Origin of the sequence: Photobacterium chitinilyticum (assembly GCF_004104355.1) — a bacterium.
GTDB classification, from domain to species: Bacteria; Pseudomonadota; Gammaproteobacteria; order Enterobacterales; family Vibrionaceae; genus Photobacterium; species Photobacterium chitinilyticum.
The window spans coordinates 173015-230685 of record NZ_RJLM01000008.1; the positions used below are offsets into that span (position 1 = coordinate 173015).

The following is a 57671-nucleotide window of genomic DNA, read 5'->3' on the forward strand; positions in this document are numbered from 1 at the left end:
TTCGGGGTAACCCCCCACTACCTTGCCAATGCCGACGTCATTCAAATCAAAGTTGCCCAAGGTGCAAAACCGGGAGAAGGCGGCCAATTACCGGGCCATAAAGTGACGACCGAAATTGCCAAGCTGCGTTTTGCCGTACCGGGCGTAACGCTGATATCACCGCCGCCACATCATGATATCTATTCAATTGAAGATTTGGCGCAGCTGATCTTTGATTTAAAGGAAGTTAATCCCAAAGCAATGGTATCGGTCAAGTTGGTATCGGAACCCGGCGTCGGCACCATCGCAACCGGTGTAGCCAAAGCCTATGCCGATCTGATCACGATTTCCGGCTACGACGGCGGTACCGGTGCCAGCCCGTTAACCTCGGTAAAATACGCCGGCAGCCCCTGGGAACTTGGCCTGGCCGAAACCCAGCAGGCACTGGTAGCGAATGGCCTGCGCCATAAGATTCGCCTGCAGGTCGACGGCGGTCTAAAAACCGGCCTTGATGTCGTGAAGGCAGCAATACTGGGCGCTGAAAGTTTCGGCTTCGGGACGGCACCGATGGTGGCCATGGGGTGCAAGTACCTCCGTATCTGTCACCTCAACAACTGTGCGACAGGTGTAGCAACCCAAGACGAGAAACTGCGCCGAGACTTCTTCAAGGGCCTGCCCGAGCAAGTCATGAATTACTTCGTCGGTTTGGGCCAGGAAGTCCGCGAGCTACTGGCACAGCTTGGGATCGAAAAGCTGACCGATCTCATCGGCCGTACTGACTTGCTCGTGGTGCTGGAAGGCTATACCTCCAAGCAAAGCAAGCTAGAACTCGACGGCCTGCTGCATGCGCCAACACCGGTGGCAGGGAAGACGCTCTATTGCAGCGAGCCCAATACCCCGTTTGATACCGCGGAGCTGAGCAACACCTTGCTCCAGGAGGCATTGCCGGCGATAGAAAGTCGCAGCGGTGCAGATCTATACCATGACATCCGAAACACCGACCGCTCTATTGGTGCCCGTCTCTCCGGAGAGATTGCCCTCCGCTACGGCAATCAGGGCATGGCAGCCCAACCGATTAACCTGCACCTGTCCGGCACGGCCGGACAGTCATTCGGGGTGTGGAACGCAGGAGGCCTGAACCTGAACCTCACCGGTGATGCCAACGACTACGTCGGCAAAGGGATGACCGGCGGCAAGATAGCCATTCGCCCCCCAATGGGGTCGGCTTTCAAGTCAAACGAGGCCACCATTGTCGGCAACACCTGCTTGTACGGCGCAACGGGCGGCAAACTCTTTGCGGCCGGAACCGCCGGCGAACGTTTCGCGGTGCGCAACTCGGGCACCATTGCCGTGGTTGAAGGCGCTGGTGATAACGCCTGCGAATACATGACGGGAGGGATTGTCGCTATTCTCGGCAAGACCGGGGTTAACTTTGGTGCCGGCATGACAGGGGGTTTTGCCTACATCCTTGATGAAGACGGAGACTTTGCAGGTCGCGTCAACCCCGAGCTTATCGAAGCGCTGCCGCTGGGCGGCCTGAAGATCCACCAGGAGCACCTGCGCGGCCTGATTGACCGCCATCTCGAGGAGACCGGCTCAAGTCGAGCTCAGGAGATCCTCGCTGATTTTGATCGATGGATCCCGATGTTCTACCTTGCGAAGCCAAAGTCTGCCGACGTGAATACCCTCTTGGGTCACCAAAGCCGTTCAGCCGCTGAACTGCGCGTTCATGCACAATAAGGGAGGGAAACCGTATGAGCCAGAACATATACCAATTCATCGATGTAGCACGAGTCGATCCGGCGAAGAAGCCACTCAATATTCGTAAAATCGAATTCGTGGAAATTTACAAGCCCTTTACCCAGCAACAGGCCGGTGCCCAGGCCGATCGCTGCCTTGGTTGTGGTAACCCTTATTGCGAATGGAAATGCCCGGTCCACAACTATATTCCGCAGTGGCTCAAGCTGGCGAACGAAGGCCGGATCATCGAGGCTGTCGAGCTGTCGCACCAAACCAATACCCTGCCGGAGGTTTGCGGCCGAGTGTGCCCTCAGGATCGCTTGTGCGAGGGGGCCTGTACCCTCAATGATGACTTCGGGGCCGTCACGATTGGCAATGTAGAGAAATACATTACCGACAAAGCCTTTAAAATGGGCTGGAAGCCAGACATGTCCGATGTCGAGTGGACAGATAAAAAAGTCGCCATCATTGGCGCCGGGCCTGCCGGCCTGTCATGTGCCGACATCCTAGTCCGGAATGGGGTCAAGCCCGTGGTGTTTGACCGCTATCCGGAAATAGGCGGCCTGTTAACCTTCGGCATCCCGTCTTTCAAACTGGAAAAAAAAGTGATGGTCAACCGCCGAAAGATTTTTACCGGTATGGGCGTAGAATTCCGTCTCAATACCGAAATCGGCAAAGATATCCAAATGGAACAGCTGCTGAGTGAATATGATGCCGTCTTCCTTGGTGTCGGCACCTATAAAAATATGCGGGCAGGGCTGGAAAACGAAGAGGCTCAGGGCGTTTATGATGCACTGCCATTTTTGGTCTCCAATGCCTACCGGGTCATGGGGCTGGAGAGCCACACAGATCCCCTCGACATGAAAGGAAAACGCGTGGTCGTCCTCGGTGGCGGTGATACCGCGATGGACTGTGTTCGTACGTCGATACGCCAAAGTGCCAAAGAAGTGATCTGCGCCTACCGTCGCGATGCCGCCAATATGCCAGGATCCAAGCGTGAGTTTAAAAATGCCCGCGAGGAAGGCGTTAACTTTATGTTTAACCTGCAACCTCTGAGCATCAACATCAACGATCAGGGTCAGGTCACTGGCGTCAACGTCGTCAAAACCGAATTGGGGGCCCCCGATAAAGCCGGTCGCCGCCACCCAGAGCTGGTTGAAGGCAGTGAACATGTGCTGGATGCCGATGCGGTTATCATGGCCTTCGGCTTCCAACCACACGCCATGCCGTGGCTGGAGGACTATAATGTCGAGCTGGATCAGCGCGGCCGAATTAAAGCACCATCAGCAGGGGCTTTTCAGTTCCAAACCAGCAATGCCAAAATCTTTGCCGGCGGTGATGCAGTGCGAGGCTCTGATCTGGTCGTAACGGCCATTGACGAAGGGCGAAAGGCAGCAGAAGGGATCCTTGACTATCTCGAGGTGTAGAGACGTAGAGGTGTAGCCTCTTCATCAAACACCACTAAAACGGGAATGGCTTTCAACGCCATTCCCGCTTTATATTCGTTCATGTTACAATTCTTGCCATACACACTCCCGGTAGGGAGTCTCCGTTTACCTACAAGAGAACACATTGATGAAAATCGGCATTATTGGTGCGATGGAACAAGAAGTTGCCATCCTAAAAGCGCAACTGACTAACAGCGAAACTCACAACAAAGCAGGCTGTACGTTCTATACCGGTACTCTTAATGGTGCAGATGTTGTCTTGTTGCAATCAGGTATCGGTAAAGTCGCTGCCGCCGTCGGTACAGCTGTCCTGCTTGAAGTCTTCCAGCCGGATGTTGTACTTAACACCGGCTCTGCAGGTGGTTTCGATTCAACCCTGAACCTGGGTGATGTGGTTATCTCGACTGAAGTTAGGTACCACGACGCCGACGTTACTGCATTCGGTTACGAAATCGGTCAGATGGCCCAGCAGCCAGCGGCTTTCGTTGCTGATGCAAAACTCATGGATACGGCTGAACAGGCACTGGCGACAATGGGTGACATGCACGCTGTTCGCGGTCTGATCTGTACCGGCGATGCTTTCGTATGCTCTGCTGAAAAACAAACATTCATTCGTGACAACTTCCCTTCCGTCGTTGCTGTTGAAATGGAAGCTGCCGCGATTGCTCAGGCATGTCACCAGTTCGAGATCCCGTTCGTCGTGGTTCGTGCTATTTCTGATGTCGCCGACAAAGAGTCACCAATGAGCTTCGAAGAGTTCCTGCCTCTGGCTGCGAAGAGCTCATCTGTCATGGTGGCGAAAATGGTTGAACTTCTTAACCAATAATGACAGAGATCCTGGCGGTTCTGCTGGATAACAGCTCCCTGCTCGTCTTGTGGGGAGCATTAGCTATGCATTGGCTACTCCCTATTCCAACCCTGCTCCATCCGCTGCGCATCTGGCAGCAACTGGCAGTGCTGATTGCCGACAAAGTCAATAAACCCGACGAGTCCCGTAAACAGCAGCTGCTATCGGGCAGCCTGGCCTGGTCATTGATGTGGCTGACCGTGCTGATCCTGCTCGTTGCTCTCTACCAGCTAGTATGGATTGAGAGTATGTTCCATCTCATCCTCTTGTGGCTGGCACTGGACTGGAGAAATACAGCCAAGTTCAGCAAGCGTTTTATTCACGCTTATAGCCAAGAAGACAAGGCTGGTTGTCGCCAGTTACTGGAAGCCCCGCTGAACAGGGAAACCCGCAACCTGTCACTGCTTGGCCTTGGCAAAGCGGGAGCCGAAACCCAGCTGCTTGCCTATGGACGACTGGTAGCCGGAGTCTTGTTTTGGTATGCCCTTGCGGGTGGAATAGGCGCTCTGATGTACCGCCTCGCGGTCAGTCTGGCCCGAGTCTGGTCCCCCAGCCGCCAGCATTATCATAACTTTGGCATCCCGGCTGTCCGTATCCTCGCTACACTCGATATTATCCCATTACGCATTTTTGCCCTGCTGTTCTGTATCGGCCATAACGGCAAAGCGGCCCTTCAAGGAATTATCCACCAAGGCGAGAACTGGCTGCTGCCCGGCCCCGGCTGGTTACTGGCAGCAACCGGTCATAAACTATCCCTGTCTCTAGGTGGTCCGGCAATCTACGGCAACCGTAAAATGGAACGCCCCCGATTAGGCGGAAAAATTGCACCGGCAGCCTTTCATCTCGCGCAAATAAATAAAATCGCCAACAACCGCCTAATGGCCTGGGTGGCCATACAAAGCGTGCTTATCTTTATTTTTCAAGGAGTGCTCTAAGTGCGTCTGGCTTGCCTTTGCTTATTGCTTATCTCGTCAATTTCCTTTGCCGCTCCCGCTCAACGAGTGATCAGCCTGTCTCCACATACCACTGAACTGGCCTATGCCGCCGGATTGGGCAAGCAGCTCATCGCTGCCAGTGACTACAGCGACTACCCGGAGGCCGCCAAATCACTCGAACGAGTGGCCAATTACCGCGGAATAAAGCTAGAGCGTATTGTCGCCCTGAAACCCGATCTTATTCTGGCCTGGAAAGGCGGCAATCCGCCACGCGGAATGGAAAAACTGACACAGCTTGGCTTTACGATTTATTACTCGAATCCGCTTGAACTGGAAGATATCCCGCAATCGATCGAAGCGCTGGGGCAATACTCCGCCAATCCACAACAGGCTAAGCGGATCGCCGATGGATTTCGTCACACATTGGACAAGCTAAAAACTCAATATAACAACCAGCGCCCAGTTCGCTATTTCTATCAACTCAGCAATACACCAATCATTACCGTCGCCGATAAAAGCTGGCCCAGTCAGGTTTTTGCCCTTTGCGGCGGGTTGAACATCTTTGCGGACAGCCCGGCCGCCTATCCGCAAGTCTCAGAAGAGCAGGTGGTGGTTCGCCAACCAGAAGTCATTTTTACTACACCCCATGCAGGTACGAAAACTAGCATCTGGAAAAAATGGCAAGGCAAGCTGCCAGCAATCGATAATCAGCACTTTTTTACCCTACAGGCAGATTGGCTGAACCGGCCAACGCCTCGCACAATAAAAGCCGTAGAGCAGGTGTGTGACCGCCTCAACCAGGTAAGAACAGACAGCCTGTAACAGGCTTTCAACAATCATTGTGAATAAGCTCACAAAGCCACTGCAGCAAGTTGTACCGCTTACATATCGTCGTACAATCTCAGCCGAGTTCACTTCACTTCAGAGCTAACAGGTACAGATATGCTTATCTATGTTCTCGATATGTTCGGCACCGCCGTGTTTGCCGCATCGGGTGTATTACTGGCGGGGCGTCTTCGTATGGACCCATTTGGCATCGTCGTTCTTGCCAGTGTCACAGCAATAGGCGGCGGTACAATTCGCGATATGGCTCTCGGAGCAACGCCTGTTTTCTGGATCACCGATACCGCCTATCTGTGGGTGATTTTTATCACCTGTCTAATTGCCATGCTGGCTATTCGCAAACCCAAGCAGATGCCATGGTACTTTTTGCCTGTTGCCGATGCCATCGGTCTGGCTGTCTTTGTCGCTATCGGTGTCGAGAAAGCACTGCGTTTTGGCGCCTCTCCGATGGTGGCTGTCATTATGGGTGTAATGACAGGCTGTGGCGGCGGGGTGATCCGCGATATATTAGCGCGTGAAATCCCGATGGTGTTAAGAACAGAAGTCTATGCAACCGCCTGTATTTTAGGGGGTATTGTCCATACTACATCACTGATGCTTCATGTGGACGCCTCCATAGCAACGATAGCCGGTGTCGCCACCACCCTGACTATCCGCCTGGCTGCTATTCGATGGCACCTTTCATTACCGATCTTTGCCCCTCGGCAATGACCTAAAACTAACCGAACCAGTTGGTTCCGTTTTACCCGATAGCTATTTACACCGGCAATAAAAAAGGCGCTCAAGGCGCCTTTTTTTACTGTGCTGTTTAACAAGGTTACTTCAGGGTAACACGGGCAAACTTACGCTTGCCAACCTGATATACCGCAGTACCCGCAGCAGGTACAAGCTTGGTATCTTCAATCTTGTCGCCATCAATCTTCGCAGCGCCCTGACGGATCATACGCATCGCATCAGATGTCGAGTTAACCAGACCAGCATCTTTCAGCAAGTTGCCAATGGCAATACCGGCTTCAAATTCAAACTCCGGCATTTCTTCCGGCATCGCGCCTTTCTGGAATCGGTTAATGAACTCTTGCTCGGCCGCCTCGGCATCCGCGTCAGAATGGAAACGAGCAATGATTTCTTTTGCCAGCAGGATTTTGATATCACGCGGGTTCTTGCCGTTCGCAATATCTTGCTTGAACTGATCAATCTCTTCAATCGGACGGAAAGACAGTAGTTCGTAATAGTTCCACATCAGATCATCAGAGATCGACATGATTTTACCGAACATCTCGTTTGGTACATCTGCTATACCGATGTAGTTGTGGGCAGACTTGGACATCTTCTTCACACCGTCCAGGCCAACGAGTAGCGGCAGAGTGAGAACAACCTGAGGCTTCTGGCCATTGGCTTTCTGCAGCTCGCGTCCCATCAACAGGTTGAACTTCTGGTCGGTACCGCCCAGCTCAACATCCGTTTCCATTGCAACCGAATCATAACCTTGTAGCAGCGGGTACATGAATTCATGAATCGCAATCGGACGACCTTCGTTGTAACGTTTCTTGAAATCGTCACGTTCAAGCATACGCGCAACAGTCTGATTTGCTGCCAGACGGATCAGGCCCTCGGCACCCAGCTCAGACAACCACGAAGAGTTGAACTCAATCTTGGTTTTCGCAGGATCAAGGATCTTAAATACCTGCTCTTTGTAGGTTTCAGCGTTAGCCAGTACATCTTCACGAGTCAGCGGCGGACGCGTGGTGTTCTTACCTGTCGGATCACCCACCATACCGGTAAAGTCACCAATCAAAAACGTTACTTCGTGTCCCAATTCCTGGAAAGTACGTAACTTGTTAAGAATGACGGTGTGGCCCAGGTGAATATCCGGCGCTGTTGGATCAGCACCCAGCTTAATTCGCAAAGGACGGTTTTCTTTTAACTTAGCAATCAGCTCTTCTTCCGGTATCAGTTCGTCGACACCACGCTTAATTTCAGCTAAAGCTTGTTCAATGCTGGCCATTCTTGTTCGCTCCCACAGAATTGGCAAAAAAGTTATAGTTGACCATCTTACTTGAATAGCGATGTTTTTTGAAACCAGTTAGACTAAGCGTTGTCTTATTTTTCCCTTATTGCGCAAAAAAAACCTATCAATGCTAGTATCGAAACTTCTCCGGTTGCCGAGGATGCACCAAATACTGATTACACTGCTCAGTGCCATTGTGGTATTGCTGATCCTATTACCGGGCTCAGAAAGCAGTGGCCACCCGGATCGCAAGTTTGAAATAGGTAAAGCCTATCCGCTTGATATCGATTTCGAGGCCAATCAGCTCAGGCCGCTGGCAAAGGACGAAAAACTGATCGTCCCGCAGCTCAAATGGAAAGAACATACGGTAAAGTCAGGCGAAAGTCTGGCAGTGGTGTTCGACAAAGTCGGCCTGTCTCCGGGAGCATTATACCGGCTGGTCAATGCCGACGAAGGCACCAAAAGCCTTACCAACCTACGACCGGGCGATATCCTGAAGTTTGGCTTCGACGAGAACAGCGAGCTGATTCAGTTGATCCAGCCAAAAAATGCCACCGAGACACTGGTGATCACCCGTACCGGCGGCACCTACCACTCCAACCAAGAAACCAAATCTGTTGATACCCAGCTTAATTTTGCCCAGGCGATAATTACCTCCAGCTTCTGGAACGCCGCAGACAAGGCAGGACTAACCGCCAACCAGATTATGGAAATCGCCGGGATCTTCGGCTGGGATATCGATTTTGCCCTTGATATCCGCCAAGGTGATAGCTTCTCTGTGCTGTTTGAAGAGCGCTTTGTCGAAGGAGAGCCTATCGGCCGCGGCAATATTCTGGCCGCGACATTTACCAACCTAGGGGAAACCTTCACTGCCGTACGCAGCAAAAGCGGGCAATATTTTGATCAGGAAGGCCGGGCCATGCGCAAGGCATTCCTCCGCTCACCGATTAACTTCCGTTATGTCAGCTCTAACTTCAATCCTCGTCGCTTGCACCCGGTGACCGGTCGCGTCAAGGCACACCGCGGAACAGACTATGTCGCCCCCGTCGGTACCCCGATTTGGGCGGCTGGCGACGGCGTAGTAATGAAATCAGGCTATAACAAATTTAACGGCAACTACGTTTTCATTCGCCATAGTTCCACCTATGTTACCAAGTACCTGCATATGACCAAGCGTAAGGTAAAAACCGGACAACGGGTGAAACAGGGACAAACCGTCGGCACGCTAGGCGGTACAGGCCGAGTAACAGGGCCTCACCTGCATTATGAATTCCTAGTCAACGGTGTTCATAAAAATCCGCGTACAGTGAAACTGCCTCAGGCTCAGTCACTGAAAGGGGCGGCGAAGGCACAGTTCAAGAAACACGCCAGCGAACGCCTGAGCCAGCTGTCCCAGTTCAGTCACTTCATCGCGGATAATAGCCCGCTAGTCTACAACCGAAGTTAACTGCATCGCCTACAAAAAAGCCGTCACAGATGTGACGGCTTTTTTGTTATCTGTCTCGCCTGGCTGCAAAAGCACAATGGCAAATACCTGAACTCTGCGTTTATACGCTAAATGATGCACCACAACCACAGGTTGTCGTCGCATTTGGATTGTTCACAAAGAAACGCGAACCTTCCAGGCCTTCGGTATAATCAACCGTGCCGCCAATCAGGTATTGCAGGCTCATCGGGTCAACCACCAGCGTCACACCGCTGTTTTCAATGGTAGTGTCGCCATCATTCACTTTCTCGTCAAAGGTAAAACCATACTGGAAACCGCTACATCCACCACCGGTGATATAAACACGCAGCTTCAACTCTGGGTTTTCTTCCTCGGCGATAAGCGCTTTCACTTTATTCGCTGCAACATCAGAAAAATTCAGCGGTAAATTGGCATCGCTCATTAAAAACCTCTCAAACACATACGGTAATTGATCCGATTATCTAATACCTGACTATCTCGTTCAAGTATTGACCACTTCAGACTGCTCTCTTTGGGCAATTTTTTCCTTGTCCATCTTCCGGCGCAAGAGCTGAGAGTAAATTGGCTGTCCTCCCAGGACCTGAGCCAGCATGGTCGCTCCCAGTGTGGTAATAATCAACGGCAAAATCAAATGGTAGTTATTGGTCATCTCAATCACGAGCAGAACCCCGGTAATTGGGGCCCTAACGGTAGCGGCAAACAGCGCCCCCATTCCGGCAATCGCAAACATTCCCGGCTCGATACCAAGATCCGGAAAGATCAATTGAGCAATCGAGCCGAAAAAAGTCCCGAAGAGTGTACCAAGTGCCAGCATCGGGGCAAAAATGCCTCCCGGCGCACCGGAGCCAAAGCACAGCAAGGTCGTTGCAACTCGGGCCAGGAACAAAATCAATAGCAGACTAATGCTGTACTCGCCATGAGTCGCACTAGGGATCAATGTGATCCCGCCTCCGGTCAGCTCAGGCAAATACAGCAACAGCAAACCGAAACAGCCCCCGAGCAACGTGCCAGTCAAGATATACCGCCGGCGTTCATTGCGGTGAATACGATCAAAGACATCTTGCGCCAGGGTCACCAGACGATTGAAGATCACCCCGAAGACCCCGAAAAACATCCCCAGCAACAAAAATAGCCACAAAGACTTCAATACTGGCGCATCGTACTGCGGCATAGTAATCACCGCATGCTGTCCCTGAATACTGCGAAACACAATATTGGCGACAATCGCCGAGATAACGACGCACTTGATGGAAATTAAACTGTAACGAAACTGCGGTCGCATTTCCTCGACCACAAACATGATCCCCGCCAATGGCGCATTGAACGCCGCCGCCAGCCCGCCAGCAGCACCGGAAGCCAACAGGGCATGGCGTCCTTCCTTATCCTTGAGACGGAAAGTATCCGATACCATCCGGCCAATATTACCGCCCATCTGCACCGAGGGACCTTCCCGGCCGAGTACCATTCCGGAGCCTAATGCACCCAGACCGCCAATAAACTTCACCGGCAGCACCCGCCACCAGCGCACAGGGCGAATATCATCCATCGCCCCCTCTATTTCAGGGATCCCGGACCCCGCCGCTTCCGGCGCAAAGCGATGCACCAGGTAATAACCGACAGATGCCAGCAATGCACTGATCAGAAACGCGGCCAGCCATAGCGGCAACACACTGCTGATCACATCTCTCAACCACTCGGTTCGTTGCTCGGACACCCAGTGAACCGCAATTTCAAACAGGGTGGCAATCAGACCGGCAGCAAGGCCAACCAGTGCAGCAAGAAACAATACCGAGACCGGTGTTTTATCACGAGAAAGAAAACGCCGAACCAATCCGCTAGGTTGCAGGCGTTCAGGCGCAGGAGTGCCTTGGGTGTTATCAGTCATTAGTCAGCCGTATCATTGATGATGATTGCCCCGGCAGGGGCAGACAGGAAGGACAAAATTCGTCCGCGGTAAGAGTAGCTGACAACGCGCTATTTTTACACCGCCAATGTTGAAAACTAGCTTTCCATCAGTGTCAAAACAAAATCAGGCTCTGGCCGGACGCACATTCCTTCAATTCTCTCGCCAAGTTCCTGGATTTTTAGGTACAATGCCGACACTTTAAATCAGGTAATATTTGAAAAATAGGACATCACAATGAGCAAGTCAGCTGATTTATTTGCTAAAGCACAAGAGACGATCCCAGGCGGTGTTAACTCACCAGTTCGCGCATTTGCCGGTGTCGGCGGCAGCCCGCTTTTTATCGAGCGAGCAGACGGCGCATACATCTTTGACGCTGATGGCAAAGCCTATATCGACTATGTTGGCTCGTGGGGTCCTATGATTCTGGGTCATAACCACGTCGCGATTCGTGATGCCGTTATCAACGCCGCCCAGCAAGGGCTAAGCTTCGGTGCGCCGACCGAAATGGAAGTGACCATGGCGGAACTGGTATCCAAGCTTGTACCGTCAATGGAAATGGTGCGCATGGTTAGCTCCGGTACCGAAGCAACCATGAGTGCTATCCGCCTTGCCCGTGGCTTTACCAACCGTGACAAAATCATCAAATTCGAAGGCTGCTACCACGGCCATGCCGACTGCCTGTTGGTAAAAGCCGGTTCTGGCGCCCTGACTCTGGGCCAGCCTAGCTCTCCGGGTGTTCCGGCAGATTTTGCCAAGCATACGCTGACATGCACCTATAACGACCTTGACTCTGTCCGCGAGGCATTTGCTGAGCACCCGGAAGAAGTCGCATGTATTATCGTTGAACCAGTTGCCGGCAACATGAACTGTATTCCGCCGGTACCGGGATTCCTGGAAGGCCTGCGTGAGATCTGCGACGAGTTCGGCGCACTGCTGATCCTTGATGAGGTAATGACAGGGTTCCGTGTATCAGAGGGTGGCGCTCAGGGTTATTACAATATCAAACCGGACCTGACCACACTGGGTAAGGTTATCGGCGGCGGTATGCCTGTCGGTGCATTCGGTGGTCGTCGCGATGTAATGCAGTATATTGCGCCAACCGGCCCTGTTTATCAGGCAGGTACGCTATCAGGAAACCCGGTTGCGATGGCTGCCGGCCATGCCTGCCTAAGCGTTCTGACCGAAGAAGGCAACGAGAAGTGCCTGGCAAACACCACCAAACGCCTGGCTGAAGGCTTCAAGGCACTGGCTGAAAAACACGGTATTGCTCTGCAAACCAACCAGGTTGGTGCGATGTTCGGTTTCTTCTTTACCGATCAGCCAAGCGTGACTTGCTTCGACAATGTCACTAAATGCGATGTCGAGCGCTTTAAGCGCTTCTTCAACCTGATGCTGAAAAAAGGTGTTTACCTGGCCCCTTCGGCCTATGAAGCCTGCTTTACATCTCTGGCGCACGGCGACAAAGAAATCGAAGCAACATTGGATGCCGCAGACTTTGCCTTCGCGACTCTGGCTGAAGAAGCCAACGCCTGAGCATCTATCTGCCTAGGTAACCATGAGCCTAAATATCTTTTAGCCTAAGGCCCTGTTGAAACGCCACTTTTCAAGTGGCGTTTTTATACCAAGCGAAAAATTACTGCCAGAAAAAGACCGCCAGCACAGCCAACACCACTAACACCCATACCGCCAGCGGAATTCTACGCTTTTTTTTTGTTTCACAGCCGCAGTCGCAACATCCCATAGCCCTGAGCCTCTCAATAGTTAAAATATTTGATTTATAAACCAAGCAGATGCAATTATAAACAACGCTCGATTCAGTGTTAACAAACAGAAAGGATAATTACAGTGCCCAAACCCTTTAAAGCCGAATCTCGTCACTGGTTGCTGATGGCCGCGCTGGCGCTTTCCGCCTATGCAAGCTATCGGCTGATAGAACCTTATTTGGGATCTATCGTAATGGCCTTTATCATTTCTCTGCTTTATTACCCCCTGCACGCCCGAATTGAAGCAAAGATCCCACGCCAGCCTAATTCGGCAGCAATGGTTTCTTGTACCTTGCTGACCTTTATCATCGTGATCCCGGTACTGATTGTATTCAGCTCCATCATCCACCAGGGGTCGACCTTTTCCAAGGAAAGCTATGGCTGGCTAACTTCCGGCGGTGCCAAGGAAGTCCTGTCACACCCCCTTACCGTAAAAGTACTATCACTCATCGATCAGTACTCTCCTTTCGAGCCACTTGATGCCCAGGCCGTAGTACAAAAGGTGGCGGCGGCGGCTTCTCAGTTCGGCGCCCAACTGCTCAATATCAGTGCCAAGCTCCTCGGTGATGCCACCAACTTTGTGATCAGTTTTATGCTGATGCTGTTTGTCCTGTTTTTTCTGCTTCGGGATCATAAGAAGATGGTGTCGGCCATTCGTCATGTACTGCCATTGTCCCGTAGCCAAGAAGATGCCGTGCTGACAGAAGTAGAGCAGGTTGCCAAGTCGGCAGTACTGGGATCATTTCTCACCGCCCTGGCCCAAGGGTTTGCAGGTGGTTTTGCCATGTGGCTCGCAGGCTTCCCCGGGCTATTCTGGGGCTCGATGATGGCTTTTGCCTCTTTTATTCCGGTATTCGGCACCGCACTTATCTGGCTGCCAGCCGCTATCTATCTGCTGCTGATCAACCAGTGGGAGTGGGCGCTGTTTTTGGCTGGCTGGGGGATCATTGTGGTGGGATCCATCGACAATATCCTCCGCCCGCTGCTGATGCAGGGCAATTCCAGCATGAATACTCTGCTGATCTTCTTCTCCATTCTGGGCGGCTTGCACCTGTTCGGCCTAATAGGCCTGATTTACGGACCAATTATTTTTGCCGTCACCCTGGTGCTGTTCAAGCTCTACGAAGTCGAATTCAAAGACTTTTTGGACAATCAGGATAAAAATTAAGGCCGCTTCACCAGCAAGCGACAACAAAGCCGCCCGCCAAGCGGCTTTGTTGCCTTTTCATGCACAGTAATTTATGGAACAATTCGCGCCCTTAACTTAACTCCATGTAAAGCTAAACTGAGGCCATTATGTCTTACACTGCTGCAAGCCAGGTTGTTGCCCGCCAGCTTGAGTTTTTTGAAAATCGCAAGGTCCTAGTCGTCGGTGAGCTCTCTGACTCATTCCCGCTTGAGCTGACACAGACGGCCAAGTCAGTGGCAGTATTTACCACCAATTATGGCTATCACCGCAGCATGAGCCGTCACAGCCAGATCCAGTCCTATTTTGGGGCCGAGCTGGTCGATGATGCCGATATCGACATGATCCTGCTGTACTGGCCAAAAGCCAAGGCCGAGGCGGAATATCTACTGGCCATGGTACTGGCTAAATTCGGTCTTCAGACTGAAATTTGCATCGTCGGTGAAAACCGCAGCGGTGTGCGCAGTGCCGAAAAGCTCTTCAACCCCTACGGCCCACTGACCAAGTATGATTCGGCCCGCCGCTGTAGCTTCTACTGGGGACGCTGTGATAACGCCGCTCCTGCCTTCGAACTCAGCAGCTGGTTCCGTAGCTACCCCATCAAGGTAGCCGGAACGGAACTGACGATCCGCTCCCTGCCGGGCGTGTTCAGCCATGGCGAATTCGACAAAGGGTCGGAGCTACTGCTTGATACCCTGCCAAAACTGCACGGCAAAGTACTCGATTTTGGTTGCGGGGCCGGTGTCATTGGCGCGGTAATGAAAACCAACAACCCGGATATCGATCTGGAGCTGTCTGATATCAGCGCCCTGGCGATTGAATCAGCCAGAGATACCTTTAAGGTCAACAACTTAGAAGCTAGGTTTACCGCAACAGATGTCTACGTTGCTCTGGAAGGACCTTATGACTACCTTATCAGCAATCCGCCCTTCCATGCCGGCCTAAAAACCTTCTACGCAGCAACAGAAGATTTTATTGCCCAGGCACCACAGTATCTAAAACCGGAAGGTCAGTTGATCATTGTCGCCAACCGCTTTCTCCGCTACCCGCCTTTGATTGAAGCCAGCCTAGGCAGCTGCGAAACGGTTGCCAGTACTAACAAATTCAATATTTACGCCGCGAAAAAATAGTGCTAGCGGGCTGGGAAATTACTCAGCCCTATCACTTCGACCTTCGAAATTAACGTCAATTAGCCTAATTTAGTGCCAATATCACCCCATAACCACGTTAAGATTGTCAATAATGTGTTTCGGCACACGCTTCCCTACTCACTTACTTGATCGCAAAAAAAAACTCAGTATAACTGGGAACATTGGTGTTTTTGCCGACTCGCTAAAAACGTCAAAAGTCACCCTCTTTATTTCAGTCAAACTGAGTTGCAATTAATCATTCGTTGAATTTTATCATCCATTTCCAATAGGTTAAGTTCAGGCACAGGAATGCAGAATACTACCCGTTTCAAGCGCCTCCAGCATACCCTTATGTTGGCTTTTCTGGTGCTCAGTATTACGCCGCTGACACTATCGGCTCTCTTTTTTCTCAATTCTCACACCAACGATCTCACCTCGCAGAGTACTAATCATCTGGCATCGCTACTGGAAAACAAACAAAAGCAGCTCAATAGCTACTTTGCCGCCAGAGAATCTGAAGTACAGAGCTTTGCCCGCTCGGAGCTGGCCAATGCCAGTGGTGGACGTTTTTATGGATTGGTTGGCGCCTTCCACCAATTAGGCGATATTCCGTCGCTCACCAAGGGGATGGCTCCAAGCCGTTACTTCACCGAAACCCTAATCGCCAAGCCTCATAACAGTACCCATAGCGAAAATTATGTCGGTCATGAACGATATCGTCTGATGCATAAGCGCTATAACTGGGCATATGATGAGTATCTGAAACGATCTGATTTTAGTGACATCCTGCTTGTCGATATCAAGGGCAATGTGGTGTATTCCGCCCATAGTCCCGATAAATTCAGCGCTAACCTGCTCGCCGACGACACCCCTTTTATGGCCTTGAAGAAGACGTTTGTCACTATCAAGGAAAACACCCAACAACAGCAGGGCGAGCCGGAGCAAGTTCCTGTCGCCTTTACCGATTTCACGGCCACTTCGTCAGGCAATGAAAATGCTGCCTGGTTTGCCGCCCCGATCATTCAGCAGGGCTACCTACATAGTTATGTTTTCTTCAAGCTGGGCAACCAGTCGATTAGCGACTTTATCGCCGATACCAGCAGCAACTCAAACCATGTACAGACTTTGCTTGTCGGCAGTGACCACCAATCCCGCCTGCCAAACGGCGACACGCTGCCGCAAAATCTCTCGAGCCCGAGTATTGAGGAAGCACTGAACGGCCAAAGCGGTGTCGGCAGCTTCCTTAACTTTAACCAGATCCCGGTACTGAGTGCCTTTGCCCAAATCGATGTACTGGGTAACCTCTGGGCGCTGGTGGTCGAATTACCCGAAGAGGAAGCCTTTGCCCGGATCCGCCAGCTGGAGAAAATATTTGCGGTCGCGATGATCACCGCCATTATCCTGGTGATCATTGCCTCTCACTGGCTCTCTAATTCCATCACGGCACCTTTGCTACGGCTTACCTGGGCGGCCGAACGCGTCTCCGCCGGAGACATGGAGCAAGAGATCACCAGCACCGAGCGCAGCGACGAAATAGGCCGCCTCGCCACCAGCTTTGCCCGGATGCAACGCTCGATCCGCGAGAAAATCAGCCTGATCCGTAAGCAAAATACTGAGCTGGAGCAAAATTTGCTGGTGATCCAGCAACAAAATGATGATTTGCAAACAGCCGATAAGCTGAAGGATGAGTTCCTTGCAACCACATCGCATGAGCTACGTACCCCGCTGCATGGCATGGTTGGTATTGCCGAGTCACTGCTGGCAGGGGCGAGCGGCCCGGTTCAGCATACCCAGCGCCGACAGCTTGAAATGATGATAAACAGTGGCCAGCGCCTGACCAACCTGGTGGACGATCTGCTGGATTATCACAAGATGCGCTATGGCGACATGGATATAAACAAACAGGCTGTGGATGTCGCTTCCGCGGTGCACCTGGTATTAGAACTATCCGGCCACCTGCTCGGCAGCAAGCCAGTCAGGATCATCAACCAGATCCCTGACGGTCTCCCGCCGGTGCTTGGTGACGAACAGCGTCTTGAGCAGGTGCTGTATAATCTCGTCGGCAATGCCATCAAATACACCTCGGAAGGTAAAATCATCCTCTCGGCGACCATTTTGGAGAATCAGCTACGTATACAGGTCGTTGATACCGGACAAGGGATCCCCCCCGAACAGCTTGAGCATATTTTTGAGCCTCTGATCCAGGCCAATACTAATTCGGCCCGCTACCGGCAGGGATCGGGATTGGGGCTGTCAATCAGCCGCCAGCTCATAGAGCTGATGGGAGGCCGACTATATGTCAGCAGCCAACCAATGGTAGGGGCAACATTTAGCTTTACCCTTAACTTGGCATCGAAAGAAGATATTGCCGATAGCCAGCTGGTCAATCGTCGTTCTCATTTCCAGGCACCCTCTCTGGATGCGGCTTTCTGCGAAACAGAAAACATACCGGATAATCCGGATGGCGAGCTGCTCCTGATTGTCGATGACGAACCCGTCAACCTGCAGGTATTGAACAATTTCCTTCGCCTCGAGGGCTACCGGGTCATAACTGCAGACAGTGGGCCTCAGGCATTGAAGCTGCTCGAGACCCAGCAACCGGCACTGATCCTGCTCGACATCATGATGCCTGAAATGTCCGGTTATGAGGTCTGCCAGCACCTTCGGCGAAAACATTCCCGTCTTGAGCTGCCGATCATAATGCTGTCTGCCCTGGGGCAGATTCAGGATCGAATCAAGGGATTCGATAGCGGCGCCAACGACTACCTGACAAAGCCGTTTAACAAAGAAGAGCTGACGGCTCGAATCGGCGCGCATATAAAAGCAGGTCAGACAGAGATTCAACAGCAGAAAAATCAGGCACTACAACAAGAAATTGAACGCAGGGAGCAAGTCGAGGCGGGTCTGCTAGAAGCTCAAACTCGCCTGCTTGGATTGCTGGAGTCGACCAGCGAAGCGATTCTCTGTGTCCAGGGCGGAGGCCGTATCCGCTATGCCAACAGTGCAGCGGGAAAGCTCTTCCACCGCGCACCGGAGCAGCTGGAACGACACAACATTGTCGATATCCTCGCGACTCACCTACCCGAAGATATCAGTAACAGCCATCACTACAACGGCAAACTGCTCTATCGCATCAGCGACGAGCTCATCACCTTGGATACCGATGTCATCAACCTTCCTGAAGAGTCCGGCCTCCAGCGCATGTTTGTGTTTGATAATAACGGCCCGGCCACCCTGCACCGAGTTGAAGTATTGGAGAGTGCCATGGAAGTGCTCTCTGGCTTTGCTTTTGACGGTGACAAGGGATGCTTGCAGCAATTGCGGGAACTGGGGGGAGAGTTTACCCGACTGGCGGACAAGCTGGATGATAATGGCCAAAATAAAGCAGATTCGGTACGCGAGCTGCTGGTTGAGGTAATGAAAGCCACCTTGAAGTTCTGGGAAGAATCATCCAATAAGACCAAGTTTGAATTGGCAGAGGAAAGTGGCTTATGGCGAGTCTACTTGGACCGCAGCACGCTGCAGACCCGTACGCTGGACAAGTATCTGCACCTTGAGACGCTGCCTAAAACTCCGCGCTGGCGTACCGTGCTCAATACCATCGATTTTGTACTTGAGCGCTGCAGCTATCCGAGTCCGGAACGCCATGAGATAGCCACGATGAAGAACAAGCTCCAGCATTTAATTGGCCAGTAGCCTCACTACTTACCCCCACCAATGAGCCCGCCGCACGCGGGCTTTTTTCCGGCCGTGAACTATCCCTTTTTCTGTTCGAAAAAATACTATTCCAGCACAGAAAAACTGCTCAAATTTAGCGCGTCTCGCCTCCAAAAAGCCTTACTGGAACCTCAGAAAAAAATATATTTTGGTTTATGAGAAGCCAATCACAACAAATCAGGCTTTAAAATTTTCCGCAGGGAATTAACCCCAACAGCTACTATGCGTTACATCACAAAGAAAAAACACACTAATCAAGACTGCGTTAATAAAAGAATTAAGAAATAGTAAGTGCACACAAACATCATGAAACAGAGTCTATGAACTGTGAGAATACGCACATGGGACAATATCTACTGAGTGACTCAACAGTGAGGAATTAACGTTTTTTACAGCAACCACTGTCGTTTTGACGTTTTTAACGGGCTTTCAGATTGACGATCATGTCAATCAGGGTTTTCCTTAAGGCACTTAGAGCCTACAAGGCCATTCGATCAGGGCGTATTTGTCACTCTGTCGGAGTGGGCTCAAAAGAAGCCCTTCGGGGCATTCATTTTCCATAAGTGAAACAATAAGCAATAGAGTAAGGAACAGCTATGCTTGCCAATATAAAGAAAACCAAGTTAGCGCTAGCAGTCGTTGCTGCAGCCACTACAATGCTGACAGCACCGGTTGCATCTGCCGCCGACCGCACAGAGCTAACTATGGTACCTAAGTTCTACCCTACTTTTGTACGTAACTTTAACCCGTTCCTACAGACTCAGCTAGATACCGTTCAGGACTTTATCTATGAGCCTCTAGTCGTATTCAACGAACTGCAAGGCAACAAGCCTGTAATGCGCCTGGCGACAGACTACTACATGTCTGACGACCTGCTAAAAGTAACTTTTGAAATCCGTGACGGCGTGAAATGGTCTGACGGTAAAGCGTTCACTGCTGAAGATGTTGCCTTTACATTTAACATGCTGAAGCAATACCCTGAGCTTGACCGTACTGGTATTAACCAGCGTCTGAAGTCAGTAAAAGCCTCTGGCGATAAAGTCACTTTCAATCTGACTGAAGCGAACTCAAACGTACCGTACTTGATTAACGAAGTATCAGTTGTTGCTAAGCATATTTGGAGCAAAATAGAAAATCCAACTCGCTACACCAACGAGAACCCTGTCGGAACAGGTCCGTTCACCGAAATCGAGAAGTTCACACCACAGCTATACACCCAGTGCCGTAACCCAGAATACTGGGACAACAGCAACTTGGATGTAGACTGTTTGCGTCTGCCTCAGGTTGCTGGTAACGACCAGTTCCTGGGTCAGGTATTGAGTGGTCAATTCGACTGGACATACTCGTTCATTCCGGATGTTGACAGCACTTATGCAGCAGCTACTCCTAACAATAAATATTGGTACCCAGCAGGTGGTAGCCAGGCCTTCATGTTCAACTATGAGTCGCCAAAGGCGGGCAACAACGAAGCGATCAACAACATCGACTTCCGCCGTGCTTTCTCTATGGCTATCGACCGTGAAACCATCATCGACATCGCATTCTACGGTGGCGGTGTAGTCAATGACTACGCTTCAGGCCTTGGTCAGGCATTTGCTTCTTGGTCTGACAATACTGTCTACAACAAGTACAAGCCATTTATGACTTACAACGTAGACAACGCCAAAGCCTTGCTGAAAAAAGCCGGCTTCAAAGATTTGAACAACGACGGCTTCGTTGAAACACCTAAAGGTAAAAAGCTTGAGCTGGCCATTCAGTCTCCAAGTGGCTGGACTGACTTCAACAACACAGTACAGCTAGCTGTCGAAATGCTTGAAGAAGTGGGAATCAAAGCGAAAGCAAGCACGCCTGACTTCTCCGTCTACAACCAGGCGATGCTTGATGCCAAGTATGATGTTGCCTACACCAACTACTTCCACGGAGCAGATCCTTACACCTACTGGGATAGCGGTTACCACTCGCGCTTCCAGGCCAACCAGGGGATGCCTCGCTTTGCACTTCACTACTGGAAAAATGCTGAGCTAGACAAACTGCTTGAAGGTTTCTACAAGACGGCAGACCGTGACAAGCAGATGAATATGGCTCACAAGATCCAGAAAATCATTGCCGAAAATCAGGTAACAGTGCCGGTCATGTCTGGTGCCTACACGTCTCAGTACAACACCGCGCGCTTTACTGGCTGGTGGAACGAGAAGAATCCGAAAGGCCGTCCAATGCCTATCACCAATACACAAGAACGTCTGTTACAAGTACTTGATCTAAAGCCTAAAGCTTAATTTAGGTATTAACTTGCGGTGTGCACATTGCACACCGCCTCTTCCCCCCTCTCTATTTGACAGTTATGGCGCTTTGCGTCAGGGGGATTTCTGTCCTGAATCTAGCACAGTACACAAATGCTGGATGATTAAGGTGTGAGTTATGGGATTCTTTATACGACGGCTGTCTTTTTACTTGATAGCGCTTTTATTTGCGGTAACGCTGAACTTTATTTTACCACGCGCGATGCCAGGCGATCCGGTAACGATGATGTTCGCCAATGCCGCGGTACAGGTAACACCTGAGCGCATCGCTGCAATGAAACAGCTACTGGGCTTTGTCGATGGTCCAATCTACGAACAATATTTTGTCTACCTCCAGGGCATTTTGTCTTGGGATCTGGGTATCTCAATTCAGACTTTTCCGCAGACTGTAAATGATGTGATGGCCGGTGCCGTCGGTTGGTCAGTCTTCCTGGCAGGTACCGCTGTTATTCTGGCCTTCTGTATAGGCTCGACCCTCGGTATTTTTGCGGCCTGGAAACGCGGCAGCAAATACGATGCGTTCATTTCACCGGGCATGATGGTGGTACAGGCCGTCCCCCCTGTCGTTGTCGCGATGCTCGTGCTTTACACCTTCGCCATCGGCCTTCGCTGGTTTCCGTCAACCTATGCCTATACCGCAGGAACGATGCCGGACTGGAGCAGCTGGGAGTTCATCAAAGATGTTCTCTACCACGCCGTGCTACCGCTGTTTTGTGCCACCATCATCCAAATTGGCGGCTTCCTGATCAACATGCGTAACAACATGATCAACTTGCTAAACGAAGACTATATCACGATGGCAAAAGGCAAGGGGCTAAGTGAAAACCGGGTGGTTTTCAAATACGCCGCACGTAACGCCATGCTCCCCAGCGTCACCGCCCTGTCGATGGCACTGGGTATGGCAATCGGTGGCCAGCTGATTATCGAGATGATCTTCAACTATCCGGGCCTGGGCACCGTTCTTCTAAACGCAATCAATGCGCGTGATTATCAGGTTCTTCAAGGTCAGCTGCTTATCATGACCCTGTTTATGCTGTTATTTAACTTCATGGCTGACATCCTCATCGTGGCACTTGACCCTCGCCTACGTAAGGGAGGCAAATAATTATGAAAGGTCTAATCAAGTTACTTTCCAGTAACCATAAAGCCCTGGCCGGCTTAATCATTATCACGTTATTTATTTTGGCCGCTATATTTGCCCCGCTAATTACCAAGCATGTCCCTAACAAGAAGACAGGGAACCCACATGAATACCCGGCGTTTATTGTTAAGGCGGCGCAGAATAATCCTGATGGCTGGGTTGCCGAAAACCTAGCCGACAGCCCCCGCACCTTGCGGATGTCAAAGAAAGCCGATCACGTACTGGGCACAACCCGTATGGGGCGCGATGTGTGGTCACAAGTTGTGTATGGCGGACGTACCTCGCTGGCTGTTGGTTTCGGCGCAGGCTTGATGGTTTGTTTTCTGGCTACGTTAGTGGGCGTTTCAGCCGGTTATTTCGGTGGCCGGGTCGATGACATCCTTTCTGCCGCGATGAACATCATGCTGGTGATACCGCAACTGCCGTTGCTGTTTGTTATCGCCGCCTTCATTGGAGAGGCAGGGCCCGTCACGATAACCCTGGTTATCGGGATCACCGCCTGGGCATGGGGCGCAAGGGTTGTTCGGGCACAGACTTTGTCAATCAGAGAGAAAGAGTTCATTAAGGCTGCCGAGGTACTCGGTGAGTCATCAATACGCATTATCTTCGTTGAGATCCTACCCAACCTGATCTCCATTGTGGGTGCAAGCTTCATCGGATCGGTCATGCTGGCCATCATGACCGAAGCAACACTGTCATACCTTGGTCTTGGAGACCCAAGCACCATCAGCTGGGGCAACATGCTTTACAACGTCCAGACATCCTCGTCGATGCTTGTCGGTGCCTGGTGGGAGCTGCTCGTACCGTGTATTGCGCTAACCCTGATTGCTATCGGCCTTGCACTGCTTAACTTTGCAGTCGATGAGATTGCCAACCCGCAGCTACGTTCTCACAAAGGCATGCGCCGTTGGAAAAATATGGCAAACCAAAATAAAGAAAACCAGAAAGAGACTCTAGAAACAGCTCAGCCGGCTCTTCAGGGAGGAGAAAAGTAATGACCAGTCCACAGATCTCCATTCGCAATCTTTGTGTCGACTACATCACCGATGCCGGCGATGTACGTGCGGTAAACAATGTCAGCTTTGATATCGGCAAAGGTGAGGTCTTTGGCCTTGCCGGTGAGTCAGGTTGTGGTAAGTCGACTGTCGCCTTCTCGCTGATGCGTCTCCACAAGCCGCCGGCATTCATTACCGGTGGTGAAGTTATCTTTGACGGCCACGGCGATATTCTCAAGTACAGCGAAGCCGACATCACCGCCTTTCGCTGGAGCCAGATGTCGATGGTGTTCCAGAGCGCAATGAACGCACTCAACCCGGTACTGACGCTGGAAGAGCAATTCTGTGATGTGATCATGCGCCATACCAATATGAGTCGCAAACAGGCAATCCGCCGTGCCGAGGGCCTGCTAGAGATCGTTGATATTCACCCAAGCCGCTTGCAGGACTACCCTCACCAGTTTTCCGGCGGAATGCGCCAGCGCCTGGTTATCGCAATAGCCCTGGCACTGAATCCGAAAATGATCATCATGGACGAGCCGACCACAGCTCTGGATGTCGTGGTCCAGCGTGAAATCCTGCAAAAGATCTATGCACTGAAAGAAGAGTTCGGCTTTTCGATCCTATTCATTACCCATGATATCTCGCTGATGGTCGAGTTCTCCGATCGTATCGGCATCATGTATTCCGGCGAGCTCATCGAGGTCGCCCCGTCAAGACAGATTCTGGAACAACCGTTCCACCCCTATACCGAAGGATTGGGAAATTCATTTCCACCACTGACAGGACCGAAAACACGCCTGACCGGCATCCCGGGGAATCCGTTGAATCTACTAGAAGTACCTCAAGGCTGTCGTTTTCAGGCGCGTTGTAGCAAAGCCCACGATGCCTGCTTCAGCACCGCCACCCAGTTACGTCAACTTGAACCCGGTCGTTTTTCAAACTGCCACCTATTCAATAAATGCAGTTAATAAAAAATAGGAAGCAATGAGGAGGCATTATGAACAAACCTGTCGGACAACCCATTATTGAAGGCAAAAACCTGATTAAGGATTTTGAGGTCAATAGTAATTCGTTAGCAAAATCCAAGATGCGTGCAATCAATGACGTGTCATTCAAGATGTACAAGAGCCGCGGTTTAGCCGTTGTCGGTGAATCAGGATCGGGGAAGTCAACCACGGCAAAAATGATCGCCAAAATGTATCCGCCAACGGGCGGGCACATCGAGCATTACGGCCGGGACATTGCCGATATTACAAAACACAGCGATTTAATGCAGTACCGCCAGGGCGTACAGATGGTATGGCAGGACCCGTTTGGTTCACTGAACCCGACCCATACTATTTTTCACCATATCGCCCGACCGTTGCTGATCCATAAAAAGGTCACTTCGGGCAACAAAAAGGAACTCGAAGAAACAGTTTACAGCCTGCTTGAACAGGTCGGCCTGATCCCGCCGAAAGAAACGGCGGCCAAGTTCCCCCACCAGCTATCCGGAGGCCAGCGCCAGCGTGTCAATCTGGCCCGCAACATTGCCGTCGGTGCCGAGGTCGTTCTGGCTGACGAGCCGACCTCAATGCTCGATGTCTCTATTCGTGCCGGTGTTCTCAACCTGATGGAAGAGATGAAGTTTGAACGAGAGATGGCGCTGCTGTATATCACCCATGATATCGCTACCGCTCGCTATATTGCCGAGGATCTGGCCGTGATGTATGTCGGGCACATGGTGGAATGGGGAGATACCGAGGAGATCATCCATGATCCCCAGCACCCATATACCCAGCTGCTGGTATCGGCGGTTCCTGATACAAAAAAATCCATCCACGAAAAGCTTAAGGGCAACAAGGGCGAGATCCCGCTTTGGACCCCGGAAAGTGTCGGCTGCCCGTTTGCCGGTCGCTGCACCCACGCAGCCAACAGATGCCGAGAACAGCTTCCGGCGGTAACCCAACTATCAGATAACCATTTCGTTCGCTGTTATCTATACGAGAACTAATTGGAGAATTCATGCAGCTGTTAACGAACCACCTTGGCTACGAGCGTTTGGGCGCCAAACAGGCCATTCTGCTGGCAGAACCGGATTTACCGGACACCAGTGTAGAGATCATTCGCGGTCAAGATGATCAGGCTATCATGCAGCTGACTCTCCAGGCCTGTGGCCCCATCGCGCAATGGCACACGGGTTACGCCTATTCGGTTGATTTCACGGCACTCACAGAGTGCGGTGAATTCCGCATTCGGGTTGGCGACATCTTGTCTGAACCATTTTCCGTGGCCGAGGGGCTATTAATGCAGCGCACCTTCAGTGATGTACTGCACTACTTCAAATCCCAGCGCTGCAGCGGGATTTTTGACCATGCCGATCAGCATGCGCCACTGCTAGGCTCCGTTGAAACCGCTGATGTCCGGGGAGGCTGGTACGATGCCTCCGGCGATGTCAGCAAATACCTCAGCCACCTATCTTACAGCAACTACCTAAACCCCCAGCAGACGCCGATGGTGGTGTGGAATATGTTCAAAGCCTTTGAGCTGCTGGAGAACGAAGAAGGTATTGCCGATATTACCCGCACACGCCTGATGGAAGAGGCATTTCACGGTGCGGACTTTTTGCTGCGAATGCAACATTCGCAGGGCTATTTCTATATGACGGTGTTCGACAAGTGGAGTAAGTCCGCAGGACAACGGGAGATTTGTTCATATTCGACCCAGGACGGCATCAAAGCCGATGACTACCAGGCTGCATTTCGTCAGGGCGGCGGCGTATCAATTGCGGCACTGGCGGCGGCCTCCCGCTGGCTAACGGCTGAAATAGCCCTCCAGCTCGGATGGGGGGATGAAACTCAAAGCGAAGCCTACCTGCAAGCCGCCGAAAAAGGCTACTGGCACCTGGTAGAGATGAACACCCAGTACCTCAACAACGGTACTGAAAATATTATTGATGAATACTGTGCGTTACTGGCAGCCGTTGAGTTGTTCAGGACAACAGGCAACAGACGCTATCTTGACGAAGCCAGAAGCTGGGCCAAAAAACTGGCTTCTCGGCAACACTCTGATCATGAGCAAACGCATTACTGGTCGGCAAACAGTGACGGCAGCCGTCCTTACTATCATGCCTCCGAGGCAGGACTGCCCGCTATCAGCCTAATGCAATATCTGGCGATAGAAACAGATGAAAAATGGCAACAGAGCCTAAACGCCATACTCGCCAACACGCTACGCTTCGAGCTCAATATCACCCAAGAAGTCAATAATCCGTTTGGCTATCCGCGCCAATATGTCAAACCCGTTGATGGCGAGAAGTTCAGTACCTTCTTCATCCCTCACCACAACGAAAGCGGTTACTGGTGGCAAGGTGAAAATGCCCGGTTGGCATCGCTTGCAGCCATGGCCTACCTGGCGCAGGCACACCCGCTTGACCGCTCGCTCAAATCAGAGCTAAAGGCCTATGCGCATAAGCTTACAGACTGGCTGCTGGGGCTTAACCCCTTCGACATGTCAATGCTGGACGGACATGGCCGAAACAACCCGGACTACCTCCCCGAGCTTGGCTTTAGCAATGCCAAGGGCGGGGTATGTAACGGGATCACTTCCGGCTTTGACAATGAGCAGGATATCGCCTTCAAGCCGATTCCCTACAAAGATGACATGTTGCAAAACTGGCGCTGGGGAGAGCAGTGGATCCCGCATGGAGGCTGGTATTTGCTCGCAATAACAACACAATATAAGGAAAGACACTTTGGCTAGAATAATCAAATACTTCGTCGGTGTAGACGGGGGCGGAACATCCTGCCGGGCCCGGATCTGCGATCTAGATGGCAATTGCCTTGGCGAGGCCCAAACCGGCAGTGCCAATATCATGCTGGGCGGCAGCGTTGCCATGGCATCTATCCAGGACGCCATTGCCACTGCCGCCTCTTTGGCACAACTGACGAAAGCGGATTACGGCAACATGTCCGTCGGCCTGGCCCTGGCCGGTGCCGAACAAAAAGAATCCTGGTATGAGTTTATGGCACTTCCCCATCCTTATGCCGCCGTCACATTAAATACCGATGCCTACGGAGCATGTCTGGGTGCATGGCGGGGCGAGGAAGGTGCGATCCTTATCGCCGGTACAGGCTCGTGCGGGATCTTGCTGAAAGACAACCAACAGCAGGTTATCGGCGGACGTGAATTCCCGATCTCGGATCAGGGCGGCGGTGCCGTTATGGGGCTACGCCTGATCCAGCAGGTACTGCTCAGCATCGATGACATCGTCCCTCACACACCACTGGCCCAGCATGTCATGAGCCATTTCGATCATGATGTCGATACCATTGTCAGCTGGTCCAAAACAGCCCGGCCTTGTGACTACGGTCAGTTCTCGCCGGCCATTTTTGCCCATGCCGCCGAAGGAGACAGCCTGGCCATCACTTTGCTGAATCAAACCGCAGCCGATGTTGAAATGTTGCTGTCGGCATTGATTAAACGTGGCGCCGAGCAAATCTGCCTCATGGGCAGTATCGGTGAACATATCCAGCCATGGCTGGTACCGCCGCTAAAAGCCCGACTTGCTCTTCCTCAGGGGGATGCCATGGATGGGGCAATTGCGATGGCAAAAGGTTGTCATAACCTTTACCCACTTTAAGGGGCCGCCATGAGTTACCGTCTCGATTTGACCGTGATAAGCAAAAGTGAGCAACAGTCTCACTTTGCCCTGACCCTGCATAACCTCAGCGATCAGGCACAGGAAAACTGGTCGTTGCATTTCACGTTCTGCCGCTGGATCCAGGCAGAGACGCTTTCCAATGGTCAACTCAAGCAACTGGGTAGCTACTGTACTTTGACGCCGGGAAATTCGGCGCCATTGAGCCCAAACTCCCATTTCTACACTGAGTTCACCGTAGGCACCAAGCCCTTCACTCTATACGATGAAGGAATAGTGGAAGCATTCTTAAACACATCGCCAGAAGGCAGCTTTATCAAGCCGATTCCGGTTAAGGTCACCACGATTAACCTCGATCAGCCTGCTACCGAACCGCTTTCTATACCACTGCCCAAGGCAAAATCAATCAACCTGATCCCTGCACCCGAATCACTGATCAGACTACCGGGAGAATTCAGGCTAAACTCGGGCACAGCCATAACGCCTCCGACGGATAAAGCCAGTGGCAGCACTCGCTGGCTCCAGGCCGAGTTGGGTCACTTGCTGCATGAAGATATTCCGATTCACCAGGCAGGCAATATCAGCTATCAGCTTCATGGCGATCTTGCCGATGGTGCTTATTGCCTGTTGGTCGAACCCGATCATATCTGGCTTCAGGCGGGCTCGGAATCGGGTTTTGTTCATGCAACGGCCTCGCTGCTACAGCTGATCCCGGCGAGCCCTGCCCATCAGGTTCAGGCGGCATATATGATCCCGATGGTTGAGATCCAGGATCAACCTAATTATCAATATCGGGGAATGATGCTTGACTGTGCCCGGCACTTTCATCCGATCAGGCGGCTCAAGCATCTGATCGATCATCTGGCACGCTATAAATTCAACACCTTCCATTGGCACCTGACTGACGACGAAGCCTGGCGTATCGAGATTGATGCCTACCCGGATCTCACCCGGATCGGTGCCTGGCGGGGACCGAACGAAGTCATACAACCTCAGTTTACAACCATCAGCCAACGGTATGGAGGCTACTACAGCAAACAAGAAGTACGTGACCTGATCGCCTATGCCAATGATCGCGGCGTTACCATCATTCCGGAGATCGATATTCCCGGCCACTGCCGCGCCGCAATAAAGTCATTGCCCGATCTGCTGGTCGACCCAAACGATGAGTCGGAGTACCGCAGCACGCAGTGGTATTCAGACAATATTCTGTCTCCGGCACTCAAAGGCACCTATACCTTCATCGCCAATGTGCTGGAAGAAATATGCGAGCTCTTTCCCGCTCCCTACATCCATATCGGCTGCGACGAAGTCCCCAAAGGTGCCTGGACCAAAAGTCCGGCCTGCCAGCAGCTGATGGAGCAACACGGCTATCAGGATCCGCGAGAGTTGCAAGGTCATATCCTGCGCTTTGCCGAGGAGATACTGCAAGCCAGGGGCAAGCGGATGATGGGTTGGGAAGAGGCTGCGAATGGAAACAAAATCAGCAAAGATACCCTGATTTATTCATGGCAGAACGAAGAGGCCGGGCTGATATGTGCGCGCGAAGGCTATGACGTCATCATGCAACCGGCTCAATATACCTACCTTGATATGACACAGGGATACTCTGCCGATGAGCCCGGTTCCGACTGGGCCTGCAAGCTTCCTCTCGATGTTGTCTATAGCTACAAGCCCTTGTCATCACTCGATGTTAATGACCCGGTACACAAGAAGATCCTCGGTATTCAGGCAGCGCTGTGGTGTGAATTGGTCAATAGCCAGAGTCGTTTCGAATACATGATTTACCCGCGCCTACTGGCCATTGCCGAACTGTGCTGGACCAAGCCAGAAAAAAGAAACTGGAAAGATTTCAAGGCCCGCCTGAATGGTCAGCTCGCATATCTAGACAAAGCTGGCATTAATTACCGTCGTTGTGAATAGCTACTCACAACCAGTGAAAACATTTAAAAGGATTGAAAAATGAAATACGGTTATTTTGATAACGACAACAGAGAGTATGTCATCACTCGCCCTGATGTCCCGGCTCCTTGGACCAACTACCTCGGAACGGAAAAGTTTTGTACGGTTATTTCGCACAATGCCGGGGGATATTCATTCTACAACTCTCCGGAGTACAATCGCGTAACGAAATTTCGCCCGAACGGAACCTTTGATCGCCCGGGCCACTATGTATACCTTCGCGATGACGATACAGGCGATTACTGGTCGATTTCTTGGCAGCCCGTAGCCAAAAGCCTCGACGAAGCCAGCTATGAGGTCCGTCACGGCCTCTCATATTCAACATTCAAATGTGAATACAACGGCATTAAAGCATCGAAAACCTTGTTCGTACCGAAAGGCGAGGATGCGGAAATCTGGGATGTTGTAATCAAAAATGATAGCGACAAGCCGCGTACGATCAGTGCTTTCTCGTTTGTTGAGTTCTCTTTCAGCCACATTCAGTCTGACAACCAGAACCACCAGATGAGCCTTTACTCTGCCGGCACCTCTTATAACGAAGGGGTAATTGAGTATGACTTGTACTACAACACCAACGATTTTGAAGGATTCTACTATCTAGCCTCGACCTTTGATCCCGATAGCTATGACGGCCAACGCGACTCATTCCTTGGCCTCTATCGTGATGAATCCAACCCGCTTGCGGTTGAGCAGGGCCAGTGCACGAACACCGTGAAAACCTGCTACAACCATTGTGGTTCACTGCATAAGCAATTTGTTATCCAGCCTGGAGAAGAAGTGCGTTTTGTCTATATCCTCGGTTTGGGCAAAGGCAACGGCGAAAGGCTAAGGGCCAAGTACCAGAACCTGGACAATGTCGATACGGCGTTTGCAGCGATAAAATCTCACTGGGATGAGCGCTGTGCCAAGTTCCAGGTGAAATCGCCGAATGAAGGCCTGGATACCATGCTCAATATCTGGACGCTATACCAGGCCGAGACCTGTGTTGTCTGGTCTCGTTTTGCCTCCTTCATCGAGGTCGGTGGCCGTACCGGACTGGGCTACCGTGATACCGCGCAGGATGCCATGGCCGTGCCTCACGCCAACCCGGAAATGACCCGCAAACGCCTTGTTGATCTGCTTCGCGGCCAGGTCAAGGCAGGATACGGTCTCCACCTCTTTGATCCTGATTGGTTCGATCCGGAAAAAGCCGATGTTGAGCCGTCAAAATCACCAACTGTCGTTCCGACACCAAGTGATGAAGACAAGATCCACGGTATCAACGATACCTGTTCTGACGACCACTTATGGCTCATCCCGACCATCTGCCGATACGTCATGGAAACCGGCGAAACCAGTTTCTTTGACGAGGTGATCCCGTATGCCGATGGCGGTGAAGCGACGGTCTACGAGCACATGAAGGCGGCGCTTAATTTCACCGCCGAGCATGTTGGCCGCACTGGCATCGCCAAAGGGCTTCGCGCTGACTGGAACGACTGCCTGAACCTCGGCGGCGGCGAATCATCCATGGTGGCTTTCCTTCACTACTGGGCAATTCAAGAATTTGTTGACCTAGCCAAGTTCCTCGGCAAAGACGAAGACGTCGCCCGTTATGAAGATATGGCCGGAGGGGTGCAAAGCGCTTGTGAAAAGCACCTTTGGGATGAAGACGGCGGCTGGTATATCCGTGGTATTACCAAAAATGGTGAGAAAGTGGGTACCAACGAACAGGTCGAGGGCAAGGTTCACCTAGAGTCCAATACCTGGGCGGTGGTATCTGGTGCCGTTACTCAGGATCGCGGTGAAAAAGCGATGAATGCCGTCGATGAATACCTGTTCTCCGATTACGGGCTTCACCTCAATGCTCCGTCTTTTGCGACCCCGAATGATGACATTGGCTTCGTGACCCGTGTTTATCAAGGGGTTAAAGAAAACGGCGCCATTTTCTCCCACCCGAATCCGTGGGCCTGGGTCGCAGAAGCCAAGCTGGGTCGCGGTGATCAGGCGATGAAGTTCTATGATGCACTAAACCCGTACAACCAGAACGACATGATTGAGCAACGTGTGGCCGAACCGTATTCCTATGTCCAGTTCGTCATGGGCCGTGATCACCAAGATCACGGCCGAGCCAATCATCCGTGGCTAACCGGATCTTCTGGCTGGGCATATATTGCAGCCACGAACTTTATTCTCGGGGTACGTGTCAGCTTCGAAGGGCTGGTGGTTGATCCATGTATTCCGACAGACTGGCCGGGCTTTGAGGTAACACGCCAGTGGCGTGGGGCAACCTACAATATCAAGGTTGAAAACCCGGATCATGTCAGCAAGGGCGTGAAATCAATCATCCTTAATGGCGAGCTTCTCGAGGGAGCAATTCCGGCACAGGCCGAAGGTTCGGTGAATACTGTCACCGTTGTAATGGGTTAAGTACTTTTTTGGGGGTGGTTTTCGCCCCCTACTTTTCGTTTTCCACAGAGAGAAATAGGAGTTCCACATGATTCAATTTGGAACTGGTGGCTGGCGCGCCCTGATCGGTGAGGAATTCACCAAAGCCAACGTACAGCTGGTGGCGCAAGCAGTAGCCAATATCATGATTGCAGAAAAGGTAACCGACAACGGCTTTGTGATCGGTTATGACCGTCGATTCCTGTCCGACAAGGCCGCGGCCTGGTTTTCGGAAGTACTGGCTGGCAATGGTATTCAGGTTAGCTTTATCAACAAATACGTACCGACCCCGATAGTCATGTTTAAGTCCAAGCAGATCGGGGCCACGTACTCGGCATGCATTACCGCATCACACAACCCTGCAGACTACAACGGCATTAAAGTCTTCATCGAAGGAGGACGTGATGCCGATGAAGTGATCACCCAGAAGATCGAAACACAGACTGCCAGCCTGTCTGGATCTGATATCAAATCTGTCGAGTTTGATCATGCACTGAACGACAAGCTGATACAGATTATTAATCCGATGAACGAGTTTGTGGATTCAATCATCGACTTTATTGACGTGGAAGCCATCAAGCAAGCCAATTTGCGTGTACTGATCGATCCCATGTTCGGAGTGGCTAAGAACGCACTGCAAACCGTACTGATCACCGGCCGCTGCGATGTCGACGTTATCAATGATAGCCAGAACCCGGCCTTTGGCGGCCTGATGCCATCTCCCAATGCCGCCACACTCTATCGCTTAAAGCATATGGTGGCTCATGAGGGGTATGATATTGGCATCGGCACTGACGGCGATGCCGACCGCCTGGGGATCATCGACGAGAAAGGCAACTTCATCCATCCCAACGAGGTGTTGCTGCTGCTCTATTACTACCTGCTTGAGTACAAAGGGTGGACGGGTTCGGTGGTCCGCAACATCGCGACGACCCACCTGCTGAACAAAGTCGCCGAGGCACATGGCGAGAAATGCTTTGAGGTGCCTGTTGGTTTCAAGCATGTCAGCTCGCAAATGGAAGCTGACGATTCGCTGATCGGCGGTGAAAGCTCTGGCGGCCTGACAATTCGCGGTCATATCAAAGGCAAGGATAGCGTATTCGCCTCCAGCCTGCTGGTAGAGATGATCAGTACGACCGGCAAAAAACTGTCTGAAATGCTCGATGAAATCTACGGTAAATATGGATATGCCTATACGGCAGAGGGGGACTGCACCTTCAAGCCAGCCGAACGCCAGCGTCTATTCGACAAAATTTATGTCGAGAAGGAGCTGCCTGAATTTGCCTACGACATTGAGAAGGTCAGCTACGCCGATGGGGCCAAGGTCTATTTCAAGAATGGCGGCTGGGCATTGGCTCGTTTCTCGGGCACCGAGCCTTTGCTACGTCTGTTTGCAGAAATGGAGGATAAAGAGCAGGCCGAGGCCATCATCCAGCAACTGAAAGACTTTTTACAGCTTTAGCAACGCAGTTCAGCCTTCCGGATCAGCAATACTCACTGCCGAACTGCTGATGCTATACCAATCGGGATAAGGAAGTGTTGAGTCCATTAGTAACAAGCGGCATAGCTGTTACATTTCGCAGGCCTATGGTTTCGGCTTTCGCGGTAAGGGTAGCCTAGCTACCCTTTTTTCTTGCCGTTACCGCAATCTCTATACCTTACATTCTCGCGCGTATTGTAAAGAGCTCCAACCAAATGCATTCCCATGTAACAGGAACACATCAGGGCCAAAACTATTAACGGATGTTGCCAACAAGGTCATTTAGCACATTTCCGATTTGGGCAAAACTCGCCTGACAGCCGTGAAGATTATTAAGACTGGATGTAATTGTTAATACATCCTCCCCGGAGAAAACAAAGACCAAGTCAAAAAGCGAGTTTCTTTTTACTGCCTTATTGTCATCACCTGAAATATAAACACTACAGCGCCCGTCTTCCTTCTGTGGCAACAAATTGCAAAACTTAATGGTGGTATAGTCAGAAACAGACATAACGACCCGCTCAAAAAAAGCCGGTAGGCTACCCACTCCGGTTAAGTCAATTGCAATATGACGACACTGGGCATCACCATCACCCAAATACAAATCTAGACAGTTTTGCTCCGTAGCGGCAGCCAGAGCATAAACAATCAGACCGGTCAGCAACGTATCTCGAGAGACGTCAAGCTGCAACCTGATCTCCTCTAGCTGCCGATGCTGTTCGGCTCCATAACGGTATTCCCATTCAGGCGCTGGTGTGTTGCTGCCGATTACCGCCGAGGAAAACGGAATGCCCAGACAGGTGACTGTTTCAGCTTGTGTTTGCTGGCGATCGTACCAATCAGCCAATCCAGATATCGTGGCATATTCAAGGATATCAATGGCCATGACTTTAATGCCCTGCTCGGCCAGTGCCTTCTGCACCAGCACCACATGGAACGAATTCCCTCCCACGTCAAAAAAGTTATCATGAATGCCAATATGCTGAGTCGGCAATACTTCAGTCCACGTCTGGTAGATAACCTGCTGGGTACGCGTCTGTACTTCTGCCTTCGGCAGATCGGGCAGGCTTGTTTCTATGGCAGGAAACGCCCTGCGGTTGATCTTTCCGTTTGCGGTTAACGGAAAATCCGCCAACTGGGCCCATGCGTCAGGCACCATGTAGTCCGGAAGGTGTGATTTCAGATGCTGGCGAAGCCGATCTGCTTCAATGTGACTGTCAGCCTGGTAAAATGCACACAGGTAGCTTTCGGAGAAGCCCTGCACCTGACGCTCCCTCACCAGACAGACGGCATCATGGATAGCTGGGTGCCAAGTTAATACTTCTTCAATTTCGTGTAGCTCTATCCGATAGCCTTTGACTTTGACCTGACTGTCTTGTCGACCGCAGACACAGAGCTCTCCCGAAGGAAGCCAGTAGGCCAAATCACCAGTGCGATACATTCGCTGGCCTGGCTGGAAGGGGTTATCGACAAATGCAGCTGCCGTTTTCTCCGGCAGCTGATGGTACCCTCTGGCCAGCCCCTGCCCTGCAATACACAACTCGCCCAAGCTGCCCATAGGGCAAAGCTGCTGTGCCTGATCCAGTACATAGAGCTGGGTATTGTCAATAGGACGACCGACCTTGCTCTGGCTTGCATAAGTCAGCTCGCATACCGCCGACCACACGGTCGTCTCGGTCGGGCCGTACATATTGAAAACCCGAGCTGAACAGCTACGCCTGATACTCTCCACCAGCTCAAAACCGACATACTCCCCGCCCATCAGTACCTCTTCAATCCCCGCAAAGCACTGCAAGGCCGGCTCAAAAGCCAGAAACATCTTCATCCTCGACGGGGTAAACTGCAGCGTGGTGATAGACTCAGTCCGGATCAGCGCACTCAGCGCCGCCATATCCTGCTGCTGCTGACGGTTGGCAATAACCAACTGCGCACCGGTCAATAGCGGGAGGAAGAACTCCAACACGAAAATATCAAAGGAAAAGGTCGTGAGGGCCAGTACGGTTTTGTCAGCAGTGAACTCCAACGAACGTTCCATTCCATTGATAAAATTGACCGCGGAGCCGTTTTCGATCATTACGCCTTTTGGCTGTCCCGTCGAACCCGAGGTATAAATCACATAGGCCAGCTGTTGTGGTTCATAAGTGATCCCTGCCGGTACCGAGCTCGGATACTGTTCTATCTCCTTGTCTCGGCAGCCAAGGATCGTGCCGCTGAACAGCCTGGACGCCTGATCTTGAAGATCGGTGATCAATAGTTCGATCCCGGCATTATCCATCATGTACTGTAACCGCTCGTCCGGAAAACCAGGATCCAGCGGGACATAAGTCATACCGGCCTTCAGTACTGCCAGTATTGCCACGGCCAAATCGACAGACGGTGTCACCATGATCGCAATGCGGGCGGGCCGCTTGCCTAGCCGTTCAAGCAGGGCATATGCCAACTGGTTGGCGCGCTGATCGAGGCCGTGATAAGTCAGGGACTGCTCCTGGCTGCGACAGGCTTGCTGTTCGGGAACCCGCGCAACCTGCTGATGAAAACGCTCAATCAAAGTTTGTACGCCGACAGCCGGGTGTGACGTTTGATTAAACTGTTCCACTAGCTGCTCGCGCTCATCTGACGGCAGCATATCGACCAGCCCAAGAGGCTGCTGCTGCGACAGTTGAGGGATTCGTTGCAGTAGAACCTGCATATGTTGCACCAGCTGGCTGATCCGGCTGCTATCAACCATGTTAACGGCATAGGAGAAAGCCATCGTCAGCGCCTCCCCGTCACGGTAGGCATCAACCACAAGATCCGCCTTGACCTGCCGCTGGGGTATATGGACCTCTCCGGCTGTTACGCCTGTCTTATCAGAACGCCACATCATGGCATCATGCAAAGCAAACATGGTATCGAACAACGGCTGTCGACTGGCACTACGGGGAGCCTGTACGGCCTCGACAAGAAGCTCGAAGGCAAAATCCTGATGGGCCACCGCTCCGGCGAACTGCTGCTGAATCAAAATAAGATAATCCCCGAGGGTCATCTCACTTTGATACGGGGCACGCAGTGGTAGCACCCGCATAAACACCCCGGGCACCTCTGCAACTTCCGGCAAGTCTCGACCTGCGACTGGAACGCCAATCACAACATCATCTTGCCCGCTCATCTTATGGAGAGCTAAGGCATAGGCGGCATACAACAGCACGAATAACGTGCATCCTTGCCTGCTGGCAAACTGCTGTAGTTGCTGCAACAGTTCTTGCTCAACATGCAGGTTCAGCGTTTCCCCTTCGCCGTTAAACTGCAATGGCCGGTCTCGACCCGGCGAGAGCTGCAAAGGTTCGGGCAGGCTTGTCAGTACCTGCTGCCAGTAGGCCAAATTGTCAGGTTCACGTCTGGCCAGTTGCTGCAGGTTATATCCGATATAGTCGTGGTATTGCCAGGGCTGGGGAGCCGGTGACTTGTCTTGATAGCAATCCAGCAGCATCGTAAGCAGCAGTGTTGCACTCATCCCGTCAGCAATACTGTGGTGAATATCCAAGGCCAGATAGGAGCAGTCTTCCGATACTGACCATAGTCCGATCCTTATCAAGGGAGCCTGTTCGAGGAGGAAAGGACGGACAAATACTGCCAGCTCCGAATTTAGCTGCTGTTTGTCAGCCAGCTTAGCAAACTCAACCGGTATCGATACCTCAGGCATCACCCGAGTGATCACTTCACCATTCTCGATGGCAAACACCGAGCGTAATATCATTAATTGCTCGGCACAGCTGTCTATCGCCTGCTGCAGTCGTGACACATCAAGCTGACTGTTAACCTCGACAACTCGAGTTAGGTTATAGCTGGTATCTTGCTGGCGAAACTGGTGAGCCAGAATAATATTGCGCTGCAGGACAGACACCGGCCCTATCTGATCTGAGGACACCCGCTGCAATTTGCAGACAGGGCGCTGACGCCCAGTCGATTGCAGGTACACCAACTGTGCTGCCGGTGTAAGATGCTCGAATAGCGCCGCCACTTCAACGGTAACGAAAAAAGCCTGTTCCAGTTGTACCTTCAGTGCCATCAACAACAGGGAGTGACCACCACGACGAAAGAAGTGATCGTCCATTCCAACCCTTTCTTGCTGTAGCACCTGTTGCCAAATCAACAGGATTTTTTGTTCTTGTGGATTCTCCGGGGCACGGTAGACATCAGCACGCAATTCAGCGCCGGTCAGTTCCGGCAGCGCCTTGCGGTTGATCTTGCCATTAGGCAGCATGGGCAGCGCATCAACCAGTATCCACTCGGCCGGCACCAGCGTCTGATTCAGGCGCTGATCGACATAATCAAAAATTAGCCCGCCATCGACCTTGCCCGAGACTATAAATGCCCGCAACCGTGCCGAGGGCAGGCCGCTGTCAAGCACCTGCACGACACACTGAGATACGGTCGGAGCCTGCTGGACAATACGCTCGATACCCAGCAAATCAGCCCGCACGCCGCGGATCTTGATCTGATTGTCTTTGCGCCCCAGACATACCAGCTGACCGTCAGCCAGCCGCTTACCGATGTCCCCTGTAAAATAGTAAGGGGGAGACTGACGAAAACAACGCCGATTTTCCTCATCCAGGCCAAGATAACCATAAGAGCGCATGGCCGTTTCAATCACCACCTCCCCGGGCTCGTTCTCGGTACAAGGTTTCCCCTGCGGATCCAAGATATGTACCTGCACCTGCTCATCAAGAGGACGGCCGATCGGGATCACATCCAACTCCCTATCATCGGGAGTGATCCGCCGGAAGACTTTCGCCAACGTAGTCTCGGTCGGGCCATAGAGGTTAACCAGCTGACAGCGGTTTTCACCATAACAGGCATAGAACTGGGTCAGATCCTGACCGCGGAGCTGCTCCCCGGCCAAAAACAAGAATTCCAGACTAAGTGGCTGCGGTGTAGCAGCCTGTAACAAACGCTGCCTAAACAGGGTCGGTACCATATGGAGTACGCTGATTTCCTGCAGGTTAAGCCAAGATAAAAGTTGATCCGTCAGAACGAGATCCCGCTCGACAGGCATCACCAGCACGGCCCCTGCGACCAGCGGCAATAGAACTTCGCGTAAGTACGGGTCGAAGGCCGGTATCGTCACCTGCCCGACTCTGTGGTGGGCTGATATGCCAAATTCGCGCTGTTGCCACATGACAAAGTGGCTCAGCCCCCGGTAACTACCAAGGATAGCCTTCGGCTCTCCCGTCGAGCCTGAGGTAAAATAGATGTAGCATGGATCCTGCGAGCGCGGAGGATCCAGCACCGACAGCGAGACAGCTTCCAGATACGGAGATACCTCATCCCAAACAACAATGCTGGGTGATTCAGGCAGCGAGGCTGCAATCTTCTCTAGCTTCTCGGCATGACGCGGTGAGGTCACAATACACGACGGCGCGATGCGTTGTATCATTTTGGCGGCCAGCTGCTCCGGCAAACCAACATTAACGGGTGCAAAGACATGCCCGGTATGCAGGCACGCAAGCAGGGTACTCACAAGGGTCGGGCAGGAATCGAGGTAAAAAGCAATATTTCCCGGATTTTGCTGTTGTAAATGATAAGCAATCGAGGCCGTCTGCTGCCTCAAGGCAAGGTAGCTTATCTGCTCGTATCCCCACTCGATGGCTGTCGCCGTCTTCCGCTGGGCGCATTGCTGTGTGAACATCTCGAGTAAATCGTGTTGCCTCATGCTGCCGTCACCTCTTCCTGATTGGATTGCATCACTAAGTCAAAGTAGGCACCTTGTTTGTGCATCAAGGTATGGTGGTTACCATGCTCTACCAGCTGTCCGTCCACCAGCACAAAAATCTGGTCAACATTGCGGATTGTCTTGAGCCGGTGTGCGATAACAATGGCTGTCTTTTGCTGCAATAAGTCATCCAGCTCAGCCTGTATCTCAGCCTCGGTCCGGGCATCCAGCGAGGCTGTGGGCTCGTCCATAATCAATATTTCTGCCTCTTTCACCAAGGCACGGGCAATCGCCAATCGCTGTTTCTGCCCGCCGGAAACATTGCCTCCTCCTTCGGTTATCTGGCTCTCATAGCCATTAGGCAAATGGGAGATGAAATGCGAGCATCCTGCTCGTTCGGCCGCTTGCTCAATCTCGGCCATGGTGCACTCCGGCCGGCCATAGGCAAGGTTGGCCTGGACCGTATTGGAGTACAGGAAGGAGTCCTGGGGAATAAACGAGAAGTTCTGGCGCCAGCTTTCTACATCCAGCTGCTCGGCTTCTCGTCCATATACGGAAATAGTACCTTCAGACGATGTGTATAGCCCCATCAGCAATTTCATCAGGGTCGATTTGCCCGAACCACTGGGACCGACAATAGCAACCGTCTCACCACGACGAACAGAAAAGCTAACACCGCGGAGCACCGCATCGCCAGAAGGATAGGCAAAAGACAAATCCTGCACATCAATAACGGGGAAGCTTAAGTCTGGTTCTTTCTGCTGATGCCTGTCGGTTCGCTCACGAGGAAGGGCAAAAAGCTCAAAGATCCGTTTTGCGCCAGCCAGTGATTTTTGCAAATACGCTACGAGGCCACCGAGCTCGCGAAACATCATGTTGAGCGCCGTAAGTAACTGGATCATTGCCACAATTTCACCAAGAGGCGTTACTCCCATCGCCATTAGCATGGCCCCGAGTACCAGCATACCGGAGAAATTCAAAATTTTGAGGTTGAAGTTAGCCAGTTCCAGCTTGGCTCTTATTCCACTGTTTTCCTTAATATTGTCCAGCCATTTTCCATTGACCTGTCCATAGTTATCCTGCTGGGAAGACTGCATTTGGTAAATCCGCACCTCTTTGGATCCGTAGACCGCATCCATCGCCGCCGCCGACATCCGACCGAGCGTTGCCTGGATACGATCACTGACAACCCGCATCTTTCCGGCATAGTAGTGATTGACGACCGCCGTCAGCACCGCCACAACCACTAAGATAATCCCGACCTTCCAGTCAATGACCATCATGGCAATAACGGCACATATCCCTGTCAAGACAGTAAAGACTAGCTGCCTGAACTGATAACCAAAGACTTCGGAGACCGCATCAACATCGCTGTTAACACGTGAGATCAGTTCTCCCGGGTGATACTGCTCGATATCACCGACCCGCCCGGCAGACAGGTGGGCAAATAACTGCAGGCGCAAGTCGGCCAATGTTTTAAAGAGGCTATGGAAAAACAACTTCCCGAAAATAATGAAGGTCAGGCCGGTAAATAGCCCCATCCCAATCACAGCTAAACTGGATCGCTGAAGCTGTACCATATCCTGTTCAACTATGGCATTGATCATATCTCGCATGATAAAGGCCAGCGAAATCATGATAATCGTCTCGGTTAGCGCATGGCCCAAAACACCGGCCAGATATCCCAGCCGCCGCTTTTTCATCAGCGTAAACAGCTGCAACAACTCGTCCCATTCTGCTTTCTTAAGCATGGCTCGGCTCCTTATGGGTTGCATGGTCGTAGTAGGCTCGATGAAGGCGGTAGAAATGCCCCTGCTTGCTCATTAGCTCGCTGTAACTGCCGTTTTCAACGACTCTGCCCTGATCAAGTACCACGACCCGATCCATCATTGATGTAATCGCCAACTTGTGGGTGATCACTATCACGGTCCGCTCATCCGCCTCACGCAGGATCGCCTGCTCCACCAGGTTTTCGCTGCTTTGATCCAGCGAAGCTGTCGGCTCATCCATCATCAGCACAGGTGCTGGCTTCAGGAATGCCCGGGCCAGCGAAATTCGCTGTTTCTGACCGTAGGAAAGCGACACACCATTTTCGCCCAATACGGTATGGTATCCCTGCGGCTGTTCGCGGATAAAACTATCGGCATAGGCTTTTTGAGCCGCAATGATGACCTCGCTATCGGTTGCTCCCGGCTTGGCCAGACGAATGTTTTCCATAATCGAGACAGGAAATAGGAAAGTCTCCTGGTTTACCACCGACAGCTGTTGACGGTAATAGTCTCCATCCGGCTTGCTGTTCCCGATCGTCTCAGCCGCTAGGCAGATCTCACCAGAGGACTGATAAAACCCGGCTAGCACCTTGAGCAAACTGCTCTTCCCGCTGCCGCTCTCGCCAACGATAGCGACCTTTTCTCCGGGTTCGATAACCAGATCGATATCTTGCAGCGCCTGGACGGCCTGATCTTTCTCCGACCGGTAGACCAACCCAACCTTACCCAGCTTTAACTGCGGCCGTTCAATATCAGACAGCCTGAGGTGATCCAACTTTTCATCAGCCTCGTCCATCAGCTGGAAAATACGCTTGCTCGCCCCTAGGGCATCTTTGCAACCTGCAATGTGTGTCGGTAGCTGGGCAACAGGATCGATGACGAAGTTAAGCAGGTAGAAGAAAGCTATAAGTTCACCGAGGCTAAACTCTCCGGTGAGGGCGCGACCACCACCAACAATCAAACAGACAATACTGGGCACCAGCCTGATCATTACCTGCACCGGCCCCATCCAGGCATATCGATCTACCAGCTTAAGCTGGCTCGTCAGCCCGGTATCCATCTGCTTCTTGAAATCTTGGTACAGGTAGCCACGTAAATGGAACACTTTCATCGTAGAAAAGCCTGCCAGCATCTCGGCCAGCACGGCAAACCCTCGACCAAAATAGGTCTGGGTATTCATTGACAGCTGGGACATCGAACGAGTCATCAACATAATCAGGAGAAAGCCAACGGGTATGGGAATAATACTTAGCAGCAATAGCTGTCCGTCCAAGACCGCAAGGTAAACGGCTCCCATGACAAACATAATCGGGTGCAGAATCAATAACGGCAGGCTAACTTCGGCGAAGGTATTAATCTTGCGTATATCGCTGCTGAAACGTGCAACGACATCACCCGCATCATAGTGCTCGAGAGCCGCTATCGACATACGAGTCACCTTCTGAAACAAGCGCTGGTTCAGCCGGTAAACAAAGCTGCCGCTGAAATAGCCCGACAGCTTGAAGCGAAAATACGTCGCCGTCGCCCCGACGGTCAGTACCGCCAGCAACAGCATAATATTGCCAACCTGGCTGCCAAATTGCCTGTCCACGGCCTCATCGATAATCGTTTTAAGCAAATACGTCTCTGCCACTCCGGCAGCCACCGTACCGAAGGCTGCAACGATGACCCCCAGCAGCAGCCCCCGAAAAACAAAGGCATCCTGTAATAGCCGGATCAATAACTTCAGATCCGAGCGGGAAATATCCATTTTCTCTTTACCCCACAAAAAATAACATTGGCCCTAGTCCAAAAAATGGCCCCCTGCCTAAACAGAGGGCCAGCGCTAACAACTAGTGGCTCTCACCGACTGTCTCGGCCAGGTGATACAAAAAATCACCAAAGTGCTCAGAGAGCTTCCTGATCGTCGGTTCATGGTGGATCTTCCGGTTATACCCCCATATCATCGTCAGCTCGCCATTTTGGATGCTTCCCCGCAGATCCAAAATATCGGCATGGACCAAATGATCATCATCCACATCGATGGAGATACCGTCGACGACACGAACAGGGCTGCTCTCGTCCACTTCGAACATGTCCCCCAGGTAGTTGATAGATACCTGTTTACGAAGGTATTCATAACGGCTGCCCGGCTGGCGTGACTCGATGTTTTGGGTAATGAAATTCCCACATCCCTTGGCAGGAAGTGACAGCAACTGCGACTGGATATCCAGCAAGTAAGCCAGCGGTGTCTCGCTCTGCCGGTGCTGCAATACCAAGTCGCAACCAACTGCAAATAGTCCCAATGTCTGGGTGAAGTCGTGGCTGCGATCATGAATGACATCGCGTCCGGTTATCACATTGTGGATCTCGACCCACTCCCCTTTGGTCCAACCGGCGATAGTATGGGCCAGTGCAGCAACCAAGAGATCAAGCACCGTCACCTGATGCTGTTTCACCAGCTGGCGGCAGAGCTTGTCAGTAGTCGCCCTATCGAAAGCCTGCTTATGCTCTTCTTTGGAATAGCGATAGTTGATCCCGTCGGCAATGTCCTGAGGCAGCAGCGGGAAGTCCTCAAGTGGCGTCTCTGCCATAAACTGCGCCTGCTCGTCACTGATTTCGCGAGCGTAACGCTGGCTTTCGCCGATGAACTGGTAATAAGACAGCGGCTTGCTGCCGAGGCTAAGAGGACCACCTTGCGCAACCTGGTTGTACAAAGACATCAGGCTCCCGATATAGAGGTTGAGGGAGAATGCATCCATCAGCACGTGGTGGAAATAAGCAGCAAGATAAACCGGTTCTCCTTCGCCCTGGGTGAACAAGGTAACGGTATACAAAGGCCCGGACGCCAAATCCAAGGTATAGAGCTTGCTGTTAACCGTCTGCTCGATGAACCCTTTCCGTTCCGGTTCCGGTAGGTGAGCAATATCGACATGCTGGAAGTTGACCGCCTCCCCGACAGGCATGATGGCCTGATGCCAGTCACCTCCAGCCTTGGTAAAGCGCGCCCGCAGGATATCGTAGTAACTATCGAGATACTGCACAGTGTCGTGCATTACTTTAGGTTCCAGCGAGTACTGTACGGCCAGCACAACTCCCACCGTTAGGTGGCCCGGGTTCTTCAGACTATCGCTGATCCCCAGCATAAAGGCCTGCGTCGAGCTGATGGGCTGGTCGCCGGTGATCATATCCTGTATCGGTGCCAGTGCCTGGATATCGGCTTCAGGCTTATCTTCCAGCACCGCGGCAAGGGCTTCAATGGTTTGGTGCTGATACAACAACTCGGCTTTTACCTGTTTGTGCAAGTTATGGCTCAGGCTTTGTACCAGCACGGCGGCACTCAGGGAGTTACCGCCATAATCCACAAAGCTCTGATCGACGGCGATAGTATCCAAGCCAAACAGCTCTCCCCATATCGCTCCAATCGCCAGCTCGGTGTCGCTATAACCTTCCTTCCCTCGACCGGTGAGACGTACTTGGTACGCCGGCTGTTCCGTATGCTCGACAGCCAAAGACCTATCAGGCTGTCGGAAGGGATGCAGCACTGATTGCGGAGGCCAACAGCGCACTGTATTTCTTGGATAGCCGGGCAAACTGATCCGCCGGAAGGTATGTCCGTCATACAACGACGTCCAGTCAATTTGCTTGCCAGTCCGATAGGCCGCCTCAATCTGCTCCAACAGGAGAAGCTCACCCCCGACCGCCCTTGGCAGTATCGCCAGCACCTGCTTAGCCGTCGACAATGTTGTCAGCACCTGATAAACCACACCGTCTTGTAACTGGCAGAACCCATCATCACCGAGTTCCCGGCAGACGAGCTCCAACCTACGCAGGCACTCAGCCCGGGAGGTAAATGCAACGGTAACCACATGGCTGCGGACCTGACGACCGGTATTGGCCGTATAACACATATTCCCCAGTTCAATTTGCTCATCACGGCGAATACAATTTTGCATCGCATTCAGCTGTGCTTTCAGCTGAACGCGATCATCCGCCGAAACGGTCATCAGGTAAGGTACCGCCGGAATATCCGCGGCAGGCGCCTGATACTCCTCAATCACCACATGACAGTTGGTCTTGGTCATACTAAAGGCACTGACGCCGACCAGCTTTTTCTTGTCCGGCTGCGGCCACTCGGTCAGGCTATCCTGAATATAGACTGGTGACTGCTCCAGTTGCAGGTGATGGTTGGGAACATGAAAGTTAGGTGATGACGGCAACTTATTATATTTCATCGCCAGCAATACCTTGACGACCCTTGCCAAGCCAGAGACTCCTGCAGTATGGCCAATATTGGCCATCAGAGAGCCCATACCACAAAACTGCTTCTTCTTGGTATACGGCTTGAAGGCACTGATAATCGAAGAGAGTTCGATAGAATCGCCCAGGTGGGTTCCGGTGCCATGGGCTTCGATATAGTCCAGCTCTTCCGGATTAATCTTTCCATCCTGCCAGGCCTTCTGCAAGACCTTACCCTGCCTGACGGCCTGTCCGTCATGGTTAACCGCCATCCCCCGGATCACACCGTAAATGTGATCGCCGGCCTCAACCGCTTTTTGCAGCGGTTTGACAATCACACTACAGGCACCTTCTCCCCATAACATGCCATTGGCATTATCATCAAAAGCGGCACTTCTATCCGTCGTTGCATTCATGCCTTCCATACCGTCAGCAACATCGCTTTGGTAAAGGTTCAGCAGGTTAACACTGGCAACAATCGCCTGTTCGCAGCTATTGTCACGAATGGCATTGACAGCAGCATCCAATGCCACCAGCCCCGAGGAACACCCGGTGTCAATAGCCAGGCAAGGACCTTCGGCATTTAGCGCCGCAGCAATCCGGCCAGGGAACCATCCCGTCATCGAGCCCATACTGCTGTACAAACTCTGATCCTGAACATAACGGTCAAGATTAAACTTGCCATTATTGTCGATCCCGACAAATACCCCGGTATTGGTGTTCATCCACTGCTGCGGGCTATATCCGGCGTCATCTATCGCCTGCCAGGCGGTCAGCAGAAGCTCCCGCTGGCCCGGATCCATCAGCTGGGCTTCCTTCGCCAGTAAGGAAAACTCACTGGCATCAAACTTATCGATATCGGCCAATAAGTTATTCATGCAAATACCGGCATCTTTCGGAACTGCCGGCTCGCCGAACAAATAGCGCATATCTGCGTGCCGGTCAGACGAGTATGCCCCGCCCCCGGTCTTCTCCCGTATCAGCTTCTGCCAAAACGCCTCTGGTGTATCGGCGGCAGAGAAGCGACAGGAGATACCGACGATGGCCACTTCGGTCCGAGAACGATTCGCACCAAGAGCCTTGATCAAGGCCAGCGCGTGACCTTTGTCAAATCCCCCTTCCTGAACCTGTTCAAGCAAATACCTAGCTAGTGCTTTATTTTCACTCATTTCGGTGTCTCCGTCCCAAAGTTACTCAACAGCCTGCAAAATGTCATCGATAGAGGAATCACCGCTATCCAGACCATCAAGCATTGCCATCAATTCATCATCATCAGGCTGCACCTTTTCTGTCGAAATCTCTTCTGATGATCCGTTGAGGTAATCGGCCATCATGGCGACGGACGGATAGGAGTAGATATCCGTGATATCAAACGATCCAGGGAAACGTCGCTCAAGGGATCTTTGCAACTCAATTGCCAAAATAGAGTCTCCCCCCAGGCTGGTGAAGGTATCGTAGATATCTATTTCTTTGAGACCGAGTGTCGTCGCCCAGATCACGGCCAGTTGCTGAGTATTCTCGTTAGCCGCGCCCTGTTCGAACCCAGTCAGGGTCACATCCTTGGCATCGGCAGCTTCATGGGAGCCTGAGCTGCTCTTCGCCGGAGTATCCTTGCCGACCTGCTTACGCACCTGCTGGCGGATCCCCTCTGACAGAGGAACAATAGACCCCCGCTCATCGAAGATTGCCAGGTTTAGACGGCCACCACACAACACCGGCAGATTGCTTTCAAGCATGGTATCTAGCATGTCCAGCGCCTCGGTATCACCGAGCCCGTAAACATAGGTTCCCTCACCGGATCCGACACCATAGTCCACCGCCATGCCGGTCTCCATCCAAGGAGCCCAGTTAATTGCCAGAGCACGACGTCCCTGAAGCATGAGGTTCTCTGCATACCCGTCCATAAAACTGTTCGCCGCGGTATAGTCACCCTGCCCCTGACCGGCAAACAGTGACGATATCGATGAGTAGAACACCATAAAGTCGGTTTCATCTTGTTGGGTCAGACGATCAAGCAGCACAGTACCTCGGATTTTTGGCAGCAGAACCTTGTCAAAGACCGGCTGTTCTTTGTCCATCAAAAGACCACGGCCAGCCGCACCGGCACAATGGAATACACCGTTAACCCTGCCATATAGCATACGCGCCTTGTCCAACGCAGAAGCCAAGGATGCCTCATCGGTCACATCAGCACTGAAGTACTGCACATGGCTGCCCGCCACCTCGATGGTGCTCAAGGCCTCACTCACCTTTTCCATTCTCGGATCGTCAGGATTCATTGCCGATCGGCTAAGCAATACAATATTCACAGGCTGCTTGCCGGCCAGATGAACGGCCGTTTCCAACGCCAAACCTCCCGAACCACCAGTGATCACATAGCAACCGTCAGATTTCAACGAAACAGGCTCTGAGCCGATCTCGGCTGGGTTTACCGCAGCAAACTGCGGCATAAACCGTTCTTCGCTTCGGAAAGCAACGCTGAACGGACCTTCAGCATTGGCGAGCTCTGCCACCAAACATTCAGCGCTTGTATGCTGATCAATATCGATAACACGCGTCGCAATCTTTCCGTACTCCACACTGATCGCCTTACACAATCCTTCGACAGCCCTACCATAGGCATTGATCTGCTGTTCCGACGAGGTCTGCTGGGCCTGATTGGTGAGTACCGTGAATGAGACCTGACTGCTGACCTTGTTTGCCAGCATGGCCTTGATGGTATAGATGACGCTGTAAATTCCCTTATCCAGCAGGGTGTCGTCATCCGGTATCGAATCGACAAGGTAACCGTGTACAACATGGGCTATCGGCTCGGCGGCCAGCATCTCAAACAGGGCTAGATGATCTGCTTCACCGCTTCCGACGGTGTAAGTGACGGGATCAATCTTGGCCAGTTGATCTCCCAGTGTCACATTAATCACTGTGGCACCACGGTGCTCCAGCTCCGACTTGAGTTGCTGGCTCCGCTCATCACCGTTATTGAGAAATACCAACCGGCCAGAGATTTCTGATGCCTGGCTATCGGCGGCAGCCACCTGCCAGCCTACTCGGTAAAATGCCGAGTCTTTATCGTTCTGGGCTTGGAAGCGCTTGCGGTCAACCCGCTTGATGTTGTAATCCGTCATCTCGGCCAGGATATTTCCGTCGGGATCACACAAGATCAAATCAAACGTCAGCGTTTCATTTTGTCCGCTCTTGGAGCTCTTGAGTCGGGTTACGGTATAGAATTCAGCTGGCAGCGGCGCATAAATCTTCATCGACGTATAGATATACGGCAGGTACATTGTGCCGGGGACGATAGTCTGGCTAAAGCCGTTGGCACTTTGATCCAACATACTAGGGTGCAGATAGTAAACATCTAAATCAGGCCAGAACTCCGGCGACAGCTTATTGTTATGGATAAATTCATTGTCACCCACCCACTGCCGCTCGGAACAACGCCAGCGAGGTCCGAAGGAGAAGTCGGTATTATTGCTGTACATGCTGTCCTGGGCAGCCTTGCCAGCTTTGAGCTCCTCGAGATCCACGCGCTGTTCCGGCACTGAAGAAAGCTGACGCAGCGAGCCGCTGATATGTCGTACCCAGCCGGTACCGTCATCGCTGATGACCTCGATATCCAGCATCCCATCGCGATGAGTCACGACATATTGAACTTCATAGCCGTCGGTTTCAGCTGTCACCACCAGCGGCGCCAAGAATGCCATGTTGGCAATCTCTACCGGCACCTCTCCCCAGTAGTAGATCGCAATCTGCTTGAAGGCCTCGACATAGGCCGTGCCCGGAAGAATATTGATCCCAAGGATCAGGTGTTCGGTCAGCGGCCAGTGCTCTTCCAACGAAAGCTCGGTCGTAAAGATGTCCTTGTCCCGGCTCGATACTGCCAGCTTGTGCAACAACGGATGGATATGTTCCTGAATCTTCCCGGCCCCGCGGAAAGCGTCAATCATTGCAGGCTCAGGCCAGAACGCCTTGCGATCATAAGGGTAGACCGGCAGCCTTACGCGGCAACACGCTGATGTATAAAGTTTATCAAAGCCAATATCAGCCCCTTTGACATAATAGCTCGCAAGGAATGTTTGCTTGATCACCGAAACGGCCGGCTTCGCAACCAAGTCCGCGGTAAGCTGTGCCGCCGCCCGGCTATGCTCTTTCTTTTCGTGTTCAGTGAGTTCACCCTGCTCACGATGTCGCTTGCTGTCACTAACAACCTTGTGCTCGGCAAACAAGAACCAGTCTTCGGTACACTGCTCATAACCAGACTCAATCACCGACCGAATCTTCATGCGTAGATCCGAGACAGAGCTGGCAATGATCATCGCCCTCAGGTTGTAGTGCCCACGGCCGGTTGAAGCGGTATAACAGACATCCTGAATGGCCAGCCCTTCACCGTCGCCCTCAAAGTAAGACAGGTAGCTTTCTAGCAAGGCCTCAAAAGAGACAACAGACTTGGCTGAAATCGGGAACAGGAATGAGGAATCCAAGGATTTCATCCGAGCCGGCTGGGAAGGAGCCTCCTGAACAACAACGTGGCAGTTGGTTCCACTAAACCCGAATGAATTGACCCCGGCGATTCGAGGAGCATCAGCGGTCGGTTGCCAAGGCAACATTTCGCTCGACACATAGACCGGGGAGTTAGGGAAATTAATGAACTGGTTTGGCTTTTCAAAGTTAATCGTCGATGGCAGTTTCTTTGCCTGCAAAGCCATAACGACCTTGATAAGCCCGGCAATTCCCGACGCCCCGACCAGGTGCCCCATGTTAGATTTGGCCGTCCCGATCGCACAGAACTGCTTCTTATCGGTAAACCGCTTGAAGGCATTGGTTAGCGCTTTGATTTCAATTGGATCGCCCAATGCAGTCCCGGTACCATGAGCCTCTATATAGCTGACCTGCTCGGGGTTTACCTCAGCATCTTTCCATGCCTTTACCAGCATCTCTTCCTGCGCCAGCGCATTGGGTGCCGTATAGCCGTTCGAACGACCATCATTATTAGCGGCACTTCCCCTGATCACGGCATAAACCCGATCGCCATCCTTAATGGCTTGCTCAAGGGATTTGAGCATTACCACTCCAGCCCCTTCACTCCACACTGTACCGTTGGCCCGGTCATCGAACGTCTTAACGATACCGTCAGCCGACTCGTAGGTGGCCAGTGAGGTATCGGCCCCAATGACTGGATTGTACTGGACTCCGCTGACACCACCGGCTAGAGCCATCTCGCACTCCCCGCTACGGATTGCCATACACGCCTGGTGGACAGAAACCAGTCCGGCCGAGCAGGCGGTATCCGTCACGATACTCGGCCCTTTTAGGTCAAACAGATATGAAATCCGGCTCGACAGAATACCGGTCCATGTGCCGGTAACGCCTAGCGGCTCGTCTTCAACCATAAGGTCAAAGCTCAAACTTTTGGTATGGTTACGCCCGATAAATACACCGGTATTAGAACCGAGGATCCTGTCGCCTCCATACCCGGCATCCTCCATGGCATGGTATACCTCCTCAAGGAAAATCCGCTGGATCGGATCAATTACAGCCGCTTCACGGGGAGAGATGCCAAATACGTTGGCATCGAACTGATGCACTTGCTCAAAATAGCCCTGCTTCTGATAGCTAATTTTATCTTCGCGAAAATCTGTAATCGCCCGGTCGGGATACTGCTTATTAAAAATATTTTCAATGTAGTACTGAATCGCCTGTTTGCGGGGTTCAGGTAAATCGCGTATTAAGTTGATGCCGCGAACAATGTTGCCCCAGTATGCCTCTTTATCCGGCCCGCCGGGGAAACGTCCGGCCATTCCGATAATGGCTACATCTTTACTTTTTTTCTCGCCGCTTTGCAGTTCATTAAGCAGCTTCTTGGCATCTTCCTTGGATAAGGTATTGTTTGCCACCTGGCTGAATATGTATTTCTTTAAGTCAGACATAACGCTTCCTTGACCCTTAATATCTAATTCTTTATCGATAACTAGTTAAATGACTTCGCATTCGCTTCTTCGACCGAAATATCCCCGGATTCCAACTGGCTCAGTAAGGTATCTATATCGGTATCATCGCTTTCCGACTCGGACTCTTGTGGTTCCGGAGGTTCGACCAAGGGACGAATATATTCAGCAAGCTGCGAAACAGTGGGATAAGTAAAAATATCAGTGACATCAATGATTTTGCCGAACTCTTTCTCGAGCATCTGAATCACCTTGACAGCCAGGATGGAATCTCCACCCAGATTAAAAAAGCTATCGAAGAGATCGACCTCACCGAGACCAAGTACCGAGGCCCAGACGGCAGCAACAGACTGATGGATATTGTCCGTCGCCAAATTACCGTTCCCCTTCAGCACAACAGGTTCGTCGTTCGGTTTACTTTGTTGCGGTCTGGCTTTCTGAAGCGAGAAGCCCAATGTCACAGGGAGCTCCTCTTCCGGCTGGTCATAGGATGGATTAGCTACCCCCGGCATAACAACGCCCTGACTCCGAGTTGCCAACAAACGGTCTAAAACAGTCATCCCCTGCTTGGTCGTCAATGGGGCGATCAGGCCATCGAACTTGGCATTTTTCTCGACAGCCATCCCGATTTCCGACCAGGCTGGCCACTGAATAGACAAGGCAGGAAGCCCCTGCAGACGGCGACGTTCGACTAATCCGTCAAGCCAAGCATTGGCATAGGTATAATCCGACTGTCCCATGCCGGCAAAAACAGCCGTGACCGAAGAATACAAGACAAAAAAGTCCAGCGTATCCTCTCGTGTCAGTCGATCCAGCAGACTTGCCCCAGCGATCTTCGCCTGCGTGACCTGACGGAATTCAGCCTCGTCCTTACGGAAAATGAACCCATCCCCCGCAAGTCCTGCGGTGTGGATCACTCCTCCTATCGCACCATAGTCTCGACGGTTTTGTGCCAGTACAGGGGCAACCTCAACCTCGTTAGCAATGTCCACTTGATGATGCTCGACCGTGGCACCTGTCGCCTGAAGCTGTACGATAAGCTCACGGAGCTTACGGGCTTTATCATTCGTACCCAGCGGATCAGTTCGGCTTAGCAAACACAGATGGCAGGATGCCTGAGAGGCAATAAACAAGGCGGCCTGCTGTGCAAGCGCCCCTGTCGCCCCCGTAATCACATAACTTTTTCCAGTACTTATCGCCGGAATTGGCTGGGATTCAGGTAAACGACGTGGTTGCAGAACAGGCTGGTAACAATGCTGATCCCGCCATACCAACATCTGATATTTTTCAGGCTGGTTGAGCAAAGGAACGATTTCATTCGCAGGAGTATCTTGCGGCACATCCAGGCAACTTACCGTGGTATAGCGGAGCTCCTGACTCACGACCTTCGCCATTGCGTATATAGCGTGTACTGCCGGATTGACCGTCCCTCCAGCCCCCAAGGAAAAACCATTCCCAGAAACAATGTTGAGCTGTAATGGCTGCTTGCGCAGACTCAATACCAAGCGCTTGGCAAAACGGAATAAATCAATTGCCGTTTGCTCAAAAGCGGCCGTCATATCTTCGTCCGGCAAGCCACCAAGACAAAAAATAATCCGGTCGGCGCTAAGCAAAGAAGCGAGATTGTCCTCCAGTACCGCAAGGCTGCCACAAACAACAACCCGATTGTTTTGTGCCAATACTTTCAGTAACGGCTGTAATGTCTCACTCTGCTCGGCACCTAGCAGTACGATGTCCTCCCCTTCGGGAGCACTTGATCGGGAAAGCTCCTGCGGGACCAGTACCGTTTCGAAGCCATCAGCCAATTCAGTACGGAAATCTTGCCTGTACTGCTTGATGACGTAATCACGGACAGCCATGACAGGTTCATTGTCCGGACCGACAATATCGATATCATACTTCACGGTTTCCGGTGCCGGATCTTCCCCTTTCTTCATCGTCAGCAATGCCGAAAACTGGGCTGGTAGTGATTTGTAGATCTGAATAGAACGATAAGAGAACGGAAGATAGGTATCAGTACCGGCCAGCCCGTTGGCAATATTGACACAGTGATCCATTAGTGCCGGATGGATATGATAATCAGCGACTTCTTCGGTAAAACGTCGTTCAAGAAAGAACTCGCCAATCACCTGATGTTGATAACGACGGGCCCGAACAAGACTATCCCAACGCGGACCGACGTCACTGACTTCCTGTTGGTTGATCTGGGCCTCGGCTACAGGCTCAAACTTAGCCAGGCCTGCACCTTCAGGCATAGTCAAAACAGGCGCTACCGGCTGGCAACGGTGGATCTCCCCCTGGGCATAGGTGATCCAGTATTCTCCCTGCTGAGCGGTCACTATAAATCGTTCGAATGTCCCCTCATGGATCATAACCAGCTGGATATCGCGAGGGCTTTGCGGCTCCACAATCACAGGTTGAAGGAAGATAACCTTCTGCAACTCGACTGCATCATACCCCAGGTAGCTAGTCGCCAGAGCCGAGGCCATCTCAACATAGGTCGTACCGGGGATAATGTAATTGCCATCAATGATGTGTTCGTTCAACACCCAATGCTTGTCGACATCAAACCGCGTCATGAAAATAGTGCGGTCATAAGAGTCAGCGAGGACACAATCAACCAGAGGATGATTGACTTTTCGCTCACCACGCTGTGTTGCCGCCTCTGACAGGGACACCCAGCAGCGCTTCGCCTCGAAAGGGTAAGTGGGTAACGATACGCGATGGTGTGCGCAGGCTTGATAAAAGGACGGCCAGTTGAGCGTTGCCCCTTGTAGATACAGCTTCGCAATCTGGTGATCTAACTGGCTGGTTACCATTTCAGCCAGTCGGTCCCGGGCTGTGTCGGTCAACCGCCGAAGTTCAGCATCACTGAGCTCTCCTTGCGCCTTTTCCTGCTTTCCTGGCGGGACAACCTTGTGATAGCCGTATTTAGGACTATCTGTCAGCGCGCCTTCTTGTAGCTGAAGCAGTTGTTGGCGTAAGTCACCCAGCCCACTTGTACACAAAATAAGCCTGTGGGCGTGGTGGGTACGACCACATGCCAGAGTAAAGGCGATATCCCCTAGCGACATTGAGAGTGACGGTGCCGACAAGAAAGTAACATAATCGGCGATCACTCGTTTCAACGCAGGCAGGCTAGTAGCAGAGAGCGGGATCCAATGAACATCATCCGATAAAGTAGTAACGGGATCGGGTACATCATACTCTTCGAAAACAGCATGGGCATTGGTACCACTGAGGCCAAACGCACTTAACGCTGCACGTCGAGGATAATCCGCCTTCGGCCAGTTTCTGCAAGTATCATTGACATATAACGGGCTATCGATGAAATCAATTTCAGCATTAGGTGATAGAAAATGCAGAGTCGGCGGTAGCTTCTTATACTTCAACGCCATGATCAGCTTGATCATACCGCTCATTGCCGCGGCATGATCCAAATGACCAACATTGCTTTTTACCGAACCAATCGCGCAGTACTGCCTTTTGTCGCTAAATAGCCGGTAAGCCTTGTCAATTGCAGACAGCTCAATCGGGTCCCCGAGCTTGGTGCCTGTGCCATGCGCCTCGAACAAGGCGATAGTTTCCGGGTCTATATCCCCTTTTCTCAGTACATCCAGGATCAGTTGGTGCTGGGCCTCTGAACTCGGGGCCGTGATCCCAACCGATCGGCCATCCTGGCTGATCCCTGTCGACTTCACAACCGCATAGATATGATCAGCATCACGCTCGGCATCACTCACCGGTTTTAAGATCAGCGAGACAACACCCTCCCCCGAACCGATCCCGTCCGAGCGATCATCAAATGTCTTGCACCGCCCGGAGGCCGAACGTAGTCCGAGTTCATTTTCAGTGGCAAGCGGCAGCAGACGAACTTTGACACCGCCGAGAAGCGCCATTGTACATTCTTTCTTTTGTAAAGATTGGCAAGCCAAATGCAGTGCCGTCAAACAGGATGAACAGGCCGTATCAACAACGAGGCTAGGCCCTTTCAAATCGAGGACATAAGCCAATCTGCTCGCGATAACAGATTGAATATTGCCGGCAGCCGATAACAGTTCGACACTATCAGGCGCTAATTGCTCTGCATACTGCCGGTAGGTCGGGTCGAAATCACTATTAAATCCGACAAAAATCCCGACCTTTCTTCCTAACAGCGTCGCCTTTCCGTAACCGGCATCTTCAAGGGCTCGCCACGCACTTTGCAGCAGCAGACGCTGATTGGGATCCATTCCGCAAGCTTCGTTATAAGACAAGTGGAAAAAGTCATGATCAAACTGATCGACATGCTCGAGAAAGGCAGCAGGGTAATAACTCGGGGCATGTTGTTTGTTATCTCCGGCATCGAGAGCACGCGAAGCAGGAAACGGACGAATAAAGTCTCTCTCTTGCTGAAGCTTGCACCAGAAATCATCCAGCTTATCGGTATCACCAATTCGGCAATCAATGCCGACAATCGCAATATCATGACAAGTTGAGCGAGGCGAAGAGCTTCTCTGGGTGAGTAACGAATCAGGCTCGGGGGGCTTTTTTTCCCCTTGGTTCACTTTAAGAAAGTCATTGAACATCCTACTAACCCACTAACTCTGTAACAGAAAAATCTGAGATAAGAGTCTTTAGCTGCACTTCGTCAGCGACCTGATTAAAGCGCTGAAGCTGCTCTTGATGCGATACCCCCTTGGTATCTAGAATTATTTTGAGAAGATCCAAGGCCTGTCTTGCCGTATCAATCGAGACATCTCCAGCCTCATTTAATGCCTTCAATGTGTTATACGGTTGGACAGCCCCTTTTTCATAAGCTTGTAAGTCATCATTGGTGTTTCGGGTACTGACAGCTACCGCCATGCACTTATTAAAGACATTGATGTGTTGTTCTTGATTGAACTGAGATCGCTCCGTTCGATTCATCATAAGAGTTCCCAGAAGCTCGCGATCTACCTTTAGGTCATAGGAAAGGGTTTCGACCGCATAATGATGTTTCGCCAGTTTTTTCAGAACAGCTCCCGGCCCCAGTTCCAGTGCCAAAGAGATACACGCATCCTGGATATAGTCCATGGTCTGCTTCCAGCAAACAGGGCTTACCAGCTGATCAACAAGCAACTGTTTTATTTCAGCAGCCTCTTTATATGGTAAGCCAGTCACATTTGAAATTACCGGGCAGACAGGCTCTCCAAACGGATACTTCTCTATTTCCCGGGCAAACTGATCAGCTGCAGCTTTCATCAGTGGTGAATGAAAAGCACCACTCACTCTCAGTCGCTGATTCTTGATATTGAGCTCGTTAAACCGGGCCTGAATAGCCTCGATACCATCTACAGAGCCAGATACAATGATCTGATCACCAGCATTGAAATTTGCCGGTGTGACAATGACATCTCCTGATGAGATCTGTTCACAGCTTTGCGTAACAAGACCTTTGTCCGCACCAATTACAGCCAGCATGGTACCTTGGCTGTTTGCGGCAGCCTCTGCCATCAAACGCGCTCGTTGCTCAACCAATTTCAGAGCATCGGGAAATGACAACACACGACTTGCTACCAATGCGGCATATTCGCCCAAACTATGCCCGGCAACGGCAGATGGCATAATTCCATAGTCAGATTCAAACTGGCGAAACAGCGCAACATTCATCGTTAATATTGCAATCTGGGCATTTTCGGTTTGTGTTAATTCTTCAGGGGAAGACTCAAAGCACAAAGCTGCGATATTCCTGCCTAATACTTCGGAAGCTTCATCAAATGTATTATTAACTACGGGATATAAATTAACTAACTCTCTTCCCATACCGATATATTGCGCCCCTTGACCAGGAAACAACAATGCTAGCTTTCTCATGTCTCACCCTCTGAATAAATGTAAAACCCGATAGATATTTAAATATATTTAACACACAAATAGATATAACCATCAGCAAGCGTTGTTACATCTGGAAATACTTCAAATAATTATCAAAGAAGCACATTTATCAACAAGCGATTTGCGATTCATATCTAAATTCATAAATATAAGCGACATCAACAGTACAGATTTAACTAAGCGCGGTATTATTAATTACTTTCACTTATAGAAAAGGTCAACAATGTCAAAATGGTACTCTCGATTTAATACAGATAATGCAAAGGTTAGAATTTTA

32 protein-coding genes (2 of these 32 running past the window's edge) are annotated in these 57671 nt (G+C 51.7%); 22 read left to right on the forward strand and 10 right to left on the reverse strand.

Features of this window, described 5'->3' with window-relative positions:
* The 6 genes from gltB to EDI28_RS18335 form a co-directional block, all read left to right on the forward strand.
* Nucleotides 1-1719, forward strand: partial view of a glutamate synthase large subunit gene (gltB, locus tag EDI28_RS18310; RefSeq protein ID WP_128785335.1) — the 3' end only. The gene continues 2745 nt to the left of window position 1, outside the view; the window shows 1719 of its 4464 coding nt (coding positions 2746-4464); its start codon lies off the left edge, out of view; its stop codon occupies nucleotides 1717-1719.
* A 14-nt stretch (nucleotides 1720-1733) separates the two neighbouring features.
* Nucleotides 1734-3146 carry an FAD-dependent oxidoreductase gene (locus tag EDI28_RS18315; RefSeq protein WP_128785336.1) on the forward strand — a complete coding sequence of 471 codons (1413 nt, stop codon included), beginning with the start codon at nucleotides 1734-1736 and terminating at the stop codon, nucleotides 3144-3146.
* 148 nt (nucleotides 3147-3294) lie between these two features.
* Nucleotides 3295-3993, forward strand: coding sequence for a 5'-methylthioadenosine/S-adenosylhomocysteine nucleosidase (gene mtnN / locus EDI28_RS18320; protein WP_128785337.1), 699 nt, complete (start codon nucleotides 3295-3297; stop codon nucleotides 3991-3993).
* A complete protein-coding gene (locus EDI28_RS18325; RefSeq protein WP_128785338.1) occupies nucleotides 3993-4949 on the forward strand; it encodes a cobalamin biosynthesis family protein in 957 nt (318 codons plus the stop codon). Before mtnN ends, EDI28_RS18325 begins: the two co-directional genes overlap by 1 nt.
* Nucleotides 4950-5771: a vitamin B12 ABC transporter substrate-binding protein BtuF gene (btuF, locus tag EDI28_RS18330; protein ID WP_128785339.1), complete on the forward strand. Its 822-nt coding sequence runs from the start codon at nucleotides 4950-4952 to the stop codon at nucleotides 5769-5771.
* Between the two features lie 120 nt (nucleotides 5772-5891).
* Entirely contained in the window at nucleotides 5892-6503 is a 612-nt protein-coding gene (locus EDI28_RS18335) for a trimeric intracellular cation channel family protein (protein WP_128785340.1), read from the forward strand.
* A gap of 106 nt (nucleotides 6504-6609) precedes the next feature.
* On the opposite strand, the gene tyrS is transcribed toward EDI28_RS18335, so the two are convergent.
* Nucleotides 6610-7797, reverse strand: a complete 1188-nt coding sequence (tyrS, locus tag EDI28_RS18340) for a tyrosine--tRNA ligase (RefSeq protein WP_128785341.1) — start codon at nucleotides 7795-7797, stop codon at nucleotides 6610-6612.
* Between the two features lie 130 nt (nucleotides 7798-7927).
* Between tyrS and shyC the strand changes: the two genes are divergently transcribed.
* The gene (gene shyC, locus EDI28_RS18345) at nucleotides 7928-9247 is read left to right on the forward strand and encodes a peptidoglycan DD-endopeptidase ShyC (protein WP_128785342.1); all 1320 of its coding nucleotides are present in this window, start codon (nucleotides 7928-7930) and stop codon (nucleotides 9245-9247) included.
* Between the two features lie 100 nt (nucleotides 9248-9347).
* Here shyC and erpA read toward each other — a convergent pair whose 3' ends face one another.
* Nucleotides 9348-9689 (reverse strand): iron-sulfur cluster insertion protein ErpA, encoded by a 342-nt coding sequence (gene erpA / locus EDI28_RS18350; protein ID WP_128785343.1) that lies wholly within the window; start codon nucleotides 9687-9689, stop codon nucleotides 9348-9350.
* 60 nt (nucleotides 9690-9749) lie between these two features.
* Nucleotides 9750-11153: a H(+)/Cl(-) exchange transporter ClcA gene (gene clcA, locus EDI28_RS18355; protein ID WP_128785344.1), complete on the reverse strand. Its 1404-nt coding sequence runs from the start codon at nucleotides 11151-11153 to the stop codon at nucleotides 9750-9752.
* A gap of 255 nt (nucleotides 11154-11408) precedes the next feature.
* Between clcA and hemL the strand changes: the two genes are divergently transcribed.
* From hemL to EDI28_RS18425, 14 genes are all read left to right on the forward strand, one after another.
* Entirely contained in the window at nucleotides 11409-12707 is a 1299-nt protein-coding gene (gene hemL, locus EDI28_RS18360; RefSeq protein WP_128785345.1) for a glutamate-1-semialdehyde 2,1-aminomutase, read from the forward strand.
* A gap of 312 nt (nucleotides 12708-13019) precedes the next feature.
* The gene (locus tag EDI28_RS18365) at nucleotides 13020-14105 is read left to right on the forward strand and encodes an AI-2E family transporter (RefSeq protein ID WP_128785346.1); all 1086 of its coding nucleotides are present in this window, start codon (nucleotides 13020-13022) and stop codon (nucleotides 14103-14105) included.
* Between the two features lie 128 nt (nucleotides 14106-14233).
* Nucleotides 14234-15253 carry a 16S rRNA (guanine(1207)-N(2))-methyltransferase RsmC gene (rsmC, locus tag EDI28_RS18370; protein ID WP_128785347.1) on the forward strand — a complete coding sequence of 340 codons (1020 nt, stop codon included), beginning with the start codon at nucleotides 14234-14236 and terminating at the stop codon, nucleotides 15251-15253.
* A 309-nt stretch (nucleotides 15254-15562) separates the two neighbouring features.
* Entirely contained in the window at nucleotides 15563-18949 is a 3387-nt protein-coding gene (locus tag EDI28_RS18375; RefSeq protein WP_199287459.1) for a hybrid sensor histidine kinase/response regulator, read from the forward strand.
* A gap of 617 nt (nucleotides 18950-19566) precedes the next feature.
* Complete coding sequence (locus EDI28_RS18380) at nucleotides 19567-21246, forward strand: ABC transporter substrate-binding protein (RefSeq protein WP_128785348.1); 1680 nt, start codon at nucleotides 19567-19569, stop codon at nucleotides 21244-21246.
* Nucleotides 21247-21388: 142 nt separating this feature from the next.
* A complete protein-coding gene (locus EDI28_RS18385) occupies nucleotides 21389-22375 on the forward strand; it encodes an ABC transporter permease (protein WP_128785349.1) in 987 nt (328 codons plus the stop codon).
* Nucleotides 22376-22377: 2 nt separating this feature from the next.
* Entirely contained in the window at nucleotides 22378-23406 is a 1029-nt protein-coding gene (locus tag EDI28_RS18390) for an ABC transporter permease (protein WP_128785350.1), read from the forward strand.
* On the forward strand, nucleotides 23406-24377 hold the full coding sequence (locus EDI28_RS18395) for an ABC transporter ATP-binding protein (protein WP_128785351.1): 972 nt from the start codon (nucleotides 23406-23408) through the stop codon (nucleotides 24375-24377). Before EDI28_RS18390 ends, EDI28_RS18395 begins: the two co-directional genes overlap by 1 nt.
* Nucleotides 24378-24406: 29 nt before the next feature.
* The gene (locus EDI28_RS18400) at nucleotides 24407-25402 is read left to right on the forward strand and encodes an ABC transporter ATP-binding protein (RefSeq protein WP_128785352.1); all 996 of its coding nucleotides are present in this window, start codon (nucleotides 24407-24409) and stop codon (nucleotides 25400-25402) included.
* 11 nt (nucleotides 25403-25413) lie between these two features.
* Nucleotides 25414-27150, forward strand: a complete 1737-nt coding sequence (locus tag EDI28_RS18405; RefSeq protein WP_128785353.1) for a glycoside hydrolase family 9 protein — start codon at nucleotides 25414-25416, stop codon at nucleotides 27148-27150.
* Nucleotides 27143-28030, forward strand: coding sequence for a glucosamine kinase nucleotide-binding domain-containing protein (locus EDI28_RS18410; RefSeq protein ID WP_128785354.1), 888 nt, complete (start codon nucleotides 27143-27145; stop codon nucleotides 28028-28030). The genes EDI28_RS18405 and EDI28_RS18410 overlap by 8 nt, the downstream gene beginning before the upstream one ends.
* Nucleotides 28031-28039: 9 nt before the next feature.
* The gene (locus EDI28_RS18415) at nucleotides 28040-29971 is read left to right on the forward strand and encodes a beta-N-acetylhexosaminidase (protein WP_128785355.1); all 1932 of its coding nucleotides are present in this window, start codon (nucleotides 28040-28042) and stop codon (nucleotides 29969-29971) included.
* 39 nt (nucleotides 29972-30010) lie between these two features.
* Nucleotides 30011-32416, forward strand: coding sequence for a glycoside hydrolase family 94 protein (locus tag EDI28_RS18420; RefSeq protein ID WP_128785356.1), 2406 nt, complete (start codon nucleotides 30011-30013; stop codon nucleotides 32414-32416).
* A gap of 67 nt (nucleotides 32417-32483) precedes the next feature.
* Complete coding sequence (locus tag EDI28_RS18425) at nucleotides 32484-33896, forward strand: phosphoglucomutase/phosphomannomutase family protein (protein WP_128785357.1); 1413 nt, start codon at nucleotides 32484-32486, stop codon at nucleotides 33894-33896.
* A gap of 274 nt (nucleotides 33897-34170) precedes the next feature.
* On the opposite strand, the gene EDI28_RS18430 is transcribed toward EDI28_RS18425, so the two are convergent.
* The 7 genes from EDI28_RS18430 to fabD all read right to left on the reverse strand — a co-directional run bounded on the left by EDI28_RS18430 (nucleotide 34171) and on the right by fabD (nucleotide 57373).
* Nucleotides 34171-39606 carry a non-ribosomal peptide synthetase gene (locus EDI28_RS18430; protein ID WP_128785358.1) on the reverse strand — a complete coding sequence of 1812 codons (5436 nt, stop codon included), beginning with the start codon at nucleotides 39604-39606 and terminating at the stop codon, nucleotides 34171-34173.
* On the reverse strand, nucleotides 39603-41357 hold the full coding sequence (locus EDI28_RS18435) for an ABC transporter ATP-binding protein (protein ID WP_164918589.1): 1755 nt from the start codon (nucleotides 41355-41357) through the stop codon (nucleotides 39603-39605). Before EDI28_RS18435 ends, EDI28_RS18430 begins: the two co-directional genes overlap by 4 nt.
* On the reverse strand, nucleotides 41350-43125 hold the full coding sequence (locus EDI28_RS18440) for an ABC transporter ATP-binding protein (protein WP_128785360.1): 1776 nt from the start codon (nucleotides 43123-43125) through the stop codon (nucleotides 41350-41352). The genes EDI28_RS18435 and EDI28_RS18440 overlap by 8 nt, the downstream gene beginning before the upstream one ends.
* Before the next feature lie 82 nt (nucleotides 43126-43207).
* Nucleotides 43208-46762, reverse strand: a complete 3555-nt coding sequence (locus EDI28_RS18445; protein WP_128785361.1) for a beta-ketoacyl synthase N-terminal-like domain-containing protein — start codon at nucleotides 46760-46762, stop codon at nucleotides 43208-43210.
* A gap of 21 nt (nucleotides 46763-46783) precedes the next feature.
* Entirely contained in the window at nucleotides 46784-51520 is a 4737-nt protein-coding gene (locus EDI28_RS18450) for a type I polyketide synthase (protein ID WP_128785362.1), read from the reverse strand.
* 41 nt (nucleotides 51521-51561) lie between these two features.
* Nucleotides 51562-56106, reverse strand: a complete 4545-nt coding sequence (locus EDI28_RS18455; RefSeq protein ID WP_128785363.1) for a beta-ketoacyl synthase N-terminal-like domain-containing protein — start codon at nucleotides 56104-56106, stop codon at nucleotides 51562-51564.
* Between the two features lie 4 nt (nucleotides 56107-56110).
* Nucleotides 56111-57373, reverse strand: coding sequence for an ACP S-malonyltransferase (gene fabD / locus EDI28_RS18460; RefSeq protein WP_128785364.1), 1263 nt, complete (start codon nucleotides 57371-57373; stop codon nucleotides 56111-56113).
* A gap of 244 nt (nucleotides 57374-57617) precedes the next feature.
* On the opposite strand from fabD, the gene EDI28_RS18465 reads away from it, so the two are divergent.
* Nucleotides 57618-57671 carry the 5' end (the start) of a thioesterase II family protein gene (locus tag EDI28_RS18465; protein ID WP_128785365.1) on the forward strand. It continues 687 nt past the right edge of the window, so 54 of the gene's 741 nt are visible here — the first part of the coding sequence; the start codon lies at nucleotides 57618-57620; its stop codon lies off the right edge, out of view.

Coding starts and splice junctions, on each gene's coding strand:
- EDI28_RS18315 (WP_128785336.1), top strand. CDS start 1,734: ATGAGCCAGAACATATACCAATTCATCGATGTAGCACGAGTCGATCCG.
- mtnN (WP_128785337.1), top strand. CDS start 3,295: ATGAAAATCGGCATTATTGGTGCGATGGAACAAGAAGTTGCCATCCTA.
- EDI28_RS18325 (WP_128785338.1), top strand. CDS start 3,993: ATGACAGAGATCCTGGCGGTTCTGCTGGATAACAGCTCCCTGCTCGTC.
- EDI28_RS18335 (WP_128785340.1), top strand. CDS start 5,892: ATGCTTATCTATGTTCTCGATATGTTCGGCACCGCCGTGTTTGCCGCA.
- tyrS (WP_128785341.1), bottom strand. CDS start 7,797: ATGGCCAGCATTGAACAAGCTTTAGCTGAAATTAAGCGTGGTGTCGAC.
- shyC (WP_128785342.1), top strand. CDS start 7,928: ATGCTAGTATCGAAACTTCTCCGGTTGCCGAGGATGCACCAAATACTG.
- erpA (WP_128785343.1), bottom strand. CDS start 9,689: ATGAGCGATGCCAATTTACCGCTGAATTTTTCTGATGTTGCAGCGAAT.
- clcA (WP_128785344.1), bottom strand. CDS start 11,153: ATGACTGATAACACCCAAGGCACTCCTGCGCCTGAACGCCTGCAACCT.
- hemL (WP_128785345.1), top strand. CDS start 11,409: ATGAGCAAGTCAGCTGATTTATTTGCTAAAGCACAAGAGACGATCCCA.
- rsmC (WP_128785347.1), top strand. CDS start 14,234: ATGTCTTACACTGCTGCAAGCCAGGTTGTTGCCCGCCAGCTTGAGTTT.
- EDI28_RS18375 (WP_199287459.1), top strand. CDS start 15,563: ATGCAGAATACTACCCGTTTCAAGCGCCTCCAGCATACCCTTATGTTG.
- EDI28_RS18380 (WP_128785348.1), top strand. CDS start 19,567: ATGCTTGCCAATATAAAGAAAACCAAGTTAGCGCTAGCAGTCGTTGCT.
- EDI28_RS18385 (WP_128785349.1), top strand. CDS start 21,389: ATGGGATTCTTTATACGACGGCTGTCTTTTTACTTGATAGCGCTTTTA.
- EDI28_RS18390 (WP_128785350.1), top strand. CDS start 22,378: ATGAAAGGTCTAATCAAGTTACTTTCCAGTAACCATAAAGCCCTGGCC.
- EDI28_RS18395 (WP_128785351.1), top strand. CDS start 23,406: ATGACCAGTCCACAGATCTCCATTCGCAATCTTTGTGTCGACTACATC.
- EDI28_RS18400 (WP_128785352.1), top strand. CDS start 24,407: ATGAACAAACCTGTCGGACAACCCATTATTGAAGGCAAAAACCTGATT.
- EDI28_RS18405 (WP_128785353.1), top strand. CDS start 25,414: ATGCAGCTGTTAACGAACCACCTTGGCTACGAGCGTTTGGGCGCCAAA.
- EDI28_RS18415 (WP_128785355.1), top strand. CDS start 28,040: ATGAGTTACCGTCTCGATTTGACCGTGATAAGCAAAAGTGAGCAACAG.
- EDI28_RS18420 (WP_128785356.1), top strand. CDS start 30,011: ATGAAATACGGTTATTTTGATAACGACAACAGAGAGTATGTCATCACT.
- EDI28_RS18425 (WP_128785357.1), top strand. CDS start 32,484: ATGATTCAATTTGGAACTGGTGGCTGGCGCGCCCTGATCGGTGAGGAA.
- EDI28_RS18430 (WP_128785358.1), bottom strand. CDS start 39,606: ATGAGGCAACACGATTTACTCGAGATGTTCACACAGCAATGCGCCCAG.
- EDI28_RS18435 (WP_164918589.1), bottom strand. CDS start 41,357: ATGCTTAAGAAAGCAGAATGGGACGAGTTGTTGCAGCTGTTTACGCTG.
- EDI28_RS18440 (WP_128785360.1), bottom strand. CDS start 43,125: ATGGATATTTCCCGCTCGGATCTGAAGTTATTGATCCGGCTATTACAG.
- EDI28_RS18445 (WP_128785361.1), bottom strand. CDS start 46,762: ATGAGTGAAAATAAAGCACTAGCTAGGTATTTGCTTGAACAGGTTCAG.
- EDI28_RS18450 (WP_128785362.1), bottom strand. CDS start 51,520: ATGTCTGACTTAAAGAAATACATATTCAGCCAGGTGGCAAACAATACC.
- EDI28_RS18455 (WP_128785363.1), bottom strand. CDS start 56,106: ATGTTCAATGACTTTCTTAAAGTGAACCAAGGGGAAAAAAAGCCCCCC.
- fabD (WP_128785364.1), bottom strand. CDS start 57,373: ATGAGAAAGCTAGCATTGTTGTTTCCTGGTCAAGGGGCGCAATATATC.